This is a genomic window from Methylomonas sp. (assembly GCF_023228165.1).
Lineage (GTDB): Bacteria > Pseudomonadota > Gammaproteobacteria > Methylococcales > Methylomonadaceae > Methylomonas.
This window is the reverse complement of record NZ_JALOBS010000007.1, coordinates 115343-170473: the sequence shown is the minus strand read 5'-3', so window position 1 is coordinate 170473 and position 55131 is coordinate 115343. Positions and strand designations below refer to the sequence as shown.

The 55131-nt window shown below is 51.3% G+C and carries 63 protein-coding genes and 2 pseudogenes (2 of these 65 only partly in view); 30 read left to right on the top strand and 35 right to left on the bottom strand.

The window, feature by feature from the left end; genetic code table 11:
- The 13 genes from M0R33_RS07310 to M0R33_RS07250 all read right to left on the bottom strand — a co-directional run.
- A protein-coding gene (locus M0R33_RS07310; RefSeq protein WP_292567176.1) for a PBECR2 nuclease fold domain-containing protein crosses the window boundary here: on the bottom strand, positions 1-755 show its 5' portion. 541 nt of this gene lie to the left of the window's left edge; 755 of the gene's 1296 nt are visible here — the first part of the coding sequence; it begins with the start codon at positions 753-755; its stop codon lies off the left edge, out of view.
- Positions 745-1071, bottom strand: coding sequence for a hypothetical protein (locus M0R33_RS07305; protein WP_292567174.1), 327 nt, complete (start codon positions 1069-1071; stop codon positions 745-747). Before M0R33_RS07305 ends, M0R33_RS07310 begins: the two co-directional genes overlap by 11 nt.
- The gene (locus tag M0R33_RS07300) at positions 1068-2678 is read right to left on the bottom strand and encodes a DUF935 family protein (protein ID WP_292567171.1); all 1611 of its coding nucleotides are present in this window, start codon (positions 2676-2678) and stop codon (positions 1068-1070) included. The genes M0R33_RS07305 and M0R33_RS07300 overlap by 4 nt, the downstream gene beginning before the upstream one ends.
- Before the next feature lie 2 nt (positions 2679-2680).
- Complete coding sequence (locus M0R33_RS07295; protein WP_292567169.1) at positions 2681-2875, bottom strand: hypothetical protein; 195 nt, start codon at positions 2873-2875, stop codon at positions 2681-2683.
- Positions 2865-3191 carry a hypothetical protein gene (locus tag M0R33_RS07290; protein ID WP_292567166.1) on the bottom strand — a complete coding sequence of 109 codons (327 nt, stop codon included), beginning with the start codon at positions 3189-3191 and terminating at the stop codon, positions 2865-2867. Before M0R33_RS07290 ends, M0R33_RS07295 begins: the two co-directional genes overlap by 11 nt.
- Positions 3192-3292: 101 nt before the next feature.
- Entirely contained in the window at positions 3293-3475 is a 183-nt protein-coding gene (locus M0R33_RS07285) for a hypothetical protein (RefSeq protein WP_292567164.1), read from the bottom strand.
- Positions 3465-5159: a phage terminase large subunit gene (gene terL / locus M0R33_RS07280; RefSeq protein WP_292567162.1), complete on the bottom strand. Its 1695-nt coding sequence runs from the start codon at positions 5157-5159 to the stop codon at positions 3465-3467. The genes M0R33_RS07285 and terL overlap by 11 nt, the downstream gene beginning before the upstream one ends.
- A gap of 125 nt (positions 5160-5284) precedes the next feature.
- The gene (locus M0R33_RS07275) at positions 5285-5779 is read right to left on the bottom strand and encodes a DUF1804 family protein (RefSeq protein ID WP_292567159.1); all 495 of its coding nucleotides are present in this window, start codon (positions 5777-5779) and stop codon (positions 5285-5287) included.
- Positions 5779-6108, bottom strand: a complete 330-nt coding sequence (locus tag M0R33_RS07270) for a hypothetical protein (protein WP_292567157.1) — start codon at positions 6106-6108, stop codon at positions 5779-5781. The genes M0R33_RS07275 and M0R33_RS07270 overlap by 1 nt, the downstream gene beginning before the upstream one ends.
- Positions 6089-6601 carry a hypothetical protein gene (locus tag M0R33_RS07265; protein WP_292567155.1) on the bottom strand — a complete coding sequence of 171 codons (513 nt, stop codon included), beginning with the start codon at positions 6599-6601 and terminating at the stop codon, positions 6089-6091. Before M0R33_RS07265 ends, M0R33_RS07270 begins: the two co-directional genes overlap by 20 nt.
- Positions 6598-6912, bottom strand: coding sequence for a DUF4406 domain-containing protein (locus tag M0R33_RS07260; protein WP_292567152.1), 315 nt, complete (start codon positions 6910-6912; stop codon positions 6598-6600). The genes M0R33_RS07265 and M0R33_RS07260 overlap by 4 nt, the downstream gene beginning before the upstream one ends.
- Complete coding sequence (locus M0R33_RS07255) at positions 6909-7553, bottom strand: lytic transglycosylase domain-containing protein (RefSeq protein ID WP_292567149.1); 645 nt, start codon at positions 7551-7553, stop codon at positions 6909-6911. The genes M0R33_RS07260 and M0R33_RS07255 overlap by 4 nt, the downstream gene beginning before the upstream one ends.
- Positions 7553-7894, bottom strand: coding sequence for a putative holin (locus tag M0R33_RS07250; RefSeq protein WP_292567146.1), 342 nt, complete (start codon positions 7892-7894; stop codon positions 7553-7555). Before M0R33_RS07250 ends, M0R33_RS07255 begins: the two co-directional genes overlap by 1 nt.
- Positions 7895-8045: 151 nt before the next feature.
- On the opposite strand from M0R33_RS07250, the gene M0R33_RS07245 reads away from it, so the two are divergent.
- From M0R33_RS07245 to M0R33_RS07220, 6 genes are all read left to right on the top strand, one after another.
- Positions 8046-8549 (top strand): hypothetical protein, encoded by a 504-nt coding sequence (locus M0R33_RS07245; RefSeq protein ID WP_292567144.1) that lies wholly within the window; start codon positions 8046-8048, stop codon positions 8547-8549.
- A 2-nt stretch (positions 8550-8551) separates the two neighbouring features.
- Positions 8552-8761 carry a hypothetical protein gene (locus tag M0R33_RS07240; protein WP_292567141.1) on the top strand — a complete coding sequence of 70 codons (210 nt, stop codon included), beginning with the start codon at positions 8552-8554 and terminating at the stop codon, positions 8759-8761.
- Positions 8758-9453 (top strand): DUF2786 domain-containing protein, encoded by a 696-nt coding sequence (locus M0R33_RS07235; protein ID WP_292567138.1) that lies wholly within the window; start codon positions 8758-8760, stop codon positions 9451-9453. The genes M0R33_RS07240 and M0R33_RS07235 overlap by 4 nt, the downstream gene beginning before the upstream one ends.
- Complete coding sequence (locus tag M0R33_RS07230) at positions 9450-9653, top strand: hypothetical protein (protein WP_292567135.1); 204 nt, start codon at positions 9450-9452, stop codon at positions 9651-9653. Before M0R33_RS07235 ends, M0R33_RS07230 begins: the two co-directional genes overlap by 4 nt.
- Before the next feature lie 14 nt (positions 9654-9667).
- Positions 9668-9853, top strand: a complete 186-nt coding sequence (locus M0R33_RS07225) for a hypothetical protein (RefSeq protein ID WP_292567132.1) — start codon at positions 9668-9670, stop codon at positions 9851-9853.
- Between the two features lie 105 nt (positions 9854-9958).
- Entirely contained in the window at positions 9959-10114 is a 156-nt protein-coding gene (locus M0R33_RS07220) for a hypothetical protein (protein ID WP_292567129.1), read from the top strand.
- 41 nt (positions 10115-10155) lie between these two features.
- On the opposite strand, the gene M0R33_RS07215 is transcribed toward M0R33_RS07220, so the two are convergent.
- Genes M0R33_RS07215 through M0R33_RS07205 form a run of 3 tightly spaced genes read right to left on the bottom strand, consistent with a single transcriptional unit; the run spans position 10156 to position 11523 of the window.
- Positions 10156-10608: a hypothetical protein gene (locus tag M0R33_RS07215; protein WP_292567127.1), complete on the bottom strand. Its 453-nt coding sequence runs from the start codon at positions 10606-10608 to the stop codon at positions 10156-10158.
- Complete coding sequence (locus tag M0R33_RS07210) at positions 10605-11156, bottom strand: hypothetical protein (protein ID WP_292567124.1); 552 nt, start codon at positions 11154-11156, stop codon at positions 10605-10607. Before M0R33_RS07210 ends, M0R33_RS07215 begins: the two co-directional genes overlap by 4 nt.
- Entirely contained in the window at positions 11149-11523 is a 375-nt protein-coding gene (locus M0R33_RS07205) for a helix-turn-helix domain-containing protein (protein ID WP_292567121.1), read from the bottom strand. The genes M0R33_RS07210 and M0R33_RS07205 overlap by 8 nt, the downstream gene beginning before the upstream one ends.
- An 88-nt stretch (positions 11524-11611) precedes the next feature.
- Here M0R33_RS07205 and M0R33_RS07200 point away from each other — a divergent pair, with 88 nt between their 5' ends.
- The 6 genes from M0R33_RS07200 to M0R33_RS07175 all read left to right on the top strand — a co-directional run bounded on the left by M0R33_RS07200 (position 11612) and on the right by M0R33_RS07175 (position 17422).
- Complete coding sequence (locus tag M0R33_RS07200; RefSeq protein ID WP_292567118.1) at positions 11612-11800, top strand: DNA-binding protein; 189 nt, start codon at positions 11612-11614, stop codon at positions 11798-11800.
- A 423-nt stretch (positions 11801-12223) separates the two neighbouring features.
- Positions 12224-13444, top strand: a complete 1221-nt coding sequence (locus M0R33_RS07195) for an ABC-three component system protein (RefSeq protein WP_292567115.1) — start codon at positions 12224-12226, stop codon at positions 13442-13444.
- Positions 13434-14099: an ABC-three component system middle component 1 gene (locus M0R33_RS07190; protein WP_292567113.1), complete on the top strand. Its 666-nt coding sequence runs from the start codon at positions 13434-13436 to the stop codon at positions 14097-14099. Before M0R33_RS07195 ends, M0R33_RS07190 begins: the two co-directional genes overlap by 11 nt.
- Entirely contained in the window at positions 14074-14349 is a 276-nt protein-coding gene (locus M0R33_RS07185; RefSeq protein WP_292567111.1) for an AAA family ATPase, read from the top strand. The genes M0R33_RS07190 and M0R33_RS07185 overlap by 26 nt, the downstream gene beginning before the upstream one ends.
- 46 nt (positions 14350-14395) lie before the next feature.
- Positions 14396-16402 carry a hypothetical protein gene (locus M0R33_RS07180; RefSeq protein WP_292567109.1) on the top strand — a complete coding sequence of 669 codons (2007 nt, stop codon included), beginning with the start codon at positions 14396-14398 and terminating at the stop codon, positions 16400-16402.
- 123 nt (positions 16403-16525) lie between these two features.
- Entirely contained in the window at positions 16526-17422 is an 897-nt protein-coding gene (locus M0R33_RS07175) for a hypothetical protein (RefSeq protein WP_292567106.1), read from the top strand.
- A gap of 233 nt (positions 17423-17655) precedes the next feature.
- Here M0R33_RS07175 and M0R33_RS07170 read toward each other — a convergent pair whose 3' ends face one another.
- Positions 17656-18168 carry a hypothetical protein gene (locus tag M0R33_RS07170; RefSeq protein WP_292567104.1) on the bottom strand — a complete coding sequence of 171 codons (513 nt, stop codon included), beginning with the start codon at positions 18166-18168 and terminating at the stop codon, positions 17656-17658.
- Between the two features lie 51 nt (positions 18169-18219).
- A complete protein-coding gene (locus M0R33_RS07165) occupies positions 18220-18789 on the bottom strand; it encodes a hypothetical protein (protein ID WP_292567102.1) in 570 nt (189 codons plus the stop codon).
- 710 nt (positions 18790-19499) lie between these two features.
- Between M0R33_RS07165 and M0R33_RS07160 the strand changes: the two genes are divergently transcribed.
- The 6 genes and pseudogenes from M0R33_RS07160 to M0R33_RS07135 form a co-directional block, all read left to right on the top strand.
- Complete coding sequence (locus tag M0R33_RS07160) at positions 19500-19670, top strand: hypothetical protein (RefSeq protein ID WP_292567100.1); 171 nt, start codon at positions 19500-19502, stop codon at positions 19668-19670.
- 116 nt (positions 19671-19786) lie between these two features.
- Positions 19787-21046, top strand: a complete 1260-nt coding sequence (locus tag M0R33_RS07155) for an ATP-binding protein (RefSeq protein WP_292567097.1) — start codon at positions 19787-19789, stop codon at positions 21044-21046.
- A gap of 3 nt (positions 21047-21049) precedes the next feature.
- Positions 21050-25102 (top strand): hypothetical protein, encoded by a 4053-nt coding sequence (locus tag M0R33_RS07150; protein ID WP_292567094.1) that lies wholly within the window; start codon positions 21050-21052, stop codon positions 25100-25102.
- Between the two features lie 594 nt (positions 25103-25696).
- Entirely contained in the window at positions 25697-26176 is a 480-nt protein-coding gene (locus M0R33_RS07145; protein ID WP_292567092.1) for a DUF1566 domain-containing protein, read from the top strand.
- A gap of 63 nt (positions 26177-26239) precedes the next feature.
- Complete coding sequence (locus tag M0R33_RS07140; protein ID WP_292567089.1) at positions 26240-26482, top strand: hypothetical protein; 243 nt, start codon at positions 26240-26242, stop codon at positions 26480-26482.
- Between the two features lie 316 nt (positions 26483-26798).
- A pseudogene (locus M0R33_RS07135) lies at positions 26799-26921 on the top strand (IS110 family transposase); the annotation flags it as partial.
- Here M0R33_RS07135 and M0R33_RS07130 read toward each other — a convergent pair.
- Complete coding sequence (locus M0R33_RS07130; protein WP_292567087.1) at positions 26910-27401, bottom strand: site-specific integrase; 492 nt, start codon at positions 27399-27401, stop codon at positions 26910-26912. The pseudogene M0R33_RS07135 and the gene M0R33_RS07130 sit on opposite strands and share 12 nt — an antisense overlap.
- A 251-nt stretch (positions 27402-27652) precedes the next feature.
- Between M0R33_RS07130 and M0R33_RS07125 the strand changes: the two genes are divergently transcribed.
- The gene (locus M0R33_RS07125; RefSeq protein WP_292567084.1) at positions 27653-27904 is read left to right on the top strand and encodes an antitoxin; all 252 of its coding nucleotides are present in this window, start codon (positions 27653-27655) and stop codon (positions 27902-27904) included.
- Positions 27901-28212 carry a type II toxin-antitoxin system RelE/ParE family toxin gene (locus tag M0R33_RS07120; protein WP_292567082.1) on the top strand — a complete coding sequence of 104 codons (312 nt, stop codon included), beginning with the start codon at positions 27901-27903 and terminating at the stop codon, positions 28210-28212. Before M0R33_RS07125 ends, M0R33_RS07120 begins: the two co-directional genes overlap by 4 nt.
- Before the next feature lie 211 nt (positions 28213-28423).
- Here the strand turns inward: M0R33_RS07120 and M0R33_RS07115 are convergent, their stop codons facing one another.
- From M0R33_RS07115 to accA, 3 genes and pseudogenes are all read right to left on the bottom strand, one after another.
- Positions 28424-29617 carry a site-specific integrase gene (locus M0R33_RS07115; protein ID WP_292567080.1) on the bottom strand — a complete coding sequence of 398 codons (1194 nt, stop codon included), beginning with the start codon at positions 29615-29617 and terminating at the stop codon, positions 28424-28426.
- A 375-nt stretch (positions 29618-29992) separates the two neighbouring features.
- A pseudogene (locus M0R33_RS07110) lies at positions 29993-31162 on the bottom strand (IS3 family transposase).
- 283 nt (positions 31163-31445) lie between these two features.
- A complete protein-coding gene (accA, locus tag M0R33_RS07105; RefSeq protein ID WP_292567077.1) occupies positions 31446-32420 on the bottom strand; it encodes an acetyl-CoA carboxylase carboxyl transferase subunit alpha in 975 nt (324 codons plus the stop codon).
- A gap of 81 nt (positions 32421-32501) precedes the next feature.
- Between accA and M0R33_RS07100 the strand changes: the two genes are divergently transcribed.
- Positions 32502-33812 carry a replication-associated recombination protein A gene (locus M0R33_RS07100; RefSeq protein WP_292567197.1) on the top strand — a complete coding sequence of 437 codons (1311 nt, stop codon included), beginning with the start codon at positions 32502-32504 and terminating at the stop codon, positions 33810-33812.
- A gap of 56 nt (positions 33813-33868) precedes the next feature.
- Here M0R33_RS07100 and M0R33_RS07095 read toward each other — a convergent pair whose 3' ends face one another.
- From M0R33_RS07095 to M0R33_RS07080, 4 genes are all read right to left on the bottom strand, one after another.
- Positions 33869-35179, bottom strand: a complete 1311-nt coding sequence (locus M0R33_RS07095; RefSeq protein ID WP_292567074.1) for a cytochrome c peroxidase — start codon at positions 35177-35179, stop codon at positions 33869-33871.
- Positions 35180-35411: 232 nt separating this feature from the next.
- Entirely contained in the window at positions 35412-36095 is a 684-nt protein-coding gene (locus M0R33_RS07090) for a Fe2+-dependent dioxygenase (protein ID WP_292567071.1), read from the bottom strand.
- Positions 36096-36098: 3 nt separating this feature from the next.
- On the bottom strand, positions 36099-36806 hold the full coding sequence (locus M0R33_RS07085) for a PepSY-associated TM helix domain-containing protein (RefSeq protein WP_292567068.1): 708 nt from the start codon (positions 36804-36806) through the stop codon (positions 36099-36101).
- 273 nt (positions 36807-37079) lie between these two features.
- Positions 37080-39260 (bottom strand): TonB-dependent siderophore receptor, encoded by a 2181-nt coding sequence (locus tag M0R33_RS07080; RefSeq protein ID WP_292567064.1) that lies wholly within the window; start codon positions 39258-39260, stop codon positions 37080-37082.
- Between the two features lie 10 nt (positions 39261-39270).
- Between M0R33_RS07080 and M0R33_RS07075 the strand changes: the two genes are divergently transcribed.
- The 3 genes from M0R33_RS07075 to M0R33_RS07065 all read left to right on the top strand — a co-directional run bounded on the left by M0R33_RS07075 (position 39271) and on the right by M0R33_RS07065 (position 40783).
- Entirely contained in the window at positions 39271-39402 is a 132-nt protein-coding gene (locus tag M0R33_RS07075; protein ID WP_292567061.1) for a hypothetical protein, read from the top strand.
- A gap of 686 nt (positions 39403-40088) precedes the next feature.
- Positions 40089-40358 carry a type II toxin-antitoxin system Phd/YefM family antitoxin gene (locus tag M0R33_RS07070; protein WP_292567058.1) on the top strand — a complete coding sequence of 90 codons (270 nt, stop codon included), beginning with the start codon at positions 40089-40091 and terminating at the stop codon, positions 40356-40358.
- Positions 40359-40366: 8 nt separating this feature from the next.
- A complete protein-coding gene (locus M0R33_RS07065) occupies positions 40367-40783 on the top strand; it encodes a putative toxin-antitoxin system toxin component, PIN family (RefSeq protein WP_292567055.1) in 417 nt (138 codons plus the stop codon).
- A gap of 300 nt (positions 40784-41083) precedes the next feature.
- Here M0R33_RS07065 and M0R33_RS07060 read toward each other — a convergent pair whose 3' ends face one another.
- The 3 genes from M0R33_RS07060 to M0R33_RS07050 form a co-directional block, all read right to left on the bottom strand.
- The gene (locus M0R33_RS07060) at positions 41084-41461 is read right to left on the bottom strand and encodes a transposase (RefSeq protein ID WP_366043284.1); all 378 of its coding nucleotides are present in this window, start codon (positions 41459-41461) and stop codon (positions 41084-41086) included.
- A gap of 672 nt (positions 41462-42133) precedes the next feature.
- Complete coding sequence (locus M0R33_RS07055; RefSeq protein ID WP_292567053.1) at positions 42134-44458, bottom strand: TonB-dependent receptor; 2325 nt, start codon at positions 44456-44458, stop codon at positions 42134-42136.
- Between the two features lie 6 nt (positions 44459-44464).
- Positions 44465-47089 carry a hypothetical protein gene (locus M0R33_RS07050; RefSeq protein ID WP_292567051.1) on the bottom strand — a complete coding sequence of 875 codons (2625 nt, stop codon included), beginning with the start codon at positions 47087-47089 and terminating at the stop codon, positions 44465-44467.
- Between the two features lie 266 nt (positions 47090-47355).
- On the opposite strand from M0R33_RS07050, the gene M0R33_RS07045 reads away from it, so the two are divergent.
- From M0R33_RS07045 to M0R33_RS07030, 4 genes are all read left to right on the top strand, one after another.
- Positions 47356-47874 (top strand): hypothetical protein, encoded by a 519-nt coding sequence (locus M0R33_RS07045; protein ID WP_292567048.1) that lies wholly within the window; start codon positions 47356-47358, stop codon positions 47872-47874.
- 110 nt (positions 47875-47984) lie between these two features.
- Positions 47985-48695 carry a hypothetical protein gene (locus M0R33_RS07040; RefSeq protein WP_292567045.1) on the top strand — a complete coding sequence of 237 codons (711 nt, stop codon included), beginning with the start codon at positions 47985-47987 and terminating at the stop codon, positions 48693-48695.
- A gap of 46 nt (positions 48696-48741) precedes the next feature.
- Complete coding sequence (locus M0R33_RS07035; RefSeq protein ID WP_292567042.1) at positions 48742-48894, top strand: hypothetical protein; 153 nt, start codon at positions 48742-48744, stop codon at positions 48892-48894.
- A complete protein-coding gene (locus M0R33_RS07030) occupies positions 48891-49478 on the top strand; it encodes a hypothetical protein (RefSeq protein WP_292567040.1) in 588 nt (195 codons plus the stop codon). The genes M0R33_RS07035 and M0R33_RS07030 overlap by 4 nt, the downstream gene beginning before the upstream one ends.
- Before the next feature lie 100 nt (positions 49479-49578).
- On the opposite strand, the gene M0R33_RS07025 is transcribed toward M0R33_RS07030, so the two are convergent.
- The 6 genes from M0R33_RS07025 to M0R33_RS07000 all read right to left on the bottom strand — a co-directional run bounded on the left by M0R33_RS07025 (position 49579) and on the right by M0R33_RS07000 (position 53166).
- Positions 49579-50004, bottom strand: a complete 426-nt coding sequence (locus M0R33_RS07025) for a biopolymer transporter ExbD (RefSeq protein WP_292567037.1) — start codon at positions 50002-50004, stop codon at positions 49579-49581.
- The gene (locus M0R33_RS07020) at positions 50004-50747 is read right to left on the bottom strand and encodes a MotA/TolQ/ExbB proton channel family protein (RefSeq protein WP_292567034.1); all 744 of its coding nucleotides are present in this window, start codon (positions 50745-50747) and stop codon (positions 50004-50006) included. The genes M0R33_RS07025 and M0R33_RS07020 overlap by 1 nt, the downstream gene beginning before the upstream one ends.
- Before the next feature lie 4 nt (positions 50748-50751).
- Entirely contained in the window at positions 50752-51534 is a 783-nt protein-coding gene (locus M0R33_RS07015) for an energy transducer TonB (RefSeq protein WP_292567031.1), read from the bottom strand.
- Positions 51535-51614: 80 nt separating this feature from the next.
- Positions 51615-51761: a hemin uptake protein HemP gene (locus M0R33_RS07010; RefSeq protein WP_292567194.1), complete on the bottom strand. Its 147-nt coding sequence runs from the start codon at positions 51759-51761 to the stop codon at positions 51615-51617.
- A gap of 45 nt (positions 51762-51806) precedes the next feature.
- Positions 51807-52079 (bottom strand): hypothetical protein, encoded by a 273-nt coding sequence (locus M0R33_RS07005; protein WP_292567029.1) that lies wholly within the window; start codon positions 52077-52079, stop codon positions 51807-51809.
- A gap of 196 nt (positions 52080-52275) precedes the next feature.
- Positions 52276-53166 carry a LysR substrate-binding domain-containing protein gene (locus M0R33_RS07000; RefSeq protein ID WP_292567028.1) on the bottom strand — a complete coding sequence of 297 codons (891 nt, stop codon included), beginning with the start codon at positions 53164-53166 and terminating at the stop codon, positions 52276-52278.
- Positions 53167-53334: 168 nt separating this feature from the next.
- Between M0R33_RS07000 and M0R33_RS06995 the strand changes: the two genes are divergently transcribed.
- Both M0R33_RS06995 and gor read left to right on the top strand, forming a co-directional pair.
- Complete coding sequence (locus tag M0R33_RS06995) at positions 53335-53862, top strand: peroxiredoxin (RefSeq protein WP_292567026.1); 528 nt, start codon at positions 53335-53337, stop codon at positions 53860-53862.
- Between the two features lie 63 nt (positions 53863-53925).
- Positions 53926-55131, top strand: the 5' portion of a protein-coding gene (gor, locus tag M0R33_RS06990; protein WP_292567023.1) for a glutathione-disulfide reductase. The gene runs 153 nt beyond the window's last position; 1206 of the gene's 1359 nt are visible here — the first part of the coding sequence; it begins with the start codon at positions 53926-53928; its stop codon lies beyond the right edge, outside the window.

Below are 55131 nucleotides of genomic sequence, written 5' to 3'. Positions count from 1 at the left end.
CCGGTCGGCCAAGGCTTATCGCGCTGCTTCAGCACCGCATCGTAGCCCGTCAATGGCGGCACCGTCAGCGGTTCCAAATACGCCTTGCCGGGGTTATACGCAAAACCCGGATCGATACCCTTCGGCACCTGCACAGTGCGCGGCGACGCACCTTTGCTGCCGACCGTTTTGGTTTCCCATTCCAGTTGCAAATTGTCAGGACCAGACATGCCTTTAGCTGTCCATGCCTGCTCTGCCTCGTATTGAGACAAAGAATTCCATCTGCACTTGCATCCCCAGCCGTTTTGCGGCGATATCACATCGACTATCGGATCATCCACAGAAAAAATCAGGCGGTCCCATAACTTATGCTCCAGGCGAGGGTGCTCGATAGAGGTATGGTCGTATTCCAGATAGGGCCGCAAGTGCTTGACGGCTTGAATTTGTTGCCAACGCCCGGCGTTGTAAGACTGATTGATATTAGTATCGTAGATGATCTTACTGCGCCAACCCGCCGATCCGTTATAGCTCCAGCCATGCTTTGCTACTATATCGTCGAAGCGCTGGCGAAAATCATCGTACCCGCCGCCGTTCTGCTTGGCGTCGTAAATGGCGTTATAGAAGTCCTCGACCAGCGCATCGTGCGCGGCGCCGGCCACCACAAAGGCATGGCTGTGTTGTTGCTGCCAAATATCCGTCCAACTGGCGGTTGGCAGCTGGATTTTGGCCTTATAAAAGTCTATCGCTTCTTTAAACGGCAATTTTTCAGGCTTCAATCGGCATCTCCCAATACGCCAAAGGCCCTTCCTCGCGAATAACCCGCCCGCGAAATGGCGGCGACAGGCCTTTCAACCGCCAGCAATACACGCGCTTGGCACGGAAATCAGTGGTTAACTGTCGGCGCAATTCGCGCAAATCAGCACGGGTAATGGGATGACCAGGCACAGCCAAATCGGCACCCATCTGCACCTCACCACGACCTATAAAGTCCAGTGTGCACACTAAATTAAACGGGTCGCCAGCATCGTAACTCAGACCATCCGCATAGCGGCGGACAACGGCTTGTTTTATCTCGATATGCACGGTGCTCATTTACCGGTACCTATATCGCCGCGTCCTGCCAAATGCGCCGCCGCCATCCCCAACTGCAGCGACTCCGCCCAGGCGGAACCGCTTAAATTCAACGCCTCCATCCCGGCAATCGCATCCTCGAACGACCCGGCCTCGGCCACCACCGCCGCAATCTGCTGAATTGCCGCCTCTTCGTGCGGCATGCATAGTGCCGCCAATTGTTGCGCGTAGTTGCCGACGATATCGCTGTCCTGGTGTTGCTTGGCCAACGCCGCCAACCGTTCTACTGCGCTCACGGCAGGCCGGGTCAACGCTGCGCCGGCCTGATTCTGAGCCTGAGCCTTACCGGATACCGTCAAAAGCTTGGCCTTGTCGCCGGCCCGTGGAATCTGCAAGGCTCGATGTGCCCAATCGACATCGATCTCCAGGCCCATGGCCGCGCCTTTCTCCAACACATCCACCAACGCCTGTTGATCCACCTCGTCGGCAGTGTCATAGCGGTATTCCGGCATGCGGTATTCTGTGAACATGCCGTTCAACAACACAATCGGCCTGATGATATCGCGGTTAATCGTCGGCGCGATCTGTTGCACATCGTGCAGCATAATCTCGCGCCGCACCTCGTTGTGGATTTTACCCAACGCATTGGTGCTCGATTTGCCGTCGGCTTGGCTAGTTAGCGTGCTGCCCAAAATCGCAATCGACTGCTTTTTCTCCCAATACGCGACCGCATTTAAAAAGTCGGCGACGTTGCCGGAATTAGTCTGCGTCACAAAATCGATAGCCATCGTGCTCGGCACAATGCCGGCACCATCGTTACCGATATTGCGCACCGCCCGTAACAACTCATCGCGCTCTTTTTTGCCCAATCCGCTGGGATACTTACCCAGCCGCAGCGGCATGCCATAAACTTCGAGGAAGCGCTGCATGTCGCGCACGTTGTAGGCCTTATAGGCATACGTCCATGCCAGCACGCGGAACAGCGCCGCTTGCTCAATGTAGCCGGACTTAGCCCTATGCTCATGCACCACCCAGCCCCAGGGCCGCAGCGATTCAGGCTTGCTATCCTTGCGGTATAACAATTCGCCGGTCTTGATATTAATCTCAAACTCGCGCTGCGGTACCCAGTGCAAGGCCGCCGGCACCCACTCCGCGCCGGTACGCCACTCGATCTCCTGCATCGACAGCCCTTTACCAATCGCGTCCGTCAGGTCGTATTGAATGTCGGAAAAACTTTGATATTTTCTTGGCGCAGCATCGTTAATGCCTTTGATCTGGCACAGCATATCCTTTAGCTCTTTAGTGCGGTCAATCTCGGCTTGCGTGGCATCCTCTTTCGGATGCAAATCCCACTCTAACCCCGTAACCGCCCGCCGGCGCTTGCTTAGCTCGGCAAAAATGTGCGGGTCCTGCTCCTCCACCAACTCGAATAGCGTCGCCTGGTCGGTAATCCATCCCTGGTCAGCCTGCGCAAATGCCGCCGCCAACCGGGTCGGGTCTAATGTATTGACGCTGGCATAATTCAGCGCCCCGCTTTGCGTAGATCGTGCGCCGGCCTGCAGGGTTTCCAGGCCTTTTTTACTGACCTGGGTGAGTTTGGCTAGCGCGGCTTTGGCTTGTTTAATCATGGTTATGCTGGCCCAATTAACTTGATGCTATCAATCGTCAAATCCGGCTCTTCTTCGGCCATGATCTGACGTACTTCGGCTTCATTCACGGCGTACAGCCCAACCTTGAATGTTGCACACGAAATTCGTGTATCCGATACATCGGTTTTGCTGCAACTAACCTCATATTCCAACAACGCATCATCTTCAATCATCATCCCAACCCTCATCATCACGCGTTCGACGACTCGTTGAACGCCGTTTATTGCGGCTTTGTCCCGCCGATTCATACCTAAATTCACCGCCAAACTGTTTGGCGATTTGCCACAGCATTTCCAGTGCATCAGGGCCGTCGTCGTCGTGGTCGGCTTCCGGCCAGAACTTCAATTGCTCGATCAGCGTGGACTGGCTGCGGTGCAACCGGATCAGCCCGTTGTTGATTGCGGCTGCAGGCTGATTCGGTAATCCATCCCTGGTCAGCCTGCGCAAATGCCGCTGCCAGACGAGTCGGGTCCAACGTGTTGACACTGGCATAATTCAATGCGCCGCTTTGCGTAGATCGTGCGCCAGCTTGCAGGGTTTCGAGGCCTTTTTTACTGACCTGTGTAAGTTTGGCTAGCGCGGCTTTGGCTTGTTTAATCATTTTGCGCCTCTAACTGCGCGACATACGTCGCTACTTCTTGAGCGAGAATTACCAGGGCCGCACCGACACCAGCGGGTGTATGCCCTTTATCATTGCGCCACCGTTTCCAGTGTTCGCATAGGTCGGACATTTCGTCCAACAGGGCATTTAATTTTTCTGAATTATCAATCATCATCCCAATCCTCATCATAATCAGCACTCCGGCGGCTGGTAGAGCGGCGCTTACCGCGCCCTCCGCCCGCCGATGTATATTCAAACTCGCCGCCAAACTGTTTGGCGATCTGCCACAGCATCTCCAACGCGTCCGGCCCATCGTCGTGGTCCGCTTCCGGCCAGAACCTCAACTGCTCGATCAGCGTACTTTGGCTACGGTGTAACCGAATCAGCGCATTATTGACATGCGGCTGTAGGCTAATAATACGCAGCGCCTTGTCGGTATCCGGCACCACTGGAATGCCTGGAAACGCAATCCCCATCAATGCCGCGCGTTTGATCAACTCGCTATGCAAAAATGCCTGGAACTGCACGGTTTCCACCGCCCAGGACAAACAGTTATATTCAGCCTGCAAATCAATCGCCCGGCTGATGATCAAATCCGGCACACGGCGGGCGATATCGGCTTCCACCACATCCAGCACCATAGATTTACGATTCAAACCACCGACCAAAATCGCCGACGGGTCGCCTTTAACGGTGCCTTTCTTGCCTAACGACGGGTCGATCGAACCGAAAAACACCCAATCCGCCAACCGATCAACCCAAAAGGTGATGTCCTTAAACGGCGCATTCTCATCGTTACCGGCCTCGTTTTGCTGCTCTTGAGAAAACGAGTCGTGGTTAATCGCCCGCATACACATCAAGCGGTACAGCGGCCGCACCTCAGGCCAACTGCACACTGCGCCGGCATCCATGGCTTTCTTGCGCTTTTTGTAGAATGCCAGCGCCTCGGCTTCAAACTGTTCCTTCTCGTCATCGTCGCCGCTGCGGGTGTATAGCGCTTCCCACTGGTCCCACAAATCCATCCGATCCGGCCATTTCAGAATCGAGCGGAATATCCGACGCCGCCAACCCGGTGCACGGCTAACGCGATTAATGGCCGCGTCATAATGCAAACTGGTACCCACCCAAAACACATCCATGCCGCCACTTGGACCCGCCAAGCCTAGCACCGCGCTGAGTACATACTTTTGCACCTTGTCGCGCTGGCTCTTGTCTTTGACGTTCTCGTCGTTTTCCAAGTCGTCCAAAAATATCAGGTCAGGCCGGTGCGGGCCGTGCTTCATACCCCGTATTTTCTTACCCGTGCCGCCGATGCGAACCTTGATGTTGTTGGCGGTGATGGCCGTCGTCGCCTGCCACACCCGACCCCGTCCGCAGGCGTCCGGAAAGTCCATCGCCAGGCGCGGATTAGTATCAAGCTCGGCCTTGATGCTTTCCAGCATCTCCGCCGCCTGTTCCTCGGTGTTCATGATGATGCCGATCATGTGCTTGCGACCGGTAACGATGCACCATAAGGAACCTAGCTGGGTTTCATAGGTCGATTTGGCCTCGCCGCGCGGGGCTTGGTGCACTTCGCGAGCGTCTACATCGCTATCGATGCACTGAGGGAATCGCTCGAAAATAAACTGGTGAAACGCGCTGAAATGCGGCGTCGGCACATAATGCGGGAAATAGGTTTTGCAGAAAAAACCGTAATCGTGCCAAGCGCGCTCACGCCGCTCACGACTCGCCGCCGGATCGGTGGCAAACGCCTCACACTCCATTTCGATTTGCTGACGAATCTGCTCGCCTAGCAGCGCCAGTTCTTTTTCAAACTCCCGCCAGTTTTTGACTTCTTGAATGTCGATGGATTCAGCCATGATTCGCCTCGTTCCCGCGCGCCGCGTGGGAATGTATGGCTTGGTCGCGCTGCGGCATCATGGCACCGCAGCGCGGTACATCATGATTACCACGCAGCGCGTGGGAACCAGGGAAAAAATTCAAATCAGCCATACCGCTTCCCCAAAACCGCCCCAATATCCTCAAAATGCGGCTGCAAAGCCCTTAGTGCCGCCGGATCGCGCTGGCGTAACTCATCAGCCACAATCCGCAATGTATCTAATGCCACCGACAACCCGCTGAACTGCGGATTAACCCTGGCAAACGCCTTGCTAAACTTGGCATAGGCATCGGCCAATTGCGCTAATAGCTGGGCTTTTTCCGCCGCCGGAATCGGTGCGTTTTCCAGCTCACGCGTGGTGGTGATCACTTGGCGGGCAAAATCCTCAACCAGCTGCAGATTCAAATCATCAATGCCCTGGTCGCTAATCCGATACGCCGCCCGCGCAGTGTCCCAGTCATCGCCTTTTTTTTGTGCCGCTGTTTTCCAAGCTCGCCCAGTGTCATAGCTAACAGCCGCTGCAATACATGCACCCGTTAGAGGCATGCCTTCTATATATAAGCGGCGGACGTGGTCGCGGGTATCCTGAGAGTGTGCCATTACATGCGCTTAATCAGTTCAACAGCAGCGGCGGCCAACGCCCCGCCAATTGTGCCGCCCAATGCGGACAGGCCGGCCACTTTTTCAATCAGCCGCTTGTCTTCCGCCTCCAGCGCCGTCACCCGTACCCCGATACCGTCGATGCGGTGGTTCAGGTTGTTCTCCATCTTGTCCATGCGGTCGTGAGAGCTGTTCTCGATCCGTCGCAAATCGTCCCGGATCACCTCAATGGCGGCGGTCAGGCTTTGGTGCATCACCCGCAGTTCGCCGCTTAATTGGCCGATGGCCTGGGCGACCGCTGTCATGTCGTTAGTGTTGTTCTCGCTCATCGGCGGGTCTCCCTTCTTCAAAATCGATTAATGTATTTAGCCGGGCTCGGCAGGTGTCGTAATAGCCTTGGGCGTTGCCGATCCAGCCGGCGACGTCGGTATCGGTGGCAACGGCGGCACTTTCCGCAGCAGATGGCTCGGCGGTTTCGGGCACGGCGCCGGCGGCGGCCGCTTCGGTGTGGTTGAGCACCCGGACAGTAGCGCTGTTAAGGCAAGCGCGGCCGGTAGTAGCTTTTTGCACGGCATGTTTCACCTCCTGGGTGCGTTTAGATAACTGGTCTTCGGTGGCGGATAACGACGCGGATAATGTATCGCCCCGCGCCACTTCCTGGATGTAAAGGTCTTGATAGGTGACCAGTGCCACGTTTTCTTTGCTGAGTTGGTCGTTTTTGATGGCGGCGATTTCGGCGTCGAAATACAGCCCGGTAAAAAACCAGCCGCCGCCAGCCCCGGCCAGCGCCCCGATCAAACCGGCAATCGCTAACGGATTCATAACACCTCCGCAATTTCAAACACCGGTATCGACAGCCGGTTGGCCACTTGCCGTTCCAGCTGTGCGCCTTTTGACTGCCGCCAGCCCGGCAAAAACACCACCATGTCGCAGGTCAGCATCTGCCGCAGCGCAATCCGCATATAACCCGGCCAACTGTTGCAGATGGGCGGCGTGTTTTCCGCTGGGTTTTCCACCACAAAGCCCTTGGCGCGCAACTGCTCGGCGGCGTGGTTAAACGCGGGGTAATTAAAGTCGGCAATCCCGCTCATCGGGCCGGCCAAATAGATGCGATCCTGTCCTGGCCGTGTCATGGTGCAACCTCCCCACCCCAAGCGGTGTAAAGAGGTTGCAGGGTTAGCAGAATGCGCCGGGGATACCCTAGGTTCTCACGGCAATGCACAGCGGCCCGGCGAGCCGATCCGCAAGCGCGGTCCACCGCCGCGCGCTGATACGAACCCGCGTTTCTGGCCTCGTTCAACCAATGCCCCAGGCCGCCGTTATACGATCGCAGTGCCGCCCATACTAAATCGAACTCAGAATCGCCATTCACACGGGCATACAACCAACGGTCATACCCCACTAAAGAGCGCATGGCCCAGTGCGGATTGGTCGGCTGGCACTCGATAGCCGCCAGCCCCAAACGACCGCACCACCAACGCGCAGTAGCCGGCATAAATTGTGCCATGCCCACTGCTCCGACGCGGCTAACCGCCTGCGGACGCCAGGCAGACTCTTGATGAATCTGCGCGGCAAACACAGCCACGGGTGCATCCAGGCCCCATTCGGCATGGGCGATACGGGTTAAATCGGCACGGTAATGGCTGGCGGCGTGCGGCATGGCTGGTGCGGCGTGTGCAGTACACGACCCCACCAGCATCGCCAACAGGATCAGCGCAACCGTGACACCGGATATCAAATACCCCGGATTTTCCTGTTGTTGGCGGCGCTTCATTACGCACCCAATCCAACAGCCAGCATAGCAAATCCCACAATCACGGCTCGCCGGATCATCGCCAGGGCAAACACCAGGTGATAGCCGTCGTTTACTCTAAAATCTGCTTCTTGTTGACCTTTCACCGCCTTGTAACGATTCAGAGGTATCTCCGCCAAATACCCATCCGGCCGCGCATACGGGAAAATCGAGCGGTCCAGGTAATACCCAACCACGCCGGCAGTCGCCACCAGCGAAACCTTAAACACGGCAACGCCGATCTGCTGCGGATACAGCATTAAAATCGTAAACAATAAAATGGCTGCAATCACCAGCCAGACAGTCAATCTTGGTAATTTCATGAGATCAATCTCCAGGTAAAAAAATGCCTTACGGAGACTGCAGATTACGCGCGCGCGCGAGGTTTGGTGAGTCTGGAAACGTTTCCAGCGCAGACAGGATGCAGTGTGCTTTGTACAGTGACCGCACCCAAAAACCACATCAGGAAATCTCATGTTGATCCTACGCATCCTGCAATGGCTGTTGCTGTTGCCCATTCACCTGCTCATCACGTTGGCCCGCTACCCGCTGGCCCCAGTCGCTGTATTGCTGTTCAGCCGCAAAGACAAACGCCACCTACGCTGGCCATTCCGCTGGCTGGAAACCATCGACAACGACCTGTCCGGCGACGACGGCTGGAAAACCGAACACATCAAACTCGGTAGCGCCCCCTTGAGCACCTGGAACCGTATTCAATGGCTATGGCGCAACGGCGGCAACCGTGCCAATTACATGCTATTGGGGTGTATCGAGGAATTCGCGTGGACTATCCGCCACTTTGCCGCCGAAAACAGCAAACCGTTCTGGGTAGACCCGCACGGCTATTGGCTACTGCGCCGCTTTATTCGCATCGGCCGCAAAGAGATCGAAGTGTTCATCGGCTGGTCGCTGTTCGGTGCCAAACTCGGCCGCTGCAAATACACCGCCACCATTCGTATCAAAACATCCGCAGAATAACCATGAGAGTGACCAGACCCGCACAACCCAGGCAACATGCCGAATTAGCGCCGGATAGGCCGCCTGTGCAAAACTGGCGAGCAGGCTGGCTGTTCCGCCCTGGCTCTTTGTGGATCGGTGTGCATTGTTCCGCCTATAACAAACGGCTGTGCATCAACCTGTTGCCGTGCGTAACGGTGTGGGTGGTAATGCCGGGAGGATTTGCACCATGACTAATGCCGAACTAAAAAAGATCGCCACCAAAATCGCCAAGTGCTTGGCGCTAGCCACCAGCGACAACCCCGGCGAAGCAGCAGCCGCCAAACGCCAGGCCGACGCGCTGATGAAGAAATACAACCTCACCAGCGGTGAGGTGGCGGCGGCGGATGTGCATGAAAAAAGCGCGGATATAGGTAGCCCATACAGGCCGCCTGTGTATCTGAGTCACTTGGCCAATGTCATTGCGGAAGCCTTCGGCTGCGGCGGGGTATTTCATCGCGGCTTTTTGATGGAAAACACCTGTGCCAACTTCTTTGGCCTGGGCATTAAACCGGAATTGGCCGCCTACACCTTCGATGTGCTGCGCCGCCAACTGGCAAAAGATAGAACGGCTTACAGCGCTACCCTTAAACGCTACAAACGCGCTAACCGCATCCGCAAGGCAGACCTGTTTTGCGAAGCCTGGGTGTATCGCATTGGCGAGCAGGTCAACGCCTTTGCCGGCAACGAAAGCGAAAAAGTCGCCATAGACGCGTACAAACAAAAGCGCTATGCCGCCGGCTTAAAAGCCGATACCCGCGCCGGTGCGGTCGCCAAACAAAACAACGACTGGCAAGCCAGCGCCGCCGGCTACAAAGCGGCGGAAGACGTATCGCTGCACAAGCCGGTGCAGGCTAAGCGCGGGGCGTTATTGGGGGCACGATGAAAAAAATAGAACCATCCCAATTGCTTGCATGCCCATTCTGCGGCGGCAGCGCTGATGTGGGTGAAACCATCGAGCGCATCGGCCTAAACCGCCATCGTCTCATCATCAAATGTTCAGTGTGTCCGGCAAACATAGATGTGACATTTTCTGGTGCATCGCATTCAACCCTTGTACGCATGCACCGAAAAAATGATGGTTGAAAAATGGAACAACCGTGCCAGCGCCTGACTGGAAAACCCGAGCTGAAAACAATTACCAGCGCATCAAAGCGTTTTACGAATCGCGCGGCGGCACCCAATGGCACAAAGTCACCGCCGATCCGCGCTTTTTCAACCGGGTTTGGCGGGCGATGTTGAAGTTACCGAAAGGCGACATGCCGCCGCCCGCCGATAGGAGATAAGCATGCAAGCAGTAATGAAAAGGCCGCTGTTTAGCGGCTCGGCATTGATAGTAGCAGCCATTGTCGCCGCCATCGAATGGCTGGCGGAACGCTGGCAAAAACGCCATGACGCATAAATGGCGCTGGAAGAAATACCTGCCGGAGCGTTTCGGCAGCCGCTGCCGGGTATTGGCGACCGGCACGATGAATTCGGCGCTGGTCGAATTTGAAGACGGTGCCAAGTTTATCACCAGCCGCTATGCGGTTAGGCGGCTGACGTAGGGTGGGCATGCAATGCCCACGCGGGATGGCCCCTCATCCGCTTATTTTTTTGGCAGATTGTTTACGTCCAACACTTCGACTTCGTCATAACAACCATTGACATGGTCGCCGAAGGCAAAGGCGTTATACATGGGGTCGGTCAAGTCCTTGAAGTCGCGAATGTTAGAGCGGCCTTCATTGGCATCAGCAAAGAAAATTAATGACCGAATGTACACGGTTCGCGTTATTCCAGCGCTTCGGCATTGACTTGGCACACCAAAGACTTCAAGTTTCTGTTCCAGCTTTTTAGACTGTTCCATATAGGCCAGTCTTTCTTGAAAGCTTTTCTTATTGAAAAGGCCGGTATCCCAAACCGGTTGCTTTAACTGATCGTAAAGCGCTCTCGCATCTTTGTAACTGATCTTTCCATAGGCCGGCGATTCTTTAGCAGCCGCCTCATCTGCGCTAGCTAGTGCGGGCATCAATAGCAGCGCGATGACTAATAACCTTTTCATTCCGTTTCTCCTTCATTAGTGGGTAGTGTCAGCGCATAGCTACGTCCTTTTTTTATACGAACGATCTCTCCGCGCATAGCAGCGTAATAAAGCGTTAAGGAATCAATATCCAGATATTGTTTCAACATGTCGGATTGAATGATTCCTGGTGTTTCATTGATGATTGATTTAATTGTCATTATTAGCTTTTCATGGGCTTTAATATCGCGAATCCGTTGTTTCCATTCACCATCCCATCGTTGGCGACCCGCTTGTTCGCAATGGGCGATGGCTTCTTCCGCGCCGCAGACACCAACGATATACCCAGTGTGACAGAGGTAGTTATAGCCGGCATGAAATCCAGGTCCACCCGCTCTCTTGATGAATCCGGATTCGGTTCGAATGCCTACCGTGCTAACCCTTACGAGCTCGTGGTATGTCTGATCGGCAATTTCCACTAATCGCCTGGCTACGTCAGCCGCCGCCTGGTGAGAGTGCTCGCGCAATAAACTGTCTAGCTCATCATTTAGGCGGAAATGCTCATTCAGTATAGGGCCGAAATCACCCATCATCATCTCCTTGGTTGGTGGGTGGTGTGGCTTTCAATTCCATGACACCAGACCATAACAGAGCAATCTGCCGCAGTTGGTATTGGTTGTGGCTGTTCATCATGCGGTAACACTGCAACAAGCTCAGCTCCTCATTGCCTTCGATTTCGGTTTTCAGGCTGGTTCCGGTCACTATCCAATCCGGGTCTAGGCCTAGTTCGGGGCGTTGCGTCGCTAAGGCAAAAACTTCCTTGGTGGGGAAGCTTTCTCGCTTTTTACGCTTCGCCCATGCGCTCGCATTCAAGCCCAGTAGCTCTGCGGCCTCTTTATCTTCCGTGACTTTGAGTTGCTGCTTCAGCCTCAGCGTGGCTTCTTCAAAAAAATTCATGGATTTCTCTTGACTGTTTATAAAAGTCCATTAGAATGACACATGTCCTTTTAATGGACATTACAAAGAATCAAAAAAGGAGCCAAACATGACCCCAGCAGAAAGAAAACAACAGTTTGCCGAAAACGGCGAATGCCCTGGCCAATGGGCTGACCAGAACGGTTATCCACGCGATTTGGTGTACCGCATTCTCAACGGCCGCACCCCGGCCTTGCGCGGCAAATCCTTCAAAGCCGCCAAAGCATTGGGCGTTAAGCCTGTTCCAAAAGCGCAATAACCAATACCGAACAACTGCAAAGGAAATTATACATGAAGATCACTGACGACATGATTAGAGCGAACGGTATCAATATTGGTGGCAATACCATCATGCCAGTCGCAAATGTACGGCCAATCTCAGCGTTACAAAAGCTATCAAGGACTATTCGCATTCCAAAGTTGCTCACACTTCCAGCAACGGTATATAGTGCTGCCAGTCATAGCTGACCTGGTCGCGGTCGAACAATGTAAGCAACAACGCCATGTACAGTCCATATTAAATCAATTTACCGGTTTTTGTCGCTATCAGGCACCGCCGTAGCATCAGTCACGACTGAGGTTTCGTGGTGTTCGTCTGATTCGATTTATGTAAAAACGCCGATATCGATATAATATTTAATTGAAATATACGATTAGTGGGGTGCGCCAGGTGAGTAACGACATGGATAATAATTATCCAGCTACCGCCGTGTCAACGTGGAGCGGCTATGTCTACCAGGGAAAAATTGCGCTTTACCATTCTCTCAAACTGATCAGTCAAGGTGACGAGAATTTCGAGCTTCAATTAGATAGCACTGACGATTTCGCTATTTATAAGAATGGCGTTGTGACTAGCGCCCATCAAGTGAAAGCCAAAATTGGCGAATATCGTAGTGGGTACACTGAAGCCCTAGAGAAATCTTCTGCTATCGAGTTTGACCGAACCAAGGGGATTTCGCGTTACTTTCATGTATCCGTTCAACTTAACGATACTGACGATTACATCGGAAAAAATGGAGAGATCGTTCAGTTCTACGCCTACGGCAATAATAAATATTGCGGCTTGGGCGAAATCGAAGGACTGACAAAAGACGTCATCATGCAGATCTGCGCTAGTCGTTCTATTACGATGAGCCAGGACTTGTTGAATTACAACTATTGTCTTCTATCCGAAAAAATAAGCACCAAGGCAGTAGAAATACATCGTCTTGTGCAGGATGATCGTGAAAAGGCCAACAAAGCTGCTTACGAAAATCGGATTACGGCACAAAGCTTGTTAGAAGATATTTTCACCAAAAATCCATATAACAGCACTGAGTATTATGCTGTCGATTTGAAAGCCAAGCTGTGCAGCTATCTTGAATACAGACTTGATCAAGCTTTACTCGGCATGAGTGATGCAACGTACGCCAGGGCACGCCGTCTCTTTGAGCATATTCGCATTACAGATGCCAGCAAAATGAAAGCACTCTGCCAGCTAATGAAACCCTCAGAACGGTTTTCAAGTATTCAAAAGGCGGATATCAGGCGTTATTCCGGACTAATTGAGGCTATGAATATTGAGCCGATACTTAAAGAATTACCCCACTACCTTGATGGGGAAAAGCGATTTTACCTGCCAACTGCACTAGATCTGCCCTCGCTTGATGACCACGAAGGCTGCACATCCGACTTACTGGGAGAAATGGAAAGCAACGGAGATCTACTCAAACTTCTATTCGAGTATAACCACCTCATTGCCTACAGAGCTACGAAATCTTTCGTTATCAATACCAAATACACCGATCCCGACGACCTGACCGATCAAGAAGTTAAAGACCACATTGACAGCAATATCACCAAATCATTTTGCTTAAGCATAATGACCAAAGAAGATGCAGAGGCTCAGCTGAATGATAAATAAGATTATTGATGAGGCGCTTATCGCTCATGACTTCACAAGAGAGCATCAGACTGATCTCACGAGCTTCTACATCCGTGAATCCGGTTCAGCGATCAGGTTTGCGATCCTGCATAAACTGGACAAGTTTTCCAGCCCCGCCGAGCTGAACGCTGCCATTAACCAGTCGGCTCCTGATTCGTTCCTCAGCCACCCAACGTTCAAGAAGAACTGTGATTTAATCTGCATTCATCACCTGAACAACCTGGCTGAGTTCAAAGACCACGAAGAGCAGATATTCGCGATCGAAGAGGATCCTCACTTCTTCAAAAAATATATTCTGTACTACAGCGACACCGAAGCGAGCGCGATCCAAGATTATTCCTTTGGGAAGCTCGTGGCTACTATCTCGGACAAGAGCCAGTTCAGCAACTACAAGAATGATCCACTGGCAGCCACGCAGTACAGTGTGGCGGCAAAAATCTTCATCAAACTTCCCTTCCTTGAGCTCCCATTTACGCGAGGGGAGCTCGTGTCCTTGCGCCTGCAAGCAGCCGAAGCAGTGGCTGAAGCGGAACTCGACGCAACATACAAAACCATTCAGAAACTCACTGCAACTAACGTAGACGAATTGATCAAGGAACTGATTTCCAATGAGCTGGAAAATAACTCGAATTGAAATTTATAGCTTCAAAGCTTTCAAACACATCGATTTAGATCTGGGTACTTCATCTCTGTTGACTCTCGACGGGCCGAACGGGTATGGAAAGACCAGCATTTTTGATGCCGTTGAGTTGTTACTTACAGGTCAGATCAAGAGGATATTTAATCTCTTTACGACCTTGATGACAAAAAACAAAAGCAATTATGATGACAACCTGCTCTGGAATACGCGCTCCGGCAAGAAAGGACCTGTCAATCAAAATTGAATTCGTGGACGGTGATCGCAGGCTCGTTCTAGCCAGGCATGCGCCTGTGAAAACATTCGAAACCAAAACGAATAACCGAGCCGATAAGTTTAAGCACTTTGCCCTCTATGAGCTGCCCGATTTCGACTCTAAAGCCTATACTCCCGCCAATCTGCGCCAGGACGAATTCCTCGATAAAGTCTTTGGCAAAAACTTCAGAGAGAATTTCTCTTTCCTGAACTACCTGGAGCAAGGGCAAAATAAACTGCTCCACACTCGAGTGGACGAGCGTAAAGACGTGCTTGGAAACTTGTTCAATATCAGCGACATCGCCGCCGAGATTGAAAACTGTCGGTCGATCACAAACAAACTCACCAAGTACTTGAGTGACGAAAAACGCAAAGCTGAGGAAGATACCCTCAAAAACGAGTGCACTGCCTTGCGTGAAATGGTTAAAGCCGATCTGGGCAGCGTTGAATATAAGAAATTGTCGACCGCTGAGTCCGTGCCAGGTTGGGACAAGGAGGACCCCTTTCCCATCTATGCCCAAGACGTTCACTCCCAATTCCTGAAGTCAATCCGCAAACTAGGTGATCTGCTTCCTCAGAAAGCCGCCATTCGCATCAGAGCTGAAAATGAAGCCATCGAAACCGACATTAATCTGCATGCAGAGTCACTGAACAGCCTGGCCCAGTTAGGCACTGACTTGAATCGGCTGGATGATCTGGACAAAACTAAAGGAGAGATTGACCAACTCGCCAAAGCCACCGTTATCATCAAAAAAGGGGCTTCTGTCATCACTGCGGAGCAGGCCCGCACGTTGCCAGGTTGGGCGGCTAATCGGCTGGCGTGGTTTGAGACGCAAATTACAACACGCGATGACCTGCAGACCAAGAACACCGCGAACGATAGCGCCGCAGCCGAACTGGCTCGGTTGAAGCAAAAGCTCCTTGATGAGCACGCCAAGCTTTATCCCGACGACAAGTTTTGCCCGCTGTGCGGTGCCGACTGGGAAGCTCATGCATCAATGCTCAAAGCTGTTGAGAACAGGGCCCGGAAAATCACTGACGCCTTGGGGAATGACGGTAAAGCGCTCGTCGCCTTGATCACCTCAATGACTGCCGAGCTCGCCACCATTGAGGCGTATATCCAGGGACGCGAGGCGATCCTGAAGCTTGGATACAACGGTGTGCTGCATAAAGCGCTGACAGAAGCTAAGACCAGGTTACCCGCAATCCAGCAGCTAGCCGAACGGCTCAGGGCTGAAGGTATTCAAATCACCTTCACATTCAACGACGACGAAGTGATGGTAGCTACCCGCCTGGAAGAGCTACGCAATTTGATGCGCTCCAAGAAAACGGACGAGACCGTGGTGCCACCGGAAGATTGGTGCCAAACCATCAATGCGGTGTTCAAGGACTTGAAGGACTTCTATATTTTTGATACTCAAGATCTGAAAAACAAAGAGCTCTATATCACGATTAAGGCTAACGAAGCCCAGAGCAGCAGACTTCAGAAATGTGTTGAAAACCTTCAAAAATTTCAACGCGAGAACGAGGCAGCCAACAAAGCCAAAGACAAGGTCAACAAACTACTTTCGACCTTGAAGAAAGCCGAGCAAAAGTACGCTGATCAAACCATCTCGGCAATTGAGCTCATTTTCCATATCTACAGTGGGCGGCTCATCCAGAACTACCAGCGCGGCCTCGGGCTATTCATTGAGAGCCAGGATGGTAAGCAACTGCGGTTCCTGACGGCGGAAAAGTCCGACCATGACGCGGTCATGTCCATGAGCACAGGCCAGGTTTCAGCCCTCGGCCTCGCCTTTTTCCTTTCGCTCAACAAGGTGTATGCAGATGTCCCGCTCATCCTTATCGACGACCCATCTCAGTCCCTGGATGAGGTAAACGTCGCCTCTCTGACTGACCTGCTCCGATGTGAACTCAAGCATTGCCAGCTCATCGTATCCTCGCATGAAGAAGATATTTCGGCATACATGCGATACCGCTTCAACCGGGCTGGATTGACGACGAGCTCGCTCAACATGCAGCGCCTAGTAAAAGAAGGACCGTAACGGCTGTGGCGTAGGTGGTTATGGGCATTAGTAGCCAAGTTCATGTGATTTATGCGTCTATGATGCAAATCTCTCATGTTTAGTCTGTCAGAAAACACCACCTGGATGCCTCTGCATAGAAAAATGGAACAAAAAATCACGCCAGACTCAAGGTTGGTGATCTGCAAAAAGCTGCCGAACGGATCCATCGACCATTCAATAATACAATCCTTGGAGCAGTGGCAGCGTGGCCACCGCAACTTCGAACTAATTCGTCATGGCTATGCCGATGAACTCCTCGGTATTCTGACCGAAGATTTAGGCTTGGTCTCTGTGGATGAAAATGGCCTACTGCGTTCGAGAATTCTCATCGTGAACTCTGAGGAGGAGGTCAGGGGGGCAATCATGCGAATCCTTGGTAAGATCGCAGAAGCGATGATCGTGCGCAATTGTCACAATGATATCTACGCGAATCGTCGCTGGGGACAGATTGCCCGGAGAGGAACCGTTCTGCACCATACCTTAGATCAATACTTAGCAATTGGAACTGGACTCGAATCGACACGGCTGAAATATTTTCAAAAGTACCGGCCAAACGACCCTCAGCGCGATGTCATTTGGATTCACTGTCGCACCAATAGGCGCGAGCTGCAAACACTAATCGGAGGCAGACCGGCTGGATATTCGGCGGGCCTTCAAATGAAGGTCAGCATGAACGGTTTCCAGTACATATATCGAACTGATATTCGACGAGCCAAGTACGAGGTGCCCCTTGTCTACTTCGATCTGTGCAATGACTACTACCAGCTTGCGAATGCAATCTATCTGGAGGACAGGGAGCTTGTGGTTGGAGTTGACCTCGTTCGCGGAAAGGATGTTGATCCGGCACTTCACGACAGACTGTGCTCATACTGGTGGCTTGTTGAGCGGCTCGTCCGCGGGCAAATGACAATCGACCAGCTTCGTGCGGATGAACTTTTGTTTGATGCTTACAAGAAAGATCTTTTAGAAGACATGGGTAGTCAGATCATCACCATCTAGTTGTCCTATCGACGATTTGCCGCACAGCTCCGGCAATCAAATGCTACCGAGTTCTTAAAACGACAGCTGCAGCGACGTTCATGATTTTAGAGAACTCGAACGCTGTATTATCAGGCACGGTTTCCAGAGAATCAGTCAATCGCCATCGACAGCTACTATTTTTGGCCCCTTCCAAAACATGCTCGGTTGAACTCGTCGCGCAATATGGTATACCTGTGACTCCGCTTGCAAAGTCATTTAACGACGGTTAGTTTTATCTTTTCTGGAGGATCAATGATTCGTGACTCTGCTGTTATTTTTAAATGATCTGGCAATGGCTCGCTAATATCAATGCCATACTTTAAAAGGATTTCTCTATGTTTCTTTAATGTTTTTGCAGAATAAAGAGTTGATATATCCTGGCCGTAAAGCCAAAGTGATCCGGTAAGTTTGACTCCGTGGGGTTCGTTTTCCGTTATGGCTTTTAATATAGATTTTGGATGATCTGCTGGATAAACAGGATCGGGAACATCAACCCATGATTGTTGAGGAATTAATTCGAATTTGAATTCCTTGTAACGTTTCCAGGCGAAATAGAATTTTCTTGCCGCCTCCTCGGATTCGAATCTTGCTTGTCGAAGCCATCCGCAAATTCTGTGCTTGTCTGAAAGATACTGGCCATATTCATAGTGACAATGCCACGGCCAGGCATCATATTGTTGTGGGTCGTAAATTCCGATTACGTAAAAGGTTTTGAAAACTTGCATATGTGGTACGGGCAAAAAAGACAAACTAATTGTCACACATGAGAAGCCGCATCAAGCATCTGATAGCAGAGATTTGACATCTGCAATGGCTACGATATCGACCTTCCATGACTTCTCCATCGGCTCATAGCTGCGTAACTTAGGGTTTATTTTTTTTACCGCCTTGACCAACTGTTCCGAGTAAGGAAACGAAATATAAAATGCGTTCATTACATTGTCGAAATCAACTTGTATATTGCCATGCATGCCAATCAGCGATGCCGCATCGGCGAGCAAATCTTGAGTAATAGTTCGTTTGTCAGAAGAGTCAGAGATTTTGATTTCAGGTATTTTAGCCTCAAGCTCAATTATTTCACTTGTGCCCATCCTTCTGATTTTGAAATATTTACCGTGAGGGAAAATCCTTGAATAAGCATAGCTTCCAGGACAACTGAGTATTGCAAGCGTTGAGTTGTGAGGGCATTTTTCAAATATAGGGTCAACCTGTTCAAATATTTCTTCGCCATTTTCTTCTATGACGGTATAAATTTCGGCATATACCCTTTCTTTTGCATCATTAAAATATGGATACCGCCCAATGCCTTTCAGGGGGCCTTCCTTGAATTTGTCGATTGCTACCACTCTGGCAACCGTCTTTCCCCATGAATTCCGAATGATCCAAAAATCGGCTGACTTACCATTGTCAATACATTTTAAAAATATTCATGTCGCTTTCATAGGACGCTTACAGTATTAAATATCTGATCATATCAAAAGCGCGCCTCTCATGCGGCTTGCAGTTCAAGTATGAGTTGTGCAAAAGGACTTTGAAAAATGGCCAGCACCAAATAAAGAGGCGTTGAATTTTTTCACCGGGACAATACCAGTTCCGTTAATTGCACTAACAAGTGCGACTTCGCATAAGATGGGTTATGGTAAATACTCGGAAATTTACCGCCAGAGATTATTGTAAAAACAAGTACTTGGCTTCAATCTTTGCTTCGACGACTGTGGAATTGTTATTCAACCAAAAAACGTTTAATATCACATCGCCCATTCCGATACGATGATGCAAGTAATGAGTGGCGCCTTTCAGAAGTGGCGAATTTACAGTTTCGACCCAAACCCGCCTATTGAGACTCTCCAAACCGGTCAGTCAGCCAAAGCCAGGTTTTGAACACTGGAGAACTACAAACCAGTCGTTGGCGAACTCAACCAAGCGGCCAGTTGCGGACCGCTAAGTTGCGGTCGTAAGTGACCGCTCTTGAATAGATACCTGCCTGCCAGTCTAGCTATAGATGCTTGATTGCAAGACATGATCACCGTCTTTCGGTGGCGTATTTCGGCTATCAATGAAGCTGCTGTCTGGCTGCATACCAAAATCCTGCCGCAAGGTTTTGACGGCTGAGCAAACGGTGCAGCTATTGGGGCTGGTCCCGTTGACTTTGGGTAGTCGTTTGCCGGAAGCATTGGTCCAACAGACGGCGGACGATGAGGAGCAAGTGTGGCTGGCATTGTCTTGAAGGGATTCCTTAAATAATGCGGGTGCTGTTTTATAGGGCTCAAGGTTTATGCGTAAAAATAGACAAATACTTGCCGAAGTGTTACGTTACCGAGTAAATTTACTCAGTAACGTAACATGTCGTATACCCGCTCCCAGGAAACCCTACTTAAAACCCGCCTCGGCGATCCGGTTCACTTTATCAATTTGCTCGCAGGCCCTAGGCAGGTCGGCAAAACCACCATCATCCGCGACATCGTTTCTGCCGCGCCGACGCAAGGCTATTACGTGTCCGTGGACGACGAACCGAACCTCTCCGCCTATGAAATGACTGGTGTGGTTGCAGCTATTTCGCCACCTCAAAGAAAGGATAAAGCGTGGCTGGTATTTCATTGGCAGGAAGCCAGAAGCCGCGCCGCCGCCTGGCTTAAAACCGCGCAAAGCGGTGAAGCCTTTGTGTTTGCGATAGACGAAATCCAAAAAATAGAACATTGGTCCGACATCGTCAAAGGCCTATGGGATGCCGACCGTGCCAACGGCGTGCCCATGCATGTGGTGTTGCTAGGTTCCGCGCCGCTGTTGATGCAAAAAGGCCTATCGGAAAGTCTGGCCGGGCGCTACGAAACCCTGCCTGTCAGTCATTGGGGCTTTGCCGAAATGCAGCAGGCCTTCGGCTTTACGCTAGAACAATACGTCTATTTCGGCGGTTATCCCGGCAGCGCTTGGCTGATAAAAGACGAAACCCGTTGGCGGCGTTACGTGCGCGATAGCTTAATACAACCCAATATCGAGAAAGACATCCTGCAAATGGTGCGCATCAAAAATCCGATGCTGCTGAAACAGTTATTCGAACTGGGTTGCCACTATTCCGGTCAGGAATTGTCGTTGACCAAGATGATAGAAGCCATTATCGAAGCCAAGCATACCGAGACCCTGGCCGACTATCTACATTTGCTGACCGAAACCAAGCTGCTGACAGGGCTGCACAAATTCGCCGGCCAAGAAGTCCGCAAACGCAACTCGGCACCCAAACTGAACGTATTCAACACTGCACTAATGTCTGCCCTGCAGGATTACAGCTTCGCAGAGGCGCAAGCCGACCGAAGTTATTGGGGGCGATTGGTGGAAAGCAGCGTCGGCGCGCATTTGTTGAATACCTGCGACGAAGACACCAAGCTTTACTACTGGCGCGAAGGCAATCAGGAAGTCGATTTCGTGCTGGCCAAAGGCAAAAAACTCACGGCCATTGAAGTTAAAAGCGCGCCCAAGCCAGTGGTATCGGCGGGATTGAATGTGTTTGCCGAAAAATACTCTCACGCCAAAAAAATTCTAGTGGGCGCCGGCGGTGTGCCGCTGGCGGAGTTTCTATCTCAACCCGCCGACGACTGGCTGGAATAACAAATGTTGCAGCACCGCGTACCCCGAACCGTCACCGAAAAATCCACGGACGATATTTCTGCAGAAAGCCGTCCTATCGCCGACTACAGAGACCAGCCGGCCTATGTGTTGCTGGGCGAACCGGGCGCCGGGAAATCCACGTTGTTCGGAGAAGAAGCAAACAATACCGGAAACGGCTATTACATTTCCGCCAGAGACTTTATCGATTTGGATAACGACGAATGGCGGGAGAAAACCTTGTTAATCGACGGACTGGACGAAGCCAGAGCAGGCAAAGACGACGCGCGAACGCCATTGGGAGCCATTCGAGGCAAACTCAATAAACTGGGTTGTAAACGGTTTCGCATTTCCTGTCGCGAAGCCGATTGGCTAGGGGCGCTGGATAACAAGGATTTAGCCAAAGTCAGCCTGTCCAAAGAAATTACCCAATTATATTTAGATCCATTAAACAGCAGCGACGTGACGGCGATACTCGCCAACGATGACCGTGTCGGAGATGCTGACGGTTTCATCGAAAAGGCGGAACGTTTTAGCTTGTCCGGTTTGCTGGAAAACCCGCAAACCCTGGATATGTTGATCGACGCGGTCAAGGAAAAAGGAGATTGGCCGACGACCAAGCAACAGGTTTATCGACTGGCATCCGAACAATTGACGGCGGAATTTAACGACGAACATCGAGTAGCGGAAAGAGCCCCCGTTAAAATTCCAACCTTGCTTGACGCGGCGGGTTTGTTGTGTGCGATTCAACTGCTCGCCAACCTGTCGGGCTTCAGCGAAGGCTATGCCCAACCCGGCCGCATCAGTCTTGATTCCCTCAATATTTCCTCGGAGAGTCGTGCTGCCTTAAAGACCCGCTTGTTCAGGAAGGCGGGAGACGAATACAGCTATGTGCATCGTAGTGTCGCGGAGTATCTGGCAGCGCACTTCATCGCCGGCAAGATCAAGGATGGCTTATTGGTCAATCGAGTGTTGGCGTTAACGACCGGCGTAGACGGCGGCATCGTCACAGCGTTGCGCGGCTTGATGGCTTGGTTGGCAGTATTGTCGGAGCCAGCGCGCGACCGGTTGATTGAAATCGATCCTTTGGGTTTGGTAGTGTATGGGGATGTGCAGTTGTTTTCGACGCAAACTAAATCCAGGTTATTGCAAGCCTTGATCCGGGAAGCGCAAACCACCGGTTTTCCCAACCGCGATTGGCATACCACGGCGTTTTCGGCCTTGGGCACAAAGGATATGGCGGACGATTTAATGCAAGTGCTCGTCAGTCCGGGGCGTAGCGATGGCGAGCAATATCTGCTGTATTGTTTGTTGAAAGGCTTGTGTTGCTCGGAAACTATCGTGAAAATTAAACCGGCCTTGCTGTCGGTAATATGCGATAACACTTATTGGGAGAATAGCCGCAGTTATGCATTGGATGCATTTATGCATCAATATCCGGAGGATTTTGAAAGCTTGCTATCTCTAGCTGACGACATTCGTCAAGGCAAAATAGAGGAAACTGAAAATGGCTTACTGGAAACCATTCTTGATAAATTGTTTCCAAGTAAAATTACCGCAGCCAATATATTCAAATATTTAATTCGGCCTAAAAATATCCATACCATTTCTTATCATTATTTCTGGCAAACCACATTTCCAAAAAGTTTGCCGGATGATGATCTACCTACGATACTCGATGAACTATTCTGTCGAGGGACAGAGTTTCTAGAAACGTTGCCGCATGAATATTTATTCGATGTAGTAGGACAATTATTGTTACGCGGGTTACTTATTCATGGAGATTTTGTTGGCGATGAACAGCTATATCGATGGTTATCAATTGGTGTCGACCAATATGGGCAAGGTAGATTCCTATATGAGCAGCAAGAGCGAATTTGCGATTGGCTCAGTGCTCGGCCTGATCGTTACCTGGATTTGTTAGCGGTTGGCCTCAAACAAATATCAACCTTTGAAAATGCCAGCGGGGGAATTAATAAAATATATGAACGATTCCGCTATGCCAAGTGTCCGGATAATCTTGGTCTATGGTGGTTGGATCAGTCTTTATCCAAAACCAATTTGAAACTGAAATATGGGTGCTTTCAACAGGCATTTTTATCGCTTCAAAAAAATCAGGGAGACTGTGGTTTATCTCTGGATTATTTTGTAAATTGGTTGGTAGATCATCCCGATTTTCTTGAGACTTATCAGAATTTGATTTATTGGCCCATCGATGATTGGAGGCTTGAACATGCCGAATCAAGAAAAAAATGGGCTAATAAGCGACATGATGAACTAACGCAAAAACTACAGTATTTACACAGTCATAAAACCAAAATTGCTGACGCCAACGCGAGTCCATATATATTCGATCAATTAGCAACGGCTTTTGATCACCGAGTAAAAATTAGTGGAAAAACTAACGATCAGCGCCTGTCAGAATATTTGAATGGCGATGAATCTTTAATAGCTGCTGCAAAAATGGGATTGCTTAAAATATTACACAGAACGGATATTCCTAGCGCGGCTGATATATTGACCTTGGATACAAAAGGCGAATATCACTATATTCGCCGTCCATTTTTGGTTTGTCTCGATAACTTACATAGGGAAAATCCGGATATTCTCAATACCATAAGCGACGATTTATTGAACAGCGCCTTGGCATTTTGTTTTACGGAAGGATCGTTCAGCGACGACTGGTTCAAATCGTTATGTCGTTCTCGATCGGATTTGGTTGCGCGAGCCTATTCGGATTACATCACTGCCTTATTAGCCGCCAAAGCGAAGTATATTCACGGCTTGCACTATCTAAGGCACGATGACGATTGCAAGCCCGTAGCCAAACAAATCGTTTTACCTTTGCTCGAAAAATATCCGGTCAGAGGCTACAAGGATCATCTTCAGCATCTTAGCTATCTACTAAAAGCCGCTATCGCCGAATTTGATAACGCTACGTTTCAGCCGCTGATTGAGAAAAAATTGGCCTGTAAAGGGATGGATACCGCGCAACGTATCTATTGGTTGGGCACCGGGTTGGTCGTCGAACCGAATGCTTATGAAGCAGTTGTCAAACAAGAGGTAAGTGGCAACACCACGCGAATCAATCATTTGTCGTCATTCTTGTTGCCAATGCACGGCAACGAAAGTAATTTCATTCCCGAACAGGCTTCCACGACAGGCGTGTTGATAGAGTTGTTTGCGCCTCGCTGTCAGCCGAATTGGCCGAGAGGCGGCGGATTGGTTACGCGAGCAATGGAAGAGCGAGATTACGTTCGGTCTTTGTTAAACAACTTGGCGGCGAACCCCGGCGAAGATGCCACAAAGGTTCTGGCCGATTTGCCAGAACAACCAAAACTAGCCGCGTGGCACGCGCTAATCCGCGACGCCCAACAAACCCAACAAATCAGCCGCCGCGAAGCGTTGTATAAACATCCAGACGCTTCCCAAGTCATCGAGACACTGAACAACCAAAAGCCAGCCAATGTCGCCGATCTCTCAGTGCTGGCGTTGGATTGTTTGCGGCAATTGGCGGAGGGAATGCATACCAGCAGTACCAACCCCTACCAAAATTTCTGGAATTTGAAGGGCAAGGAAACTTTAGACCCTAAAGAACCTTACTCCGAAGAAGACCCTAGGTACGAAGAGGTCGGTCGCAATTATCTGGTTGATCGCCTTAAACCGATGCTGGCTAAATACGATGTAGCTGTCGAACCTGAAGCATTGCAAGCCAATGAGAAGCGCGCCGATATGACATTGTCCTTCATCCATGAGGGGCGATCTTATTACCTGCCCATCGAAATCAAACGAGATTATCACCGCGAACTATGGAAAACCATTCACCAACAATTGATACCGTTCTACACCATTTCGCCGGAAACTGAAGGCCGTGGCTTGTATTTGGTGCTGTGGTTTAACTTTAAACGGCTGCCGACACATCCCCATGGCCTGCCGCCACCCAAGTCCGCCATCGAACTTGAGGAAATGCTGAAGGCAACATTGACACCGGCGGAGCGAAAATTAATTGAAGTCTTCGTGCTTGACGTTTCGGCGACAACGCTATCAAAACCAAGCTAAAAATGCCTACAACTGGTTTCAAACCAACTCAGATTTTTAGCTAATCCAAGGTCTATCTATCCGGGTTTGTGTCCAAGCACGCGTAAATCTCGCAGACATCGGACGATGTTTTTGGAATTTTAGCTGTCATTGGTGTGACAAGCTAACGGATGCAGTTGTGTAACAGCTATTAAAATTCTGGACGACCGCTTAGCGCAGAATTCCAGTCACACCCTTTATGCTGACCTAAGTCTGGAATGGGTCGGGTGTTGACGGTCCACTCTTCAGATTCATCGCCGGAAAGCTGGCATTCTTCACCGAGTTTACTCGCACCACAGCTGATAGTTAAGATTTAATTTGCTGTGACAGGATCGCTAGACACTTCGATACATTTCGTTGACTCTAAAATCAGGCAAACCATGTTCAACATCCCTCTCCAATTGCCCACTTTGTAGTCTGGGGCATGCAAGTCATCTGGCCTTTCACTATGACAGCCAATACCAGGAACTAATAAAGACCCTCGCTAATCTAGGCTGTGAACTTAATAACTTGCGTAAAGCGCCGCATCAGCGACAGTAAACCACTAACAGCCAAACAGAAATAAGGAGCATTGCCATGATTGATCTCAAAGAAATAGCAAAAGTGGTTTTATTGGCTGGGGGTTTATTATTGGGGCATGCTGTTCAAGCGGAAAGCACTGTTAGTCCGGCAGTTCCATATAGCGAGAGAGCTAAGACTGCTGCAATATATGGGCTTGGCGACAGTGGCCCCCAAGGTGGCAAAGTCTATTATGTCGATGATACGGGTGAGCATGGCCTGGAAGCGAAAGCAGCCGATGAGATCAATTCACTAAGTTGGAGTGACGCTGTTACAGCTGCAGGCGCTTATGGCTCCGGCTGGCATTTGCCGACAAAGACTGAGTTAAAAGTCTTATATGAACACAGAAACGTGGTGGGCGGTTTTGCTAAAGACGACTATTGGAGCGCTACGGAGCAAGACATCAACAGCGCCTGGATCCAGGGCTTCGGCAATGGCGACCAGGATCGCTACAATAAATACAGTAAGCTTAGCGTGCGTGCTGTCCGGTCTTTTTAATTTGTTTCTCCAACCAGGAAAAACAGCGTCTACCGGTAAAAATCAGATCAAGGAATAGCTTTTATGAATACACTGGTTGCAAAAATGATTAGTTTTCTAAAGAGTGATCGATATGCTGATAATCCGATCGACCTTGCTGAAAAACCAATCAGCACAGCTGCCTTTGCTGTAAATAAAGAACCCGAGCAACTTCACAAAGGCAAAAGACGTTTAAAGGAAAACTACACAAGTCACTGGGATTTGGATTATCTGCCCAGAAAAGAAGTCGATAAAATATTGGCTGAAATTCAAAACCGTAACCCTTAAAGCTAACTCCCTTTAGGCCAAGAACTTTGATGTAACATTAATACCTATCCTTTCGGTCAGTTTGATCGTCCACAAACCGCGGTTGAGACAAACCTTTGCGCTCAAGGAGGGGGTATCTCAAACTTTGATAGACAGCTTTCGATTTTACTGCTGCCAAACTCTGAAATTGTTAAATGTCGCATAGTGGCCGGGCGGGCCAAAGAAGATGTAAGGTTACTTGCCAAAAAGCAATGGTATGGACCCCTCCCACCTTAACGGCATCGATGTGCCAGTTTGGTAGGATTAAACGATCCAAACACCGGAGGAGGAATCCGAGATGAACATTAGACGAGTTGGCATTGACCTGGCAAAACAAGTTTTTCAAGTGCATGGTGTGGACTATCAGGATAAAACAGTGTTACGCAAACAGTTGCGGAGAAACCAATTTTTAGGTTTTTTCGCTACGTTGCACCCGGTCGCGTAGACCGATAAGTGTCCCGGTATCGATACTATTCAACAGGCGGCGGGCGTCCTCGGCATCTAGCACCGGCGTCTTGCCGACTTTTACCCGATGCGCCGGACCGCGAACCGAGGCGGCGGGATTCAACGACACCACTTGCCCGGTCACCAGCCAGCCAAAACAATGCCGAACGGCGGCTAACTGTTGCTTGACCGTTGGGGCGGAGACCTGACGGGTTTTGCCCTCGATCCAGCTGGCAACATGCAACGGCTGCACATCGAAGATCGATACGATACCCGCAGTTACCTCGCACCAATCGAGAAATTCCATCACGGCGCGAGCATATGCCCGCCGTGTGTGCAGGTTGCGGATATTGGCCGCGAAAAACTCCAGAAAGCCGCGATGCGCCCGCTCGCCGGCGGCGGTTATCAAGCGGGGACAGGTCGTAAGCGATGATGCGTTAACGGGTTGATTCAACATGGGCGTTACCTATTGTGATTTGAATTAGGATTCGAGATCCCATCAAAATCAGTAGCTCTCATCCTTTAATAGGGTAAGCACGCGAGTCCTTGGTTTTATGGGGTTTGCATGTTGTCTAAAAAGCCTTTGTTTATTATGCAAACGGGTCTTTTCGAACCAGGCTTTGCAGCGACCATGGCCTAAAAACACAAATTAACATTTTTACATTTTTGTGCCATAGTGTGATTTTAAGCCACCGAACGGATGAGACCATGAGCCGCCTGACGATAGAGATCACCGATCAACAGCATCAAAGCATTAAGGCAATGGCTGCCTTGCAGGGTAAAAGCATCAAGGAATATGCCATGCAGCGTTTGTTGCCGCTGACCGCCGATGAAGAAAAAGCCATGCAGGAACTGGAAGCGTTCTTAAAACCCCGCATTGAAACCGCCGAACGTGGTGAAGTCGTCAGTGCGTCCGTTCATTCCATCTTTGAGGAAACCCTGGTTAAGACAGATTCATGAGCCTGCCCGTTGATTTTACGGCGGAGGCTATCCAGGATTTGTCTGCTATCGCCCGCTATACCGATGACACATGGGGGCGTGAGCAAGCGTTTCGTTATGCCGAATTGTTAAACAAACGCTTCCTGGCTATTGCGGAAGGGCGATTATTCTCAAAGGTGCTTTTCCCCAAGTATCCCCAGGTCCGGGTGTGCCGCTGTGAGCATCACTATATTTTCTTCATGTCCCCACCAGAAGGCCGGAAGCCCGTGATTTTGGCCGTGCTGCATGAACGTATGAACCTGTTGGCGAGGCTCAAGGACAGGCTTTGAGACGGGACATACTGGCCGGTGATAAACCGCATTATCATCGATAGGTGAAATTTCCTAGTGATGCTCGATCATTTTCCCATCTTATTGGTTGAATCTAAGAAATTGGAAAATTAAGCGGTTAACCTTTTTCCCAATGGTTTTACGACTGATCGATTCGCTGCGATTATAGAAAAAGGATTAATCTGGGAAGTGCTTGAATAGGTGTGTCGGCTCAAATTAAGCAATCATTCTCAGTTAATTCTATAAGATTTTTTTCCCAAATTAACAAGGCAGTTTTTTTCTCTGGTAAATAATCATAACGATCATAGTGTTTTGAGCTGACGTCGGTTAGTGCATGATTCTGGATACGATCCCGAATGGACTTATCAATGCCTATTTCACCCATTCTTGTTTTTACGGTACGGCGTAGGTCTCGAGGTGAAAATTTTTCAACTCCTTTTATTTTTCGAATTGCATGATTTAAAGAGGTGTTGTGGATTGAAGTATTTTCATCAAACCGTCCTGGCAGTAGGTATCTTGAATTGCCTGAGTAAATCCACAAACGATCAAGTAACTTCTTTGCAAGTGGAGTGATCGGCAGGATAAGCCAACGTTGGTTCTTAACCCGCTCAGGGGGTATGCTCCAGATCATCGTATCAAAATCAAATTCTTGCTTTAAGGCTCCGCAAAGTTCCCACATCCGACAGCCATAGATGATTAAAAGTTTGGTTGTTAGATGAAACTGTTCAGATATTGATGTATCCAGCCAAACTTGGCGAATTTCAGCAAATGACAAATTTCGATTACCTGTCACTTCAGCGCTGGTATCTTTGGGAATAGCATCTACCGGATTTGTTGTGATTTGAAAGGTAAAGTCGTTGGTTAAATTTTTGGGGTCATTATCATGATAAACTCCGAGTTCAAACGCTCTATGAAGGTAAGACCGAACTCGGTTTGACTGAACCTTAGACCCTCGACTGATAATATTGTGTAGAATTTTTCTAATGTGAGTCGAGGTGATATCTTTCGCTTGCAAATGCATAATGTCCTGGCAATTATATTGAAGATCCGCCTCAACATGCTTCCACGTTCTTTTGCCATTATCAATCATGTGCTTAATGTAATATTCAAACAAATCTGCAACGCTTCCATGTTTTAGCGATGTCTTGAAACTTGGATCTTGGCCTTGGTCAATTTGGCTTCTAATGTCACGGCAATAATTTCTAGCTTCTGACAAAGAAACAGATGGGTAGCGGCCCAAGTTATGAAATTTTTGTTTTCTATCTTTGCCAGCGTACTGAATGAAAAATGAGACGCTACCGGCTGGTGTTACTTTCACGCCAAATCCTTTATCAGCTCCTTTTTCATAAAGCCGATACGCGGATTCTTTGGGTTTAAGGCCTCTAATAGATTTGTCAGTAAACATATTTTTGTGGTCACTTTATGGTCACTTGAACGTCGCAACATAAGGTTACAATCAGGAACAAGGTTAAACAAATATGCGCAATAACTCCAGTATATTCAAGCATATGGAAACATTTTGTAATAACCATAAACTATTATGGACATAATTCTCAATGATTTGTAATCAGCCGGTCGCGGGTTCGAGTCCCATCACCAGCTCCATATAAATCAAAGGCCTAGATAGAAATATCTAGGCCTTTTTTATTGCCTTTCGGTAAAGTGTTTAGATTGTTTTGATATGCTTAATAAAGTGGACCCCATTGTCCAGACAAATTATTGCTCGGTTTAAGATAGAGCCCTGTTCACATTCCAGCTGAATGGCGCTGTCTCAATGCTTCTAAACGAGAGCTGACGTTTCCGTCGCCTCGTTAAATTTATCCACAATCTTGGCACCACCGCCCGCTGCCGTTTGATACACCACTTTTGGCGTTTTGTAACCCAACGATTGATGCAAGCGCTCCTCGTTGTAAAACATGAAGTAGCGAGTCAAGCCCATCAACAAGTCCTTCAGGCTGCCGTGCTGTTTTAAATACACCTCTTCGTATTTCACCGTTCGCCATAGCCGCTCGACAAAAATATTGTCCAGAGCCCGACCTCGTCCATCCATGCTGATCGTACGCCGGTGAAAGCGTCGCTGGTGAATTGCGATCCCTGGTCACTATTGAAGATGTCGGGCGCTCCGTAGGCTTTGATGGCTTCTTCCAGACAGTCCACGCAAAACCCGGCGTCCATGGTATTCGACAATCGCCATGCCAGTACCTTACGGCTGTACCAGTCTATGATCGCCACCAGATAGACAAAGCCGCGCGGCAGCCGAATATAGGTGATGTCGGTACTCCAAACCTGATTGGGGCGGATGATGTCGACGCCCCTCAACAGGTACGGATAAAGCTTGTGCTGCGGATGCGGCTTGCTGGTATTGGGGCCGGGCGCCATGCCCGCCAACCCCAGCGTTCGCATCAAACGCTGAACCCGTTTGCGATTAACCGCATGTCCGCAGCCACAGAGGTACTTCGTCATCCGCCGAGAGCCATAAAAAGGATGCCGCGTATATTCCTCATCGAGCAAGCGCAGCAATAGACATTCATTCTCGTCAACGGCTTTCAGTAGATGCTTTTGCTGCTCGTACACCACTGAACGCGTGACCTTGAGCAATTGGCACTGCCTGGATAACGGCAACGCGTCATCGGCTGCAACCCAAGTCTGGCGCTCTTCTACAGGCTGAGTCCAGACTTTTTTTAAGCCAATCCAGCTCCATATTGAGTTGCCCAATCTTCGCGTACAACCGGTCCGGATCATTTTGCCCATTGACCGATTTCGGCCCGCGCTTGCCTTCGAACAGACTGCCGGCATTATCCATCAAGTCTTTTTTCCATTGACTGACCTGGGTGGGATGCACGCCGTGCTCTTGGGCGATCTCATTGATCGTCTTCGTCCCTCTAACCGCTACCAAGGCAACCTTGGCTTTTTGGCCCCCAGTAAATATCTTTCGTTTACGTTCGCTCATTTCCTGCCTCTTATTTTCCGACAGGGCATAGCTTAAGCTACTGTGTGAATTTCGAGGTCCACTTTAGTCCGAAAATGGGGGCACTATACAGTAAAGTATGCCGCTTAAAACTTGATGGAGCTGGATCAACAACGCAACCTGAACATGTGTCCGGTTTTTGTTAACCATTACAAAAACCAGTGGCCGGTATAGAATAAATGCCCGGTTAGTTTTCTAATCGAGCATTTTTCAATGTCAAACGCCGAGTCAACGGATTGTCCGCGTGAACGGTTTTTTGGGGAGGTTATTTCACTGGTTCTTCGAGATAAGAACCAAAACGCATGATGCGTAGATAGCGCTTTTCCAGCATTTTATCCATGTCTTGGACTTCCTGATTCAGTTCGTCCATGTGGCGTAATAAAGCTTCGCGCAGGTTTAACGCGACCTTTTCGAAATTGCGATGGCCGCCGCCGACAGGTTCGCGTACCACTTCATCCAAAAAGCCTTGCTCGCGGACTCGGTCCGAGGTTATGCCCATGGCTTCAGCGGCCAGCTGAGCTTTGTCGGCGCTTTTCCACAGGATCGACGCGCAACCTTCCGGCGAAATTACCGCATAGGTACTGTATTCCAGCATCAACAAACGGTCGCCTACTCCAATTGCCAGTGCCCCGCCGGAGCCGCCTTCGCCGATGACGGTGCAGATGATAGGGGTGCGTAGTTTGGACATTTCAAACAGGTTGCGGGCGATAGCCTCGCTTTGGCCGCGTTCTTCCGCGCCAATGCCGGGATAGGCGCCGGGTGTGTCAATCAAGCAAATAATCGGCAGCTGGAAGCGCTCGGCCATTTTCATGACCCGCAAGGCTTTGCGGTAACCCTCCGGACGCGGCATACCGAAGTTACGGTAGATTTTTTCCTTGGTGTCGCGGCCTTTTTGGTGGCCAATTACCACGATGGGCTGACCTTCCAGCCTGGCCAAGCCGCAAACGATAGCCGGGTCATCCGCATAGGTGCGGTCGCCGTGCAGTTCGTGAAAATCGGTGAATATCAGGTTGATGTAGTCCAGCGTATAAGGCCGACCAGGGTGACGCGACAATTGCGAAATCTGCCAATCGGACAAGTCGCTGAAAATACTCTCGGTCAGTCCTTCGCATTTTTGCTCCAGCTGCTTCAAGGTTTCGGAAATGTCGAAATGGTTGTCCAGCTCCACCTTGCGCAGCTCTTCAATCTTGGCTTGCAGTTCGGCAATAGGCTGTTCGAAATCTAAAAATTTTAAATCCATGTCAATCCGGCGTCAGAATCAATAAAATGGTAGGCAATTCTAATGAAAAATACGGCTATTGCCTATCAGTTTTACCCGATCATGACCGAAACTCACACTTTTACATCGCATGCCGATGCGCCTTTGGCGGCCAGAATGCGGCCTGCGGCACTAGATGAATTCATCGGCCAGCAGCATTTACTCGCCAAGGGAAAGTCGCTGCGTGCCGCCATTGACCAAGGCATTCCGCACTCGTTGGTGTTTTGGGGGCCGCCAGGTGTCGGTAAGACCACGCTGGCGAAAATTATCGCTAATAGCGCCGACTGCCATTTTATCGAATTATCGGCGGTGATGGCCGGCGTCAAGGAAATTCGGGCTGCCGTGGCGGAAGCCGAACAGGTAAAGCTGACCCGTAACATGAATACCGTGGTGTTCATAGACGAGATTCATCGTTTTTCTAAAAGCCAGCAGGATTCCCTATTGGCGCCCATCGAAAGCGGCAGCATCATTTTATTCGGTGCTACTACCGAAAATCCGTCGTTCGAATTGAATAACGCGTTGCTGTCCCGCTTGCGGGTCTATGTGATGCGCAGTATAGAGCCGGAGGCCTTACTGGCCTTGCTGAAAAATGCGCTGGCCGACAAGCGTCGCGGGTTGGGTGAGCGCAATCTGGTCATTGAAGACGATGTGCTGTTGCTGATCGCAAAGGCGGCCGACGGTGATGCTCGCCGCTGCCTGAACATTCTGCAAATCGGCGCCGATCTTGCTGAAACGGAAGACGGACGGGAAGTGGTCAATCGCGAAGTGTTGCAGGAAGTGTTGCAAGGCCATGCCGCACGATTCGACAAGGGCGGCGATATTTTCTACGACCAGATTTCCGCCTTGCATAAATCGGTGCGCGGCACCGACCCGGATGCGGCTTTATATTGGTTTTGCCGCATGATAGAAGGCGGTTGCGACCCTTTATATATTGCCCGACGCGTAGTGCGGATGGCCTCGGAAGATATCGGTAATGCCGATCCGCGCGGATTGGAGCTGGCGCTGAATGCCGCGCATGCATATGAGCGATTGGGCAGCCCGGAAGGCGAGCTGTCGCTGGCCCAAGCCATCGTGTATCTGGCCTGCGCGCCCAAAAGCAATGCGGTTTACGTGGCCTACAAGGCGGCCATGGCCGACGCCCGCAACAGCGGTTCGCTGGAAGTGCCTGTTCACTTGCGCAATGCGCCCACCAAGTTGATGAAGGACTTGGGGCACGGCGCGGAATACCGCTACGCCCATAACGAGGAAAATGCCTTCGCCGCCGGCGAAAATTATTTCCCTGAACCGTTGCAGGGCAGGCGTTATTACCAGCCGGTCGAGCGAGGCTTGGAGATTAAAATCAAGAGCAAGCTGGATCACTTACGCAAACTTTGATGTTTGCGTTTGAGCGTGCGAAACCGGTCTGCTCGGCCGGCCCCGCACGTTAAGGTTTAGCGGTGTTTACGCAATATCCGGTTCAGCCGGGCGTGGGAAAATCCGCCTTTATGCGGTTTCACCATTTGCGCAAAAGGCGACGGCGACCAAGGCGGTACACGGCGATCGTGGCCCCATTTCGGATAGTCGTCCGTCAAGGTTTTCAGGAAGGCCACCAGGGCTTTTTCTTCATCGTCGCTTAAACCGAGATTGCCCAGCTCATCGCTGTTCAGATTTTCGCTGAATTCAGGTTCCGGCCAGCCGGTTTTGCCGAATCCCGGATGATTGACATCCTCGACGCTGCCCAGGGTATCGCGAGTATTGTAAAAGTGAACGATTTGCTCCAGGGTGGCCATCGAGCCGTTGTGGCCGTAAGGTGCCGTGATAGCGATATTGCGCAACGACATGACTTTGTGTTTGCCCAATTCGTCCGCTGCGTCGGTGGTCAAATCCGTGCGTCCGCCCAAGCCGGGATTCGGCTCGGGGTTGCCGGGAATATTCACGTTGCGGGGCAGGCCGATGTTGTCGTAACTGAAGTCGGTGAACAAAGGCGGCTCGATACTGCCATCTTCCGCAACAGTCGCTTCGCTGATATGGCAGGCGGCGCAATTGCCTTTATCTTCACTATTGAAAAGCTCAAACCCCTTGGCTTCCAATGCAGTGAAGCGGGTTTTTCCGGCCAGCACGTAATCGAATTTGGAGTTGAATTTGTTGAACACGGCAGTTTGTTCATAGGCACTAATGGCTCGCGCCGTGGCCTGAAAAATCTGTGTGACTTTTGAGGTTTGGCCACCCTGGTTGCTAATGTCATTCAACTCTAGCCCATAAATCTCGCGGAATAGACGCCGATACGTTTTATCTTGTTTCAAGCGGATGACCACGGCAAATTCATTGGGCATTGCCATTTCAACCGGATTCAGGAACGGCATTTTCGCCTGTTCAGCGAGGTCGGCGGCCCGGCCGTTCCAAAATTGGCCGCCGATATATAAGCCTTCCTCGGCATCCCAATGAAACGTAGGGCTGTGCGCCGCATAGCCGGCGCTGGGCGCATTCAAATTACCGGTCAAGCCTGCAATCGAGCCGTTGGAGACGGCGCTCCCTGATTTGACGTTATCCGCATCGACAAAGCCCGGCACTCTTTTGGTCAAATATGATGCGGCTCGGGCCGGGCTTAGACTGTGGCAACTGGCGCATGCCTGATTCTTGTTTAAAGATAAATTGGTATCGCTAAACAGGCGTTCGCCGAGTTGTTGTTCGGCGTTTAAAAATGAGCTGGCATGGCAGTTCGCGCCCATAACAAGCAGTGCTATCGCAGTTAAATGTTTCATGAACAATCTCCAAAAAATGACACATTAATTATACTAATAATAATCATTCTCATTCAATTACAATTTTATGACAAGGCTATGCTGGTGACGCGAACAGTATCGCCGCGCCATTTAATTAGCTGTCCGGTATCGGTCGCATAAGGCCAGGCAGGTCGGGCGTGAAAACCAATCTTGAACATTCCAATATTCAGTTATTACGCGCGTGGTAATGTTGAAAGTAGAGGAGGATTACTTAAACCTCGGCCCACATACGCAACAGGTTGTGATAGCAGCCGGTCAGATTAACCGTGGCGTGGTTGTCGCCTTGCGTCGAGCGCAATTCCAGAATCGACATATCCATTTCGAATAACAGCCGTCGGCGTTCGGTTTCCCTGACCATGCTCTCCAGCCAGAAAAACGATGCAACCCGTGTTCCGCGCGTGACGGGCTCGACCCGGTGCAGACTGGAACCGGGGTAAAGCACCATATCGCCGGCGGCCAGTTTTACTGCGTGTTGGCCGTAGGTATCTTCAATCACCAATTCGCCGCCGTCGTAGCTGTCCGGGTCGGCCAGGAAAAGCGTTGCAGACAGATCGGTACGCACCCGTTGTCCGGTCTGGCTGCAATGCCGTATCGCATTATCGATATGGTTGCCGAAGGTGTTGTGTTCTCCGGTGTAGCAGTTAAATAGCGGCGGAAAAATACGCTTGGGCAGTGCGGAGGACAGAAACAATGCATTCCGGTTCAATGCTTCGAGCAAAATCACTTGCGCGGCTTGACTTTGTTCGGATTGTTCCGGTAATTGCCAGTTGTTTTTGACTTGGGCGGATTGGCTGCCGGCGGTGACGCACCCGTCCGTCCAGGGCGCATCGCGCAGTAACGCGCGCACTTGCAACAGTTCGGTTTGCGATAAAACTTCGGGTATTTCGAGTAGCATACTTCACCCGTAAATGGCGGATAAGGCAATAAATACCACCAGACTCAGCGAACCCAGACCTAGTCCAGCCGCCGCCAAGCGAGGTCCATGCAGGCGCGTCCATAACAAAATGCCGGTCATGCTCAGTAACAGCAAGGCGCCGGCAAGGGTATCGACCAGCAATATCCAGCCGACACCCATGCCGGTGCCTTTATGCAGGTTATTTAAGGTCTGCAGTAGGTTGGCGCTGCCTTGTTTGACGCTGATAAACGCGTTACCTACCCAGTATTCGGCGTTCAACGAATGCTTGGGGTTACGCAGCGCGATATGCCAAACCGCCGGCTGGCGGATGTTCTGATTGTTCCAAATAACGGTTTTAGGCGGCTGGTGTTTGATTTTGGCCTGTCGGGTATCGATGTTCATGGTCTGTCCCAGCCACGCCGCCATGGCGGTCGCGGATGCCGGTCTGGGATCGGGTAGCAAGATTTGAAATTCGGTTTGCTGTAGTCGGCCGATAGGGATTTTCATCACTTCGCGGTGATTCAACAGAATACCGGTAAAGCCGAACAAAAAACCCAATGCCGCACCCCACAACCCGAGCCAGGCATGAGTGCGGCGTAACCATTTCAGCAAAGCGCCGCGCGATAGCGAATGAGGTAAAAATAAATAACCACCGTTGATTTTTTTCCGCGGGAGGTTGGTTGGCTGTGTGATTTGAGTGGTGGTATTCATGGTGGGTTTGAAAAGTTTAAATAGTAAACAAATGCGCTTTCAAAAATTGTTGCGTGCATGCCATCAGCTGGACAGCCGATTTAGCGCTGGCTGCGGGCGGATAGGCGGGATTACTTATCGCGGTTGTTGTCATTCCAACTCGGGCGGCCCCGCCACTGCAAAAAAAGCGGCGAATACCGTAAACGCTCACCGCTAGCCGGCAAAACCGCCCAAACCATTCGATGCGCAGCATCAGATTAACGAGAGCCGGTTTGTTTCGTCATTACTTGGAATTTAGTATTTGAAATTCACGGTCAATTGCCCCGAAACCGGCGTGCCGGGCAACGCCGAATTGGTTTTCCCCGATTCGTAATACACCGTATCGGTCAGGTTGAAGACGTTCAGTTGCACGTCGTAATGCTTTTGATGGTAGGCCAGCACGGCATCCAGGCGCGCGTAGCCCGGTAACACTGCTTCATTGACGCTGTCGGCAAAGCGATCGGTTGCATAGTAGACGCCGCCACCCACTTCCCAGTTATCGGTCAAGTGATAAGTGCTCCAGACCACGCCGCTATGCTTGGGTACGTTGACCATGCTCATGCCTTGATAGGATTTGGTTTGGCCGCTTACCGAACCGACCGCGCTGTTATTGGAGGAGACCACTTCCGCATCGAGATAAGCGTACGTGGCCGATAAATCCCAATTGGGCAGCACTTCCCCGGCCAGGCCCAGTTCGAAACCGTCGGTACGCTGCTCGCCGCTCAGCTCCTGCAAATTGGGTTCGGTGGCCGAGGTGGTGCGGGCGTTGGTCTTTTCCAGCCGGAACAGCGCGGCGGTGGCGGATAGTTTGCCGTCGAACAAATCCAGTTTGGCGCCGATTTCGTAATTGTTGTTTTGTTCCGGCGGCAAATTGGCGCTGCCGGTCGATAAACTCAGGCTTTCCGCCGACGGATTAAACGATTTGCCGTAACTGAAGTAATACGACTGCCAATCGGTCGGTTGCCAGACGAAGCCGCCGCGGGGGCTGAATTGGCTGACACGGGTGTCGTAGCTATTGGTGCTATTTAAAAAATCCTCCTGTTGCGCTTCGAACACGTCGTATCGGGTACCGCCAACCAGTTTCCATTGCGGGTTGATTTCGAATTCATCCATCAGGTAACCGGCGTAGGTTTGCGCGCGGGTGAGGCGGTTGGTATTCAGCGTGCCGCTAAAATCGCTGGCCAGTCCCGCGCCGACGCTGCCTGTCAGCACCGGATCGAAAACCGATACCCGGCTGACGCCGGTCGAATTCTTGTTTTTAAACGTATATTCTTCCCAGCCGAATTCGCTGCCGAACATCAAGGTGTTATTGAAGCCGAACAGCGGTTTTTTCAGGACAAAATCGGTCTGGTTGTAAAGGGTTTCCTGGGTGCTGAGCCGCAATGCCTGCGAACGGCCGATAGTGCCGGCGTTGGCACCGGTCGTGGCCGCGTTACCCGAGAACAAGTGGGTCAAATATTTACGTTCGTAATCGCCGTAGCGCACGGTGTTTTTTACCGAAAACGCATCGGAGAAGCGGTGTTGCAAGGCCACGGTGGCGACATTGGCGTCGGTGTCCATCATACGGTTGTCGTAAAAACCGTAATAGGTATTGACCGGTACGTCCGCCGGCCGGCCGTTCCACATAGGCACGCCGTAATCGAACACGCCGTCTTCCTGCTGGTGTAGCAGATTTAGGGTCAAATCGGTGTCCGGCGAAAGTTTCAGGGAAAACGACGGCGCAATGCCCCAGCGGTTGGTGTAATTGTAATCGCGGAAGGAGTCGGCGTCCTGGTACATCACATTCAACCGGGCGGCAAAATCCTGGTAAGCGGTTTCGGCGTCTATAGTCGTGCGTTTGAAATCGTACAAACCGTAGGTGAAGTTGCCTTTAATCCCGGTGTTGCCGGTCGGTTTTTTGGCGATCTGGTTAATTACCCCGCCGGTGGCGCCGCGGCCGAACAGAATCGACGAGGCGCCTTTCAGTACTTCGGCTTTCTCTATGAAGAAGGTGTCGCGGCTGTATTGGCCGTTGTCTTTTACACCGTCCAGGTATTGGTCGGAATTAGCGGAAAAGCCGCGCAAGGTGATGGAATCGCCGGTGCGCCCGCCCTCGCCGGCGGCTATGGTCAAGCCGCTGACGTTGCGCAGGGCGTCGGTCAGGTTAAAGGCGTTTTGCGATTCGATCAGTTCTTTTTTGACCACGCTGACCGATTGCGGAATATCGCGCAAGTCTTGTTCTATCTTGCTGCCGGTGCTGGATTTGTCGGCTTTGAAGCGGTTGATTTTTCTATCGCGCGCGGCCTTGACCTTGACATCATCCATGACGACTTCCTGATCGTCGACAGGAACGGGTTCGGCGGCAAAGGCCGTCCCGCACAGCACGGCGCCCAGCGGTAACAGTGCTCCGATCCGCCTTTTGCGGACATTTTTCTGATTACAGTCATTCTTGAACATAACATTCCCCATGCAGTTTTCTAAAGAATTGGCTGCCTGGCGGGGAATGCTGGGTGGCTATTTCGAGTTTCTTTATCTTGCAGAAAAACCTGTTTCCCGGAAAAAGCAGGGTGGCGGGAAGAAATCAGACTCATGCAAATGATAACGATTCTCATTATATGCAAAGTGTTGGCGATGTCAACCTTGTTAGGTCAGCCATTCGCCACATGTAAAGGTTTTGGAATTGGTTTTTTCGTTCACGAAAAACTTCGGTACATGCCGCCGCCGTGAAAAAATTGATGTTGTTTTTCCAAGCATCCGCGTTCATAAAACAGGCTATTTCGCCGGAAGTGTCGCCCGCGTTGCCTGAAGCAGGCCAGAACCATCCTTTGGATTCCAGATGCCTGGACTGGAATTCGGGAACGATAGTTTGGAAATGTTGTATCGCCAGTTAAAACCAAACGCCATCAAGATTTAACAGATAGCAACCGGTGCGGATTCCGATAAATGTCGCCACTGATTCCGACACCAAACCGTCAGACATTCCTATCGCAAAGCCGCCACCGGTTTCGATTCAAACCCTGCCAAATTTTGAACGCCTTGGATCGGCCACTTGCCGCCATTCAGTTGCCCGAAAAATAGACAATTTGGGTGACAGGTCTTACTCTTCTTGCGGACGGTAGAGAGCCTTTCGGACAAAATTCCTTTGTCCTTAAAATATCAAAGCTTATACCAACAGCTTGCACAACTATTGGAGCATTCAGCTAAAAAGCATACTCAATTTGTCCTTGACTCATTCAATCAATATGATCAATATGGCTTCTATTTCATATATAAAGGCTGCCTACTATGATTAACGAAGTAAATGCTGTTGCATTCAGACAAAATCTAGGAGAAATGCTAAATCAGGTTCAATACCGGCACGATTCGATTTTAATTAAAAAAGACGGCAAACCCGTTGCGGCATTGGTCGATGCGCAGTTATTCGATCGGATACGACGTTTTAAAGAGCGCTTCGATACACTGAGCCAACAAATTGCCGATGCTTACACTAGTATGCCGGAACAAGAAGGACTAGCCGAAATCGACGCCATTGTGTCTGACATTAGACATTCATAACGCTTGCTATGCCACAGCTTTGCATCGTTCTGGATACCAATGTTTTGTTGTCCGGAACCGCCTATCCCGGCTCGATACCCGGCAGAATCGTTTCGGCTTGGCGAGGTGGAAGCTTGGAAGTTGTGCTCTCCCAATACATCTTGGATGAACTGCAACGGGTGCTGCCCAGGCTGAATCATCGCCTGAGTTGGTCTAGCGCAGAAATTCGTGATTTTGTCGATAGCTTAACTTTCCTTGCAGACCTTGTTGATCCCATCCACGTCTCCGAGCCGTTACTACGTGACAGAGCCGACCAACCTGTTCTCGGGACATTCTTGGCGACAAACGCCAATTACCTCGTCACGGGTGACAAGGATTTATTAATGTTATCCGCTTGCTATCCCATCGTTACACCGGCTGAGTTTTGGCGATTTCATGGCGGTTGAAAATCACTTTGTGTTCTTTACCAAACTAAGCAAAATGTTGGATTATGTTTCCTGCACCATCTGCCATACGGTCATGCTAAAGGATTACACCGAGTGAATTTTGGAGAACAGATGTAGATATTGTAATCAAGCAAAACGCGTGAATATTTGCTTCGGGATTTCAATTTAACGCCGACTGTAAAATTAAAGACCTGATGCGTTGATGCTAATTTAAAAGCCATTAAAAATAATGTACCTTAGGGCTGTAGGGCCGTAGGGCGGATAAGCGAAGCGTCATCCGCCGATAAAGCGGTAAAACCGTCAATTATCCGGTTCACCCGCTTCCAACAATGCCAAGTCTAAACCCGCCCAATTTAACGGATAAATATCCATCTTGACCAAGCGATGAAAACTTGAATATGGCCAATCCTTAACCGTGACTGCCCAACCATGCTTGACCGGATTGTGATGGATATAATCCATATGTGCCGCATAGTCGGTATCATCGATAATGGTATGCTCCCAAAAACGACGTTGCCAGATGCCACGTTCGTGACGTTTTATTCTGGTTGCGGAACGATATTCGGTTTTAGGTATCGATTTCGAGAAGGCTTTTTTTATCGCCCGCCATCGATTGGAATATTGATCGTCACCGGCCGGTAATGTCCAAATCGCATGAATATGATCAGGCAAAACCACCCAGGCATCAATATGAAATGGCTGTTTTTCCCGAGCAAGTTAACGGTGAAAAAATAGGTGCCGCCAGGAATACGATTGCGTCTATAGTTTGGCATGAAAAGAGTTTAACCGATTTGGCGGATGACGCTACGCTTATCCGCCCTACAGCCAATGTGAAATGTTGAACAAACTGCCGGGATTAATGGGTTCTTGTAAGGGCTAAACCAAGTCATTCACTAGAAATATGGGTCTGCCTGCTTCGAGTCGATTGCGACAATTCGCCTCTTACGAACGACCTCATTATCTACTGGCGCGATCATATCGAAATTGGTAGCCGACTATGCATCCGAACAGGCGGCTGTTTTCCAATCGGAATGTCTGGCCGTTTTTGGTCGGAATACGCAAATCGATCAATGAATAGCGTTGCCGATATTTTTCCTGTAAAAATCATGGTCGCACACCTTTCGTTTGCCGGGGTGATGCCGCTTTCTGTGATTTTCCGACCACCCAGGCGGAAGCTGCCCATCAAGCGCTAGCCGGACGGAAGCACAAAAGTAAGCGGCGGGATTTACTATGTTAATCGGTTGAATTGAGTCGCCGGGCGCCTCTGTTCGCGCCGGGCGTAAGTTCGCGGACAGGCACGGATAATTGTCGACATTCAGCTTATCCGACCAGGAACGGCAGGTTTTCAGATTAATCAAAATTCACCGCCAGGGTTACGCCGATGGTGCGCGGGTCGCCGACGCCGAGAATATGCCAGCCGTAAGCCGTGATGGGCGTTCCGAAGGTAAAGTAGTCTTGGTCGGCGATATTTTTTACCCAGACCGACGCTTGAAAGCGGTTGTCGTTGGATAACCAAGCCAGACGGGCATTGACGATGCCGTACGCACTTTGTACCAGTAGAGGGTTGTTGTCCGCGGTAAAAAACTGTTTGCTGTTCCAGAAAAAATCCGATTGCGCCCGGAAAATACCCAATTGGGTCGACCAGTCGTACTGGAGCAAACCAGTGATTTTCCATTGCGGCGCGTCGGGCAGGCGGTTGCCCGAAAAATCCGCCGCGGGGTTGAACGGATCGACGAACTCGTTGAAGCGGGCGTCCAGATAGGAGGCCCCCAAGCGCACATACCAGGCGTCGAACAATCCTTGCATATCCAGTTCCAGACCTTTGCTTTCCGATTGGCCGGCATTGGCCAGTTTTTGTAAGGGTAAGGTTCGCCCGGCCAGTATGAATACCTGCTGGTCGTCCAAAATCGCATAAAAGGCGGTGGCGTTGAACTGCAGGTGCTCGTTCAACAAGCGTCCTTTGTAACCCAGTTCGAAACTGCTGACGTATTCGGGATTGGTGAGCGTGGCTTCGTCCGGGGTAAGCAAGGCACCGCCGTTGAATTCGCCGCCTTTGAAGCCGCGAGAGCCGCTGATGTATCCGAATTGATCGGCAGTGAACGCATATTCCAGCACGATACGGCTACTAAAGTCGTTCCATTTTTTTTCGAGTCGGGTCTCGGGAATGGTATCGAATGAGCGGTATTGCCGGGCAAGTTCCGGGGAAACGTAGCGGTTCCGGGTAGTCGAGGCATTCCAGGCCAGTGCATTGATGCCGACGCGGCGCCTGTCGTAGGTCCAACGCAAGCCCGTAGTTAGCTTCCAGCTCTGCAGAAATTGCCAGCTGAATTCGCCGAAGGCGGCAAAACTTTGCGTACTTTGTTCGATATCGGACCCAACGCCTTCCGGCGTTTTACTACCGAACAATACGCCTCCGGGGCGTAACACATTGAACAAATCGTTCGGGTCGAATGCTTCCCATTGCCGCAAGCTGTCCTGGTAATAGTTCAAGCCGGTTATCCAGCGGGTAGGCCCCGAGTCGTCCGAACTCACGCGAAATTCCTGACTCCAAAAACTGACGCTCGAATCGAAGCTGCTATGCAGTTGAGCGCTGGGTTGGTGGTCGGTATCAACGAACCGTTTCAGATCGGCGTAATCGTAGGCCGTTATGGAAGTAAGCTCGAGCGTGCCGAGACGCCAGGTGGCATTCAGGTTGGCGCCGAAGGTATCGCTGTTATTTTTGGTGCGTAAGTTTTCTTTGCTGACGTGATAATCACTGCTGTCGCGTTGGCCGAGATAGTCGGTGCACAGGCTGCCCAGACCCGGTTGGACGCCGGGCGGGCAGCGCAGGCCGATTTGTTTTCTGGGATAAACATCGGAACGGTTTTGGGCGCCGTGCAGATTCAGCAGCAGGTTCAAATCAGCGGACGGCTGAAAACGCAGCAGACCGCGATAGGCCAAGGCGCCGGTTTCGCCGGCCCGATCGAAGCCGCTGGCGGCATTGACGTTATCGAAAATGCCGCCCCGGTTAAGCGATACCAGTGCAAATCGGGCGGCGGCCCGTTCGCCCATGGGGATGCCGACGGCTGCTTCCACGTCGGCCTGGTCGTACGAGCCGTAACGCGTTTTCAAGCGGGCGTTAAACGGCTCATCCAGTTCCGGCTGGCGGGAAACATATTGAATCAGCCCGCCGGTGGTATTTCTGCCGAATAAGGTGCCTTGCGGACCGCGCAGCACTTCGATCCGTTTCAGATCGAACAAGGGTAAATCGTGAATGATGTTGGAGCCCTGATACACGCCGTCGCGGTATATAGCCACCGGGCCGATCGCGTTACTGTGAAAGACGCTATTCCCGATGCCGCGAATAAAGATATTGGGAGAGGAAATCCCGAATTGGCTGCGCCACTGCAAATTAGGCGTTTGCTGCGCTATATCGTTACTGTCCAAAAAACCCAGGTCGCTGATGTTTTCGGCGTTGAATACGTTTAACGATATCGGCGTTTTCGAGGCGTCGTCTTCTCGTTTGGAGGCGCTGACAACCACGGTTTCCAATTGTTCCGCGGCATGCAGCCAAGCCAAAGGTGCGTGGCTAAACAGCAGCACGGCAATCGATCGTTTAAAGTTGCCGGCGCTGGGGCTTGGCTTGAATAGCCGGTTACACGGTAAGCGAATGCGCTCGGGAGAGGGTTTTTTCACAGGCGTTCATCCCTCTACCGGCTGCGTCAACCCTTCCAAATGCCGTTGAATCGTGTTTACGGCTTCCTCGTCGTCATGTTTCGCAAAGAAATGACGGGCCGAGGTTAATACGGTAACCAGCTGATTCGAGACGTAGACCTGATGATTGAACAGTTCATGATGGGATTCCAATACGCCGTCCAGAAATTCGCCTCGATAGAGATCCATCATCTCTAACACATTGGTTTTAAGACGTTCCCGGTCCGCGCCGTTTTGCAGGGCTTTTTTACATTGGCGGATCAAGTCGACCAGATAGACGGCGTCCACCCAGGTTACCGTGTTATCCAGCTTTACTTTATTGTTGACGATAACCAAGCTCTGTTTGCCCAGGATTTGTCGTAATCGGTACAGGGTGTTGTCTAATTTGTGGCGGGCGCTGGTGATGTCTTCGTCCGGCCACAGGCTGTCGCAGAGAAATTCCATCGGCACGCCGCTGCCGCCGTAGGCAATAGCCAAATACAAAATCGATAACTGTATGCGTCTGGATTTGCCCGATTTGTTCAGCGCTTCGATGTTGCTGTCGAAGCCGCCCAGCGTCCTGATTTTTACCGGCCAATGCCAGCTCCGTTCGGACTTGGCATGCGGCGGGGCCGGCAAGCGCAGTTGCTCTATGATTTTGTTGCAGAACTCGACCTGACAGCCTGTTTCCAGTGCCAAACTGACACTGAGGGCAAGCACCTCGGGTACAGACCAAATGAAATACAGTAGATTTTTTCGGGCAGCGAATTCCAGTGCGCTTGCGGCAAACAGCCGCGCTTGGGGAATATCGCCGTCGGCGAAAGCCAGATAAGCGTCCAGTAGGTCGGTATGAAAGAAAAAAATCGCGTAGCCTTCCAAATGCGGGTGTTGTTTGAGTTCGCGCAGTTTGTCGCGGGCTTTGTCCCTTTGTTCGGCAAGCGCCAAGGTATAGGCTTCAACCAGATAGGAAAACCCGATATAAGCAATGCAGCCGGATTCACGGCTAATGCTGGTACATTGCTGCGCCGTCAGTATTGCTTGGCTGTTTTCTTTTAGCAGCACCTGCCGCCAGGCTTCCACGGCGTAAAGATGATGCAAAAGCGCCGTCATTTCGCGCGGAACGGTATTCAGCAGCCGATAGATTTCCTGTTTGGCCTCGTCCAGTTCGCCGTTTAACAACAGCGCGATGATGACTTGCAAGCTGGTATGCGCAATGTTGGCCTGCATGTTGTTGGCCGCCGTCACGGCCATGGATTGCCGGTAGAGTTCTTTGATCTCGTCGAACCTGCCTAAACACCAGCCTTCCTGGATACGGGCCAGATTGAAATTGATAATGTCGTAGGGTTCTATGGGTTGATCGTTGCCGATTTCCTTCAAAGTCTCCAACGGGTGAATTTTGTAATTATCGCCGCGGTATAGGTAAGCCTTTTGCACCAAAACCTGCATTTTTAATTTAGGGACGATTTCGGTTTCCGACACCAATACCGACAGGGTTCTCTGTTCCCATCGGGATAAATGTTCATGCTCCGGCATGACGATAAACATGCAAAAAAAGATGATGTAACTGACCGATGCCTGGGCATGGCGATCCAGAAGGGCATAGTGCTCGTCGGAATCGAATTGCGCCAATTCATTGAGCAGGCGGCGAATATCGCCAAAGTCGGATAACTTGACCAGATAGGTCAGCACGGCATGAGACATGGACAGATAGCGGCCGGTGATATCGTTGTCTTTTTTGAACAGTGCATAAGCATGTTCTACCAGCTGCCGGGCAGCGTCCGGCTGCGTGGGCAATACCAGCAGGCTTTCCCATACCCAACACCAGGGATACTGGTCTTTTTCCGCCTCCGAAACCAGGCTCAGTACATCGCCGATCTTGTCCCGGTGGCCTGAGGCAAACCAGTGTCTGGCATTGCCGAGGAATAGCTGGGCAAAATAATCCAAGCGCTTCGCTTTCAGATATAGCGCCAAGGCGGGTAGGGTGTGGCCCTGTTGCTCTTCCCACCGCGCGGCGCGCAGAAAGCTCTCTTCTGGCAGTGCGACTTTATTGTCCTTAGAGGTCAACAAGCTGCTGGCAATCGCCAGCGGCAAACCGTTGTAGGTTTGATGAATTCGGATCAGTTCTTCGTCGACGACTTTACCGTGTTGTTTGCACAAGGTGATACTGTCATTCAACGTAAAGTGCAGCAGCGACGGCGGCATTTCCTCGACCGCCTCGCGAACGACCAGTGCCGAATAGTCCGCGCTGATGGGGTTTTGGGATATCACGAACAACCTGACGTGCCCGTCGGCCGACTCGGCAACCCAATGGCAAAGCTCGGCCAGACCTGCTTGAAGCCTATGGGCGTTATCCAGAAAAAAATGTAAGGGTGTTTCCGCCGCGCGATTTTGTAACAGGGTTTTGCATTGTTGCAGGATAACCCCGGCTTCCGCGTCATGCTCCGGGGTTTGCAACCAGACGCAATGTCCGGCCAATCTGGCGAAAATCATCGAACCCAGCACGGTTTTGCCGGACCCCGTCTCGCCCCAAATCCAGGTTACTTTTTTATCGCTCCCGATCAAACGCTCGATAAGCCCTTCTTTTACCAAATAAGCGTTCAGGGGGTTGTTGTCATCAAAATGCAACTGACTCATTGCAATCCCTCTAGATCATCTTTTTCACAGTCTAATAAAAAAAGCCTGACAAAAGAACCTGAAAAAAGAGAAATAAAAGAGATCGAGCGTTTAAGTTGACTTCGCCGTCAACTATTCGGCCAGGGCAATTCCGCAGGATTCCTTTGAGAGTCGCTGAATTTGCCTTGCTCGCGAGATCCGGTGATTCGGCTTAAGTCTTGAATAGCGGTGGACGCGGTAGGTACGAAACCGGCTCACTTTCAACAATCAACAACGGGAAGGCAATTATGAAACACTCAACACTATTAATAGCAATGCTCGCGGCGCTGGTATTCCCCGTGCTGACGTCAGCCGAAACCACCGATAAAACCAAGCTGGACTTGGTGGTTATCGGCGACCAATCGAAAATAGACGACCTGGTTCTCAAGGAATCGACCGAAAAAACCGCATATCGGCACACCCACACCCGATGCGCCATTCACGAGTATTACCACGAATGCGAAGTCTGGTCGTGCGCAAGCAGCGGTTCCACCAATTTAACCCAAAATCTCTCTTGCGTACTGGTGGATAAATACGCCTGCGATGTCGGTGTCGATTGCGAAGGCGATCAGCGCTCAAGCACTTACCAGGGCTCGAATACCTTCGCCGGCAAAGGGGGGGACGATACCGGCGGCACGCCTTACTGCTGGAGCGTCAGCGAGTGTAACCAAATGATATCCGACTGTATTTCGGTTGGCGGGGAGTTTGTGGAAGGCACTACAGACCCCAAGACCGGCGCGCCTAATGCCGGGTATTGCCGCTTGTAAATTCATTCCCGACAGGCGTTTTGCGTCAGCCGTTTAAGCGCCCATCGGATGCTGCGCGCATGACGCCGAGAATTTCCGACGGGAACCGAACAAATTTGGAGAGCTTACTTATGAACATCAATACATTGGTCCGCATGGCCAGCGTAGCGGCATTTGCCAGCCTTTTTACTACCCCAGTGTTTGCCGCGGTGGTGGCGCCCGGCGCTTCGGCATTTTTGCCAGGGACCAGCCTGTCCGCAACACCGGCGCTGAACGGAAGCGTTGTTTACACAAACAGCTTGGCTTACGACCTGGACCCGAGCATTGCACTTTTCGTCGGACACGGCGAAGTCACAAACCAAGCGATTCGCTCGAACCTCGCCGACAGCCTGATTTTTGCTTTACAGCTGTTGGGGCCGATCAATATTACCGCCGACGACGTCTTGATAGACAGCATCATCCTGAATGGCTACGCCGGCTGGCAAACCGACATTCATTATCGCAGCGATACGGCCGGTGATCGCGGGCCCAGCTTCGTGGAGCGCTCTGCGAATGGCGATAACTTGCAATTTACCTTTGGCTTTCCCCTATTTTTGGGGAATTTGACCCAGGAAGCGCACGAAGAATCGTTCCCGATTGAAATTCTCACCAATGCCGACGCGTTCGAGACTAGCGGCCGGGCCACCATCCGCGGACGCACGGTCGTGGGAAATACGCCATTACAGGTATCCATAGGCGGCTTGGCCGTACCCACTGTCGTTCCGTTGCCGGCCTCGTGCTGGTTGTTCCTGGCGGGCATCGGCGTTCTGTTGGGTTTAACCCGAACCCAACAAAAGACTTAAATTCTGGCGATTAGGCCAGAGTCTCCGAAATCAAGAGGAAAATACTATGAAAATCGTATTATCAAAGCTGCGTCATGTCGCACTCACAGTTGCGCTGTTTGCTTCTTCCCAAGCTGCTGTTGCAAGCAATGCACTGTTTTTATCGCCGGCGGATCAGCTATTAACAAAGATCAACATGATAGTAAGGAGCTTACAATGAATGTGAATATACTGATTCGATTTCTTGGTGCTGTGCTTATTGCCTCGCCGTTGTTATTATCAAATCCCGCCTTCGCGGCAGACGGTAAATCCTATCCGGGCACTATTTGCCAATATTGGACTGCTTCTGGTTCGGACGGAAATGCGAACCGAAGTCGACTCGAAGTATCGCAGTTCGGCTGGATTGGTAATGACCGCGAGGCGAATAAACGTATAGGGGTCGTTTGTCCCTTGATTCGCGATTCCATGCGCGCCGGCATAGAACGGGTGATGGTACGTGGTTGGCACCCTGATTGCCCTTCGACCTCCGGAACAAACTGCCCCGGTAATAGTGAATGTACTCTACGGATCATGCCGATGAGTGACGGGTTCCCGCGCCAGCAAATCGGACCGCATAAGATGGTGCGTTGGGAGGTAGGAGACGCCGGGGGAAGAGACGCTTTAATGTTTGCCGGTTTTGGTAATATTTCGGTTCCTGATTTTGTAGATGCCGAGAGTCCGGGGCAAGGCTCAACCATCGTTCTGTTCTGCCGACTTGCTCCTGGAGCTCGCATTAACTCGATCTATGTGGGGGAAGGAACCTGAGAGATGTCTTAAAATAAAGCTTGGCATACTGGCGGCCGGGGCGTATTACCTCTCACGGCATTACGCATTCCCGGTGCCGGCTGGCCATGCTTTTCGTGTGTCACATCGGCTCGGGCTCGGAAACAAAGCCGATGCGGCTGACGCCGGCGCTTGCCGCATCGGCCAGCGCTTCCGCGACAAAGTGGTAGGCCGCGTCGCGGTCGGCACGGATGTGCAATTCGGCCGGATCGGGTTCCGAGCCCAACAGCGCCAGTTTTTGCTGCAGCTGTTCGCGGCTGACGGCCTCCCGATTCCAGAACAATTGACCGTCGGCGTCTATGGACAAATTGACCGGTTCGCTGGGCGTCGGTTGCTGCGCCTGGCTGTTGGCCTTGGGCAAATCGATTTTTACCGCATGGGTCATCATCGGCGCGGTGATCATAAAAATCACCAGCAGCACCAGCATCACGTCTATTAACGGAATCATATTAATTTCGGCGACGGTATGCCCGCCGCCGGTTTGTTGATCGAAGCCACCGAAGGCCATTAGTTTTCTCCTACTACCGACAGGGCCGATTGATGCAATGACCCACTATTTTCCGGCATGGCATTGATCGTCGAACCGGTGGTTAAAAAGGCGAACAGGTCGTGGGCAAAAGCATCCAGTTGCGCCAGCAACAGCCGGTTGGAGCGTACGCAATCGTTGTAAGCCAGTACCGCCGGAATCGCTACCGCCAGACCCAGTCCGGTCATGATCAAGGCCTCGCCGACCGGACCGGCGATTTGCTCCAGGGTGCCCTGGCCGTTTTGGCCGATGCCGAGTAAGGCATGGTAGACGCCCCAGACGGTGCCGAACAGGCCAATGAAGGGCGCGGTGCTGGCTATCGAGGCCAGAATGGTCAAACCCCATTCCAATTTGGCGGTTTCTTCGTCGATGACGCGGCGAATGGCGCGGGTCAAAAATTCACCGGCGGAACCGGCTTCCTGCAAGCGCTGCGAGCCGTGGATAGCATGGTGTCGGGTGGCGTTGATGGCGTGATAGGTCAGATGCGAAAACGGTTCTTCGTCGCGGTGTCCGTTCAAGTTTTCCGCCACCTCATCCAACGAGGCGGCGTTCCAGAACAGACTCAAAAATTGCCGGGTGCGACGGCGCGAGACTGCGGCGTGCCAGGCTTTGACCAGGATGAAATACCAACTGCCGACCGACATGACGATCAACAATAGAAATAACGATTGGCCGACGCCGTCGCTTTGCGACAGGAAATGGCTGAGGTTTTGGTTGAATGACATGCTTTTATCCTTCCAGACTGAATGAAATCGGTATCACGACCCAGGCGATTACGGCCTGCGTACCGCGTTTGGCGGGGACGAAACGCCAGTTTTTGACGGTGTCTTGGGCGGCTGCGTCCAGACGGGGATAACCGCTGGATTTGCGCAAAGTGACTTGTTCGACCATGCCGGCGGCGTTCACCAGTACCCGCAGAAATACCCGGCCTTGTTCGCCGAGTTGCCGGGATTGATCGGGGTAAGCGGGGGCAGGGTTATGCAAATAATCGGCATGCAAATTCGGTAGCGTCAATGCAGACGGGTCGCTCTGTTCTTGGCCGGCATGCCTGCTAATGGCTGCGCTGTCGGCCGGTGGATCAGCTTGCGGCAAACCGGTTGCGGCGGCTTGCGGCGGTTGTGGTTCGCTGGTGGCAGCGGTTAGCTTGGCAGTCGTATCGTTATCAGCGGCGAGCAGCGGTTTGGGTTTTGGGGTTTTGGGTTTTGGCGCAACCTTTTTATCCGGCTTTTCACGCGGTTGCTTGGGTTTGGGCGCAGCGGGCCTGAGCGATTTTGCTTCCGGAGCGCTGATCCAGTTCACCATGATGGGCTGCGCCGGAACCGGAGCTGGTTTATCGGACGCCTCGGGCAACAATCCCAGCCAAGCCAGATGTAAGGCTGTGGCCAAGCTTACGCCAAGCCAGCAGGTATGGGCGTTTGTCAGTTGCGAGTTGGCGAGGCGTGAAGGTGGCGGCCGTCGCCGAGGTTTGGCGGATACTACCGCGTACTGCAGAAAACAAAGAGTGGCAATCATAGAGCCTCGCGTTAAGCTGGGTTACTTACGCTTGGCTGGCTGGCCGTAGGGCTGGCTGGCTATGCGATGGATAGCGTTGTTTATTTAGTCAAAATCAATTTACCGTTGCTGGTAATCCTTAAGCGGTATTGTTCGCCCAAATGCTCGATAACGATTTCATTTTGGCTTGCAAATAGCTGTTGGCTGTTGAATTTACGTTTGCTGCCGGCGCACCCTGAATTTGCGATTGGACGGACAGCGGATTTTTCGTTGGGGTCAGTCACGGTTTTATGTCAATGGTAGAGATGGCTAGGTTGCCCTGGCTGTTTCTGTTCCAGCAAAGAACTGGAAACACTTTGCCAGTGTTCCAGCAGTTTTAGGTACATCTCGCGGCTATTGGGCGTTTGCCCGGGGTGTGCCAGCAATTGTTGCAGTTGCTGCACAATCAGGTGAGCCAGCTTTGGGCAATGGAGGCCGTTGATGAAGCGGGTCATCAACAAGCAGGTCGCCGCGTGCAATTGAGACAAGTCTTGCTTGTCGGCAAACCGGGCTTCGACAGAAGGCATAACATCCTCATGAAAAAAATCACAGAAAATAAAAACGGCGCACGCTGTTGATACTTTGGAGAATGACCAGGTGCGCCGGCGACAGTACGAGAGAGAACTGTCGGATACAAATGATAATGATTCTCAATAATATGTCAAGAGAAAAAATGCAGCCGCCTTTTTTGCTGCTTCCGTCTAAACAGGCTTGATTGAATAGCTACGTTGCAGGTTGTCTTGCCGCCCGTACTATCAGGCGGCCGATTTCATCAAGCAACCGACTGCGCATACTGGTTTTGCGCCAAACCAGGCCGATGCTACGGCTGGGAGCGGGCGCTTGGAACGGGATATAGCGAATGCCTTGATCCGGTTCTCGGATGGCAATGCGCGGCATAAAGGTAATGCCCGTGCCGGCCCGAACCATTTGCCGGAGGGTTTCCAGGCCGGTGGCCCGCACATCCTGCTGTTCTTCCGCACCATTAAGCCGGCAAATCTGCAATGCATGGCCACGCAGGCAATGGCCTTCGTCCAGTAACAATAATTGTTGGCCTGACAAATCCTGTTGGCGGATATGGTTGGCGTCAGCCAGGGGATGGTCGGCGGCAACCGCCAGCAAAAATTCGTCGTCGAACAATGCTTGGGTTTGCAAAAAATCGTCGCCGACAGGCATTGCCAGCAACGCCATATCGATTTGGCCGTTTTTCAACCGGCGGACCAATTCCTCGGTTTTTGCCTCGACCAATATCAGTCTGATACGTGGCAGTGTGTCTCTGATCAACGGCACCAAGGCCGGAAAAATATAGGTGGACAGCGTCGGGAAAGCACCGATGCGCAGATTGCCGGCCAAAGGGTCGCGAGCGGTTTCGGCCAGATCCTGCATGTGGTCGACTTCCTTTAATATGCGCCGGGCGGTAGCGATAATATGTTCGCCCACTTCGGTGGCTAACACCCGCTTATTATTTCGCTCGAAAATCTGCACGCCCAGGCGGTCTTCCAGTTTTTTAATCTGGGTGCTCAGGGTCGGCTGGCTGATATGGCAGTGTTCCGAAGCTTGCACAAAGCTGCGCAATTCGGCCACGGCAATTAAATAACGCAAGTCTCTGAGATTCATGGCAGCAAGTTGTATTGATTAAATCAATCGATACTATACAAACAATCGATTTTCCATTACAAACATAGCCCGGTAGACTGAATCCCGTACTGAATGAAAAGCAATTCAGACAGGGCGGTTAGCCAACTAGTCGCCGGCAACATATTTACTCAAAATTGGAGAATCGAGATGACCGCTAGCGTACCTAATGTTGTATTCAAAACCCGTGTCCGCGACGAGAGCATAGGCGGAGACAATCCTTTTCGCTGGCAGGATGTCGGCAGCGACGATATTTTTAAAGGCAAAAAAGTCGTGGTGTTTTCCTTGCCCGGCGCGTTTACGCCGACCTGTTCCAGCACGCATTTGCCCGGTTACGAAGCCAAATACCCGGACATCATTGCCCAAGGTGTCGATGAAGTGTATTGCCTGAGCGTCAATGATGCCTTCACCATGTATCAATGGGCCAAGCATCTGGGGGTTCAGCATGTAAAAATGCTGCCGGACGGCAACGGCGACTTTACCCGCGGCATGGGTATGCTGGTTAAAAAGGAAAATCTCGGCTTCGGCTATCGATCCTGGCGCTATTCAATGCTGGTCGAGGACGGCAAAGTCGTCAAACTGTTCAGCGAGGTCGGTCAAGCCGACAATCATCCGGAAGACCCGTTTGAGGTCAGCGATGCCGACACCATGTTGGCCTTTCTGAAACAAGCGCGTTAAGTTTTGTCGACCGGTTGATGAGGAATCTGTCCGGCTGCGTTCATCCCGCCGAGGAGCGGTAACATGTCTGAATATGATGTTGATTTGTTTGTAATAGGGGCCGGTTCCGGCGGCGTGCGGGCTGCGCGAATGGCGGCCGGATTGGGCGCTCGGGTGGTGATTGCCGAACAGCAATATCTAGGCGGCACCTGTGTGAACGTCGGCTGCGTGCCGAAAAAACTGTTCGTGTACGCCTCGCATTTTCAGGAAGATTTTGCCGCCGCCCCCGGCTTCGGCTGGTCTTTCCAGCCGCCGCGTTTCGACTGGTCGCAGCTGTTGGCACAGAAAAACCGCGAAATCGATCGGCTGCAGACTGTCTATCAAGGTCTGTTGGAGAATAGCGGCGCCAACATCATTATTGGACAGGCAAGGTTACTGGACGCGCATACGGTAGCGGTTGGCGAGCGGCAATTCCGCGCCGAACGGATTCTGGTGGCGACCGGCGGCCGGCCCTGGCTGCCGGATATTCCGGGCAAGGAGTTTATCTCCACCTCCGACGACATGTTTGCCTTGCAACATCTACCGGAGCGAATTTTGATTGTCGGTGGCGGCTATATCGCGGTGGAGTTTGCCGGCATCATGCATGGGCTAGGCGTTAAAACCACGCTGAGCTATCGCGGCGATAAACTGCTGCGCGGTTTCGACCAGGATATACGCGAGTTTGTAGCACAGGAGATGCTCAAAAAAGGCATAGACATCCACTTCAACAGTGATATTACCCGCATTGAAACACAAGATGGCGGCTACCTCGCCCATGCCGGACCAGGTCAAACCATTGCCGCGGATTTGGTGCTGTATGCCACCGGCCGGGTCGCGAACACTGAGGCTTTCGGGCTGAAAACGGCGGGCGTGGAGCTGGACGAGCAGGGTGCGATCAAGGTCGATGCATACTATCAAACCAGTCAGCCTTCGATATATGCGTTGGGCGACGTTACCAACCGCGTCAACCTGACGCCGGTGGCCACCGCCGAAGCGATGGCTCTGGTCAATCGCTTATATGCAAACCAGTGGACGCCGGTTGATTACGACAATATTCCCACGGCGGTTTTCAGCCAACCGAATGTCGGTACGGTTGGATTAACCGAGGCAGAAGCCGGAAGGCGCTATCCCAACGACATCGATGTGTATAAATCGGTGTTTACGCCGATGAAACACACCTTATCGGGCTTGGGCGAAAAGACATTGATGAAAATGCTGGTGCAACGCAGCAGCGACCGGGTGTTGGGCATG

What these genes read in the sequence shown, in the direction of transcription:
- M0R33_RS07115 (WP_292567080.1), bottom strand. Translation starts at nt 29,617, where the DNA reads ATGTTTACTGACAAATCTATTAGAGGCCTTAAACCCAAAGAATCCGCG.
- M0R33_RS07045 (WP_292567048.1), top strand. Translation starts at nt 47,356, where the DNA reads ATGAAACACTCAACACTATTAATAGCAATGCTCGCGGCGCTGGTATTC.
- M0R33_RS07000 (WP_292567028.1), bottom strand. Translation starts at nt 53,166, where the DNA reads ATGAATCTCAGAGACTTGCGTTATTTAATTGCCGTGGCCGAATTGCGC.
- M0R33_RS07305 (WP_292567174.1), bottom strand. Translation starts at nt 1,071, where the DNA reads ATGAGCACCGTGCATATCGAGATAAAACAAGCCGTTGTCCGCCGCTAT.
- M0R33_RS07020 (WP_292567034.1), bottom strand. Translation starts at nt 50,747, where the DNA reads ATGTCATTCAACCAAAACCTCAGCCATTTCCTGTCGCAAAGCGACGGC.
- M0R33_RS07145 (WP_292567092.1), top strand. Translation starts at nt 25,697, where the DNA reads ATGATTGATCTCAAAGAAATAGCAAAAGTGGTTTTATTGGCTGGGGGT.
- M0R33_RS07085 (WP_292567068.1), bottom strand. Translation starts at nt 36,806, where the DNA reads ATGAATACCACCACTCAAATCACACAGCCAACCAACCTCCCGCGGAAA.
- M0R33_RS07260 (WP_292567152.1), bottom strand. Translation starts at nt 6,912, where the DNA reads ATGACACGGCCAGGACAGGATCGCATCTATTTGGCCGGCCCGATGAGC.
- M0R33_RS07265 (WP_292567155.1), bottom strand. Translation starts at nt 6,601, where the DNA reads ATGAATCCGTTAGCGATTGCCGGTTTGATCGGGGCGCTGGCCGGGGCT.
- M0R33_RS07290 (WP_292567166.1), bottom strand. Translation starts at nt 3,191, where the DNA reads ATGCCAGTGTCAACACGTTGGACCCGACTCGTCTGGCAGCGGCATTTG.
- M0R33_RS07195 (WP_292567115.1), top strand. Translation starts at nt 12,224, where the DNA reads ATGGATAATAATTATCCAGCTACCGCCGTGTCAACGTGGAGCGGCTAT.
- M0R33_RS07240 (WP_292567141.1), top strand. Translation starts at nt 8,552, where the DNA reads ATGAGAGTGACCAGACCCGCACAACCCAGGCAACATGCCGAATTAGCG.
- M0R33_RS07075 (WP_292567061.1), top strand. Translation starts at nt 39,271, where the DNA reads ATGCAGTTTTCTAAAGAATTGGCTGCCTGGCGGGGAATGCTGGGTGGC.
- M0R33_RS07175 (WP_292567106.1), top strand. Translation starts at nt 16,526, where the DNA reads ATGGAACAAAAAATCACGCCAGACTCAAGGTTGGTGATCTGCAAAAAG.
- M0R33_RS07220 (WP_292567129.1), top strand. Translation starts at nt 9,959, where the DNA reads ATGACGCATAAATGGCGCTGGAAGAAATACCTGCCGGAGCGTTTCGGC.
- M0R33_RS07140 (WP_292567089.1), top strand. Translation starts at nt 26,240, where the DNA reads ATGAATACACTGGTTGCAAAAATGATTAGTTTTCTAAAGAGTGATCGA.
- M0R33_RS07210 (WP_292567124.1), bottom strand. Translation starts at nt 11,156, where the DNA reads ATGGGTGATTTCGGCCCTATACTGAATGAGCATTTCCGCCTAAATGAT.
- M0R33_RS07005 (WP_292567029.1), bottom strand. Translation starts at nt 52,079, where the DNA reads ATGCCTTCTGTCGAAGCCCGGTTTGCCGACAAGCAAGACTTGTCTCAA.
- M0R33_RS07255 (WP_292567149.1), bottom strand. Translation starts at nt 7,553, where the DNA reads ATGAAGCGCCGCCAACAACAGGAAAATCCGGGGTATTTGATATCCGGT.
- M0R33_RS07120 (WP_292567082.1), top strand. Translation starts at nt 27,901, where the DNA reads ATGAGCCTGCCCGTTGATTTTACGGCGGAGGCTATCCAGGATTTGTCT.
- M0R33_RS07150 (WP_292567094.1), top strand. Translation starts at nt 21,050, where the DNA reads ATGTTGCAGCACCGCGTACCCCGAACCGTCACCGAAAAATCCACGGAC.
- M0R33_RS07025 (WP_292567037.1), bottom strand. Translation starts at nt 50,004, where the DNA reads ATGGCCTTCGGTGGCTTCGATCAACAAACCGGCGGCGGGCATACCGTC.
- M0R33_RS07080 (WP_292567064.1), bottom strand. Translation starts at nt 39,260, where the DNA reads ATGTTCAAGAATGACTGTAATCAGAAAAATGTCCGCAAAAGGCGGATC.
- M0R33_RS07050 (WP_292567051.1), bottom strand. Translation starts at nt 47,089, where the DNA reads ATGAGTCAGTTGCATTTTGATGACAACAACCCCCTGAACGCTTATTTG.
- M0R33_RS07065 (WP_292567055.1), top strand. Translation starts at nt 40,367, where the DNA reads ATGCCACAGCTTTGCATCGTTCTGGATACCAATGTTTTGTTGTCCGGA.
- M0R33_RS07205 (WP_292567121.1), bottom strand. Translation starts at nt 11,523, where the DNA reads ATGAATTTTTTTGAAGAAGCCACGCTGAGGCTGAAGCAGCAACTCAAA.
- M0R33_RS07100 (WP_292567197.1), top strand. Translation starts at nt 32,502, where the DNA reads ATGACCGAAACTCACACTTTTACATCGCATGCCGATGCGCCTTTGGCG.
- M0R33_RS07040 (WP_292567045.1), top strand. Translation starts at nt 47,985, where the DNA reads ATGAACATCAATACATTGGTCCGCATGGCCAGCGTAGCGGCATTTGCC.
- M0R33_RS07250 (WP_292567146.1), bottom strand. Translation starts at nt 7,894, where the DNA reads ATGAAATTACCAAGATTGACTGTCTGGCTGGTGATTGCAGCCATTTTA.
- M0R33_RS07270 (WP_292567157.1), bottom strand. Translation starts at nt 6,108, where the DNA reads ATGAGCGAGAACAACACTAACGACATGACAGCGGTCGCCCAGGCCATC.
- M0R33_RS07300 (WP_292567171.1), bottom strand. Translation starts at nt 2,678, where the DNA reads ATGATTAAACAAGCCAAAGCCGCGCTAGCCAAACTCACCCAGGTCAGT.
- M0R33_RS07200 (WP_292567118.1), top strand. Translation starts at nt 11,612, where the DNA reads ATGACCCCAGCAGAAAGAAAACAACAGTTTGCCGAAAACGGCGAATGC.
- M0R33_RS07245 (WP_292567144.1), top strand. Translation starts at nt 8,046, where the DNA reads ATGTTGATCCTACGCATCCTGCAATGGCTGTTGCTGTTGCCCATTCAC.
- M0R33_RS07275 (WP_292567159.1), bottom strand. Translation starts at nt 5,779, where the DNA reads ATGGCACACTCTCAGGATACCCGCGACCACGTCCGCCGCTTATATATA.
- M0R33_RS06995 (WP_292567026.1), top strand. Translation starts at nt 53,335, where the DNA reads ATGACCGCTAGCGTACCTAATGTTGTATTCAAAACCCGTGTCCGCGAC.
- M0R33_RS07070 (WP_292567058.1), top strand. Translation starts at nt 40,089, where the DNA reads ATGATTAACGAAGTAAATGCTGTTGCATTCAGACAAAATCTAGGAGAA.
- M0R33_RS07230 (WP_292567135.1), top strand. Translation starts at nt 9,450, where the DNA reads ATGAAAAAAATAGAACCATCCCAATTGCTTGCATGCCCATTCTGCGGC.
- M0R33_RS07295 (WP_292567169.1), bottom strand. Translation starts at nt 2,875, where the DNA reads ATGATGATTGAAGATGATGCGTTGTTGGAATATGAGGTTAGTTGCAGC.
- M0R33_RS07090 (WP_292567071.1), bottom strand. Translation starts at nt 36,095, where the DNA reads ATGCTACTCGAAATACCCGAAGTTTTATCGCAAACCGAACTGTTGCAA.
- M0R33_RS07190 (WP_292567113.1), top strand. Translation starts at nt 13,434, where the DNA reads ATGATAAATAAGATTATTGATGAGGCGCTTATCGCTCATGACTTCACA.
- M0R33_RS07155 (WP_292567097.1), top strand. Translation starts at nt 19,787, where the DNA reads ATGTCGTATACCCGCTCCCAGGAAACCCTACTTAAAACCCGCCTCGGC.
- M0R33_RS07235 (WP_292567138.1), top strand. Translation starts at nt 8,758, where the DNA reads ATGACTAATGCCGAACTAAAAAAGATCGCCACCAAAATCGCCAAGTGC.
- M0R33_RS07215 (WP_292567127.1), bottom strand. Translation starts at nt 10,608, where the DNA reads ATGAAAAGGTTATTAGTCATCGCGCTGCTATTGATGCCCGCACTAGCT.
- M0R33_RS07095 (WP_292567074.1), bottom strand. Translation starts at nt 35,179, where the DNA reads ATGAAACATTTAACTGCGATAGCACTGCTTGTTATGGGCGCGAACTGC.
- M0R33_RS07015 (WP_292567031.1), bottom strand. Translation starts at nt 51,534, where the DNA reads ATGATTGCCACTCTTTGTTTTCTGCAGTACGCGGTAGTATCCGCCAAA.
- M0R33_RS07130 (WP_292567087.1), bottom strand. Translation starts at nt 27,401, where the DNA reads ATGTTGAATCAACCCGTTAACGCATCATCGCTTACGACCTGTCCCCGC.
- M0R33_RS07125 (WP_292567084.1), top strand. Translation starts at nt 27,653, where the DNA reads ATGAGCCGCCTGACGATAGAGATCACCGATCAACAGCATCAAAGCATT.
- M0R33_RS07035 (WP_292567042.1), top strand. Translation starts at nt 48,742, where the DNA reads ATGAAAATCGTATTATCAAAGCTGCGTCATGTCGCACTCACAGTTGCG.
- M0R33_RS07160 (WP_292567100.1), top strand. Translation starts at nt 19,500, where the DNA reads ATGAAGCTGCTGTCTGGCTGCATACCAAAATCCTGCCGCAAGGTTTTG.
- terL (WP_292567162.1), bottom strand. Translation starts at nt 5,159, where the DNA reads ATGGCTGAATCCATCGACATTCAAGAAGTCAAAAACTGGCGGGAGTTT.
- M0R33_RS07285 (WP_292567164.1), bottom strand. Translation starts at nt 3,475, where the DNA reads ATGATGATTGATAATTCAGAAAAATTAAATGCCCTGTTGGACGAAATG.
- M0R33_RS07185 (WP_292567111.1), top strand. Translation starts at nt 14,074, where the DNA reads ATGAGCTGGAAAATAACTCGAATTGAAATTTATAGCTTCAAAGCTTTC.
- M0R33_RS07030 (WP_292567040.1), top strand. Translation starts at nt 48,891, where the DNA reads ATGAATGTGAATATACTGATTCGATTTCTTGGTGCTGTGCTTATTGCC.
- M0R33_RS07170 (WP_292567104.1), bottom strand. Translation starts at nt 18,168, where the DNA reads ATGCAAGTTTTCAAAACCTTTTACGTAATCGGAATTTACGACCCACAA.
- accA (WP_292567077.1), bottom strand. Translation starts at nt 32,420, where the DNA reads ATGGATTTAAAATTTTTAGATTTCGAACAGCCTATTGCCGAACTGCAA.